This window comes from Emergencia sp. (assembly GCF_048465375.1).
GTDB lineage: Bacteria > Bacillota > Clostridia > Peptostreptococcales > Anaerovoracaceae > Senimuribacter.
Genome location: NZ_DBFWLQ010000014.1, coordinates 1 through 54,651, shown reverse-complemented (window position 1 = coordinate 54,651; position 54,651 = coordinate 1). Strand labels below are relative to the sequence as shown.

The 54,651-nt window shown below is 44.2% G+C and carries 69 protein-coding genes (1 of these 69 only partly in view); 6 read left to right on the top strand and 63 right to left on the bottom strand.

The features are described 5' to 3' along the window. The 37 genes from ACMQ5W_RS11135 to ACMQ5W_RS10955 all read right to left on the bottom strand — a co-directional run. Positions 1 to 943, bottom strand: the 5' portion of a protein-coding gene (locus ACMQ5W_RS11135) for an amidohydrolase family protein (RefSeq protein WP_419025225.1). The gene continues 254 nt to the left of window position 1, outside the view; only the first 943 of its 1,197 coding nucleotides appear in the window; it begins with the start codon at positions 941 to 943; the stop codon falls past the left edge of the window. Between the two features lie 237 nt (positions 944 to 1,180). Further along, positions 1,181 to 2,029: a DUF2812 domain-containing protein gene (locus ACMQ5W_RS11130; RefSeq protein WP_419025224.1), complete on the bottom strand. Its 849-nt coding sequence runs from the start codon at positions 2,027 to 2,029 to the stop codon at positions 1,181 to 1,183. 225 nt (positions 2,030 to 2,254) lie between these two features. Then, positions 2,255 to 2,596: a 50S ribosomal protein L17 gene (gene rplQ / locus ACMQ5W_RS11125; RefSeq protein WP_067532771.1), complete on the bottom strand. Its 342-nt coding sequence runs from the start codon at positions 2,594 to 2,596 to the stop codon at positions 2,255 to 2,257. A gap of 20 nt (positions 2,597 to 2,616) precedes the next feature. After that, the gene (locus tag ACMQ5W_RS11120; protein ID WP_067532774.1) at positions 2,617 to 3,561 is read right to left on the bottom strand and encodes a DNA-directed RNA polymerase subunit alpha; all 945 of its coding nucleotides are present in this window, start codon (positions 3,559 to 3,561) and stop codon (positions 2,617 to 2,619) included. A gap of 50 nt (positions 3,562 to 3,611) precedes the next feature. After that, a complete protein-coding gene (rpsD, locus tag ACMQ5W_RS11115) occupies positions 3,612 to 4,232 on the bottom strand; it encodes a 30S ribosomal protein S4 (protein WP_148494057.1) in 621 nt (206 codons plus the stop codon). Positions 4,233 to 4,254: 22 nt separating this feature from the next. Beyond that, entirely contained in the window at positions 4,255 to 4,653 is a 399-nt protein-coding gene (gene rpsK, locus ACMQ5W_RS11110; protein WP_067532779.1) for a 30S ribosomal protein S11, read from the bottom strand. Positions 4,654 to 4,670: 17 nt separating this feature from the next. Further along, complete coding sequence (gene rpsM / locus ACMQ5W_RS11105) at positions 4,671 to 5,039, bottom strand: 30S ribosomal protein S13 (protein ID WP_067532782.1); 369 nt, start codon at positions 5,037 to 5,039, stop codon at positions 4,671 to 4,673. Positions 5,040 to 5,161: 122 nt separating this feature from the next. Beyond that, complete coding sequence (gene rpmJ, locus ACMQ5W_RS11100; RefSeq protein WP_022155406.1) at positions 5,162 to 5,275, bottom strand: 50S ribosomal protein L36; 114 nt, start codon at positions 5,273 to 5,275, stop codon at positions 5,162 to 5,164. A 13-nt stretch (positions 5,276 to 5,288) separates the two neighbouring features. Then, a complete protein-coding gene (gene infA / locus ACMQ5W_RS11095; protein WP_067532786.1) occupies positions 5,289 to 5,507 on the bottom strand; it encodes a translation initiation factor IF-1 in 219 nt (72 codons plus the stop codon). Between the two features lie 18 nt (positions 5,508 to 5,525). Then, on the bottom strand, positions 5,526 to 6,272 hold the full coding sequence (gene map, locus ACMQ5W_RS11090) for a type I methionyl aminopeptidase (RefSeq protein WP_148494056.1): 747 nt from the start codon (positions 6,270 to 6,272) through the stop codon (positions 5,526 to 5,528). A 1-nt stretch (position 6,273) separates the two neighbouring features. After that, positions 6,274 to 6,921, bottom strand: coding sequence for an adenylate kinase (locus ACMQ5W_RS11085; protein ID WP_419025223.1), 648 nt, complete (start codon positions 6,919 to 6,921; stop codon positions 6,274 to 6,276). A 13-nt stretch (positions 6,922 to 6,934) separates the two neighbouring features. Beyond that, positions 6,935 to 8,209 (bottom strand): preprotein translocase subunit SecY, encoded by a 1,275-nt coding sequence (gene secY / locus ACMQ5W_RS11080; protein WP_419025227.1) that lies wholly within the window; start codon positions 8,207 to 8,209, stop codon positions 6,935 to 6,937. Between the two features lie 7 nt (positions 8,210 to 8,216). Continuing rightward, positions 8,217 to 8,657: a 50S ribosomal protein L15 gene (rplO, locus tag ACMQ5W_RS11075; RefSeq protein ID WP_148494054.1), complete on the bottom strand. Its 441-nt coding sequence runs from the start codon at positions 8,655 to 8,657 to the stop codon at positions 8,217 to 8,219. Positions 8,658 to 8,677: 20 nt separating this feature from the next. Next, positions 8,678 to 8,860 carry a 50S ribosomal protein L30 gene (gene rpmD / locus ACMQ5W_RS11070; protein WP_148494053.1) on the bottom strand — a complete coding sequence of 61 codons (183 nt, stop codon included), beginning with the start codon at positions 8,858 to 8,860 and terminating at the stop codon, positions 8,678 to 8,680. A 13-nt stretch (positions 8,861 to 8,873) separates the two neighbouring features. After that, positions 8,874 to 9,377, bottom strand: a complete 504-nt coding sequence (gene rpsE, locus ACMQ5W_RS11065; RefSeq protein ID WP_148494052.1) for a 30S ribosomal protein S5 — start codon at positions 9,375 to 9,377, stop codon at positions 8,874 to 8,876. A gap of 16 nt (positions 9,378 to 9,393) precedes the next feature. Continuing rightward, a complete protein-coding gene (gene rplR / locus ACMQ5W_RS11060) occupies positions 9,394 to 9,759 on the bottom strand; it encodes a 50S ribosomal protein L18 (protein ID WP_148494051.1) in 366 nt (121 codons plus the stop codon). Between the two features lie 17 nt (positions 9,760 to 9,776). Then, the gene (gene rplF / locus ACMQ5W_RS11055; RefSeq protein ID WP_419025222.1) at positions 9,777 to 10,319 is read right to left on the bottom strand and encodes a 50S ribosomal protein L6; all 543 of its coding nucleotides are present in this window, start codon (positions 10,317 to 10,319) and stop codon (positions 9,777 to 9,779) included. A 13-nt stretch (positions 10,320 to 10,332) separates the two neighbouring features. Then, positions 10,333 to 10,731: a 30S ribosomal protein S8 gene (gene rpsH, locus ACMQ5W_RS11050; protein WP_148494049.1), complete on the bottom strand. Its 399-nt coding sequence runs from the start codon at positions 10,729 to 10,731 to the stop codon at positions 10,333 to 10,335. 67 nt (positions 10,732 to 10,798) lie between these two features. Next, positions 10,799 to 10,984 carry a type Z 30S ribosomal protein S14 gene (locus ACMQ5W_RS11045; protein WP_148494048.1) on the bottom strand — a complete coding sequence of 62 codons (186 nt, stop codon included), beginning with the start codon at positions 10,982 to 10,984 and terminating at the stop codon, positions 10,799 to 10,801. A gap of 89 nt (positions 10,985 to 11,073) precedes the next feature. After that, entirely contained in the window at positions 11,074 to 11,616 is a 543-nt protein-coding gene (gene rplE / locus ACMQ5W_RS11040; RefSeq protein WP_148494047.1) for a 50S ribosomal protein L5, read from the bottom strand. A gap of 17 nt (positions 11,617 to 11,633) precedes the next feature. Beyond that, positions 11,634 to 11,939 carry a 50S ribosomal protein L24 gene (rplX, locus tag ACMQ5W_RS11035; RefSeq protein WP_419025221.1) on the bottom strand — a complete coding sequence of 102 codons (306 nt, stop codon included), beginning with the start codon at positions 11,937 to 11,939 and terminating at the stop codon, positions 11,634 to 11,636. 14 nt (positions 11,940 to 11,953) lie between these two features. Continuing rightward, positions 11,954 to 12,328: a 50S ribosomal protein L14 gene (rplN, locus tag ACMQ5W_RS11030; RefSeq protein WP_067532818.1), complete on the bottom strand. Its 375-nt coding sequence runs from the start codon at positions 12,326 to 12,328 to the stop codon at positions 11,954 to 11,956. A 14-nt stretch (positions 12,329 to 12,342) separates the two neighbouring features. Further along, positions 12,343 to 12,603 carry a 30S ribosomal protein S17 gene (gene rpsQ / locus ACMQ5W_RS11025; RefSeq protein ID WP_067532820.1) on the bottom strand — a complete coding sequence of 87 codons (261 nt, stop codon included), beginning with the start codon at positions 12,601 to 12,603 and terminating at the stop codon, positions 12,343 to 12,345. A 19-nt stretch (positions 12,604 to 12,622) separates the two neighbouring features. Then, a complete protein-coding gene (gene rpmC, locus ACMQ5W_RS11020; RefSeq protein WP_419025226.1) occupies positions 12,623 to 12,811 on the bottom strand; it encodes a 50S ribosomal protein L29 in 189 nt (62 codons plus the stop codon). A gap of 14 nt (positions 12,812 to 12,825) precedes the next feature. Then, complete coding sequence (gene rplP / locus ACMQ5W_RS11015) at positions 12,826 to 13,257, bottom strand: 50S ribosomal protein L16 (RefSeq protein ID WP_148494044.1); 432 nt, start codon at positions 13,255 to 13,257, stop codon at positions 12,826 to 12,828. A gap of 26 nt (positions 13,258 to 13,283) precedes the next feature. Beyond that, positions 13,284 to 14,189, bottom strand: coding sequence for a 30S ribosomal protein S3 (rpsC, locus tag ACMQ5W_RS11010; protein ID WP_148494043.1), 906 nt, complete (start codon positions 14,187 to 14,189; stop codon positions 13,284 to 13,286). 17 nt (positions 14,190 to 14,206) lie between these two features. Continuing rightward, complete coding sequence (gene rplV / locus ACMQ5W_RS11005; protein WP_148494042.1) at positions 14,207 to 14,542, bottom strand: 50S ribosomal protein L22; 336 nt, start codon at positions 14,540 to 14,542, stop codon at positions 14,207 to 14,209. 16 nt (positions 14,543 to 14,558) lie between these two features. Next, entirely contained in the window at positions 14,559 to 14,837 is a 279-nt protein-coding gene (gene rpsS / locus ACMQ5W_RS11000) for a 30S ribosomal protein S19 (RefSeq protein WP_067532835.1), read from the bottom strand. Positions 14,838 to 14,853: 16 nt separating this feature from the next. Beyond that, complete coding sequence (gene rplB, locus ACMQ5W_RS10995) at positions 14,854 to 15,687, bottom strand: 50S ribosomal protein L2 (protein WP_419025220.1); 834 nt, start codon at positions 15,685 to 15,687, stop codon at positions 14,854 to 14,856. Between the two features lie 18 nt (positions 15,688 to 15,705). After that, a complete protein-coding gene (gene rplW, locus ACMQ5W_RS10990) occupies positions 15,706 to 15,996 on the bottom strand; it encodes a 50S ribosomal protein L23 (protein WP_148494040.1) in 291 nt (96 codons plus the stop codon). Continuing rightward, positions 15,996 to 16,619, bottom strand: coding sequence for a 50S ribosomal protein L4 (gene rplD / locus ACMQ5W_RS10985; RefSeq protein ID WP_148494039.1), 624 nt, complete (start codon positions 16,617 to 16,619; stop codon positions 15,996 to 15,998). Before rplD ends, rplW begins: the two co-directional genes overlap by 1 nt. Before the next feature lie 29 nt (positions 16,620 to 16,648). Continuing rightward, positions 16,649 to 17,284 (bottom strand): 50S ribosomal protein L3, encoded by a 636-nt coding sequence (gene rplC / locus ACMQ5W_RS10980; RefSeq protein ID WP_419025219.1) that lies wholly within the window; start codon positions 17,282 to 17,284, stop codon positions 16,649 to 16,651. Between the two features lie 214 nt (positions 17,285 to 17,498). Beyond that, on the bottom strand, positions 17,499 to 17,810 hold the full coding sequence (rpsJ, locus tag ACMQ5W_RS10975; protein ID WP_067532850.1) for a 30S ribosomal protein S10: 312 nt from the start codon (positions 17,808 to 17,810) through the stop codon (positions 17,499 to 17,501). A 702-nt stretch (positions 17,811 to 18,512) separates the two neighbouring features. Continuing rightward, a complete protein-coding gene (locus ACMQ5W_RS10970; RefSeq protein ID WP_419025218.1) occupies positions 18,513 to 20,099 on the bottom strand; it encodes a putative polysaccharide biosynthesis protein in 1,587 nt (528 codons plus the stop codon). A gap of 16 nt (positions 20,100 to 20,115) precedes the next feature. Further along, positions 20,116 to 20,661, bottom strand: a complete 546-nt coding sequence (locus ACMQ5W_RS10965; RefSeq protein ID WP_419025217.1) for a DUF2284 domain-containing protein — start codon at positions 20,659 to 20,661, stop codon at positions 20,116 to 20,118. Positions 20,662 to 20,981: 320 nt separating this feature from the next. Further along, positions 20,982 to 21,518 (bottom strand): rubrerythrin, encoded by a 537-nt coding sequence (gene rbr / locus ACMQ5W_RS10960; RefSeq protein ID WP_148494035.1) that lies wholly within the window; start codon positions 21,516 to 21,518, stop codon positions 20,982 to 20,984. A gap of 27 nt (positions 21,519 to 21,545) precedes the next feature. Beyond that, positions 21,546 to 21,947 carry a Fur family transcriptional regulator gene (locus ACMQ5W_RS10955; protein ID WP_419025216.1) on the bottom strand — a complete coding sequence of 134 codons (402 nt, stop codon included), beginning with the start codon at positions 21,945 to 21,947 and terminating at the stop codon, positions 21,546 to 21,548. Between the two features lie 163 nt (positions 21,948 to 22,110). Between ACMQ5W_RS10955 and ACMQ5W_RS10950 the strand changes: the two genes are divergently transcribed. Then, positions 22,111 to 22,488 (top strand): desulfoferrodoxin family protein, encoded by a 378-nt coding sequence (locus tag ACMQ5W_RS10950; protein ID WP_419025215.1) that lies wholly within the window; start codon positions 22,111 to 22,113, stop codon positions 22,486 to 22,488. 59 nt (positions 22,489 to 22,547) lie between these two features. On the opposite strand, the gene ACMQ5W_RS10945 is transcribed toward ACMQ5W_RS10950, so the two are convergent. Together ACMQ5W_RS10945 and ACMQ5W_RS10940 are read right to left on the bottom strand one after the other, a co-directional pair. Next, positions 22,548 to 23,456, bottom strand: a complete 909-nt coding sequence (locus tag ACMQ5W_RS10945) for a carbohydrate kinase family protein (protein WP_419025214.1) — start codon at positions 23,454 to 23,456, stop codon at positions 22,548 to 22,550. 14 nt (positions 23,457 to 23,470) lie between these two features. Further along, positions 23,471 to 25,135: a nucleoside kinase gene (locus ACMQ5W_RS10940; protein WP_419025213.1), complete on the bottom strand. Its 1,665-nt coding sequence runs from the start codon at positions 25,133 to 25,135 to the stop codon at positions 23,471 to 23,473. 109 nt (positions 25,136 to 25,244) lie between these two features. Between ACMQ5W_RS10940 and ACMQ5W_RS10935 the strand changes: the two genes are divergently transcribed. After that, positions 25,245 to 25,442, top strand: coding sequence for a DUF378 domain-containing protein (locus ACMQ5W_RS10935; RefSeq protein WP_419025212.1), 198 nt, complete (start codon positions 25,245 to 25,247; stop codon positions 25,440 to 25,442). Between the two features lie 238 nt (positions 25,443 to 25,680). Here ACMQ5W_RS10935 and ACMQ5W_RS10930 read toward each other — a convergent pair whose 3' ends face one another. The 4 genes from ACMQ5W_RS10930 to ACMQ5W_RS10915 form a co-directional block, all read right to left on the bottom strand. After that, complete coding sequence (locus ACMQ5W_RS10930; RefSeq protein WP_419025211.1) at positions 25,681 to 26,172, bottom strand: YdbC family protein; 492 nt, start codon at positions 26,170 to 26,172, stop codon at positions 25,681 to 25,683. A 173-nt stretch (positions 26,173 to 26,345) separates the two neighbouring features. Beyond that, complete coding sequence (locus ACMQ5W_RS10925; protein WP_419025210.1) at positions 26,346 to 26,708, bottom strand: VOC family protein; 363 nt, start codon at positions 26,706 to 26,708, stop codon at positions 26,346 to 26,348. Continuing rightward, positions 26,705 to 26,914, bottom strand: coding sequence for a hypothetical protein (locus ACMQ5W_RS10920; protein ID WP_419025209.1), 210 nt, complete (start codon positions 26,912 to 26,914; stop codon positions 26,705 to 26,707). Before ACMQ5W_RS10920 ends, ACMQ5W_RS10925 begins: the two co-directional genes overlap by 4 nt. Positions 26,915 to 26,933: 19 nt before the next feature. Then, positions 26,934 to 27,803 (bottom strand): metallophosphoesterase, encoded by an 870-nt coding sequence (locus ACMQ5W_RS10915; RefSeq protein ID WP_419025208.1) that lies wholly within the window; start codon positions 27,801 to 27,803, stop codon positions 26,934 to 26,936. 92 nt (positions 27,804 to 27,895) lie between these two features. Between ACMQ5W_RS10915 and ACMQ5W_RS10910 the strand changes: the two genes are divergently transcribed. Next, entirely contained in the window at positions 27,896 to 28,306 is a 411-nt protein-coding gene (locus ACMQ5W_RS10910; RefSeq protein ID WP_419025207.1) for a DUF3887 domain-containing protein, read from the top strand. A 108-nt stretch (positions 28,307 to 28,414) separates the two neighbouring features. On the opposite strand, the gene ACMQ5W_RS10905 is transcribed toward ACMQ5W_RS10910, so the two are convergent. From ACMQ5W_RS10905 to ACMQ5W_RS10845, 13 genes are all read right to left on the bottom strand, one after another. Then, positions 28,415 to 30,406 carry an FAD-dependent oxidoreductase gene (locus ACMQ5W_RS10905; RefSeq protein ID WP_419025206.1) on the bottom strand — a complete coding sequence of 664 codons (1,992 nt, stop codon included), beginning with the start codon at positions 30,404 to 30,406 and terminating at the stop codon, positions 28,415 to 28,417. A 102-nt stretch (positions 30,407 to 30,508) separates the two neighbouring features. Further along, on the bottom strand, positions 30,509 to 31,384 hold the full coding sequence (locus ACMQ5W_RS10900; RefSeq protein ID WP_419025205.1) for a LysR family transcriptional regulator: 876 nt from the start codon (positions 31,382 to 31,384) through the stop codon (positions 30,509 to 30,511). Between the two features lie 574 nt (positions 31,385 to 31,958). Next, positions 31,959 to 32,501 (bottom strand): flavodoxin family protein, encoded by a 543-nt coding sequence (locus ACMQ5W_RS10895; RefSeq protein WP_419025204.1) that lies wholly within the window; start codon positions 32,499 to 32,501, stop codon positions 31,959 to 31,961. Between the two features lie 67 nt (positions 32,502 to 32,568). Further along, positions 32,569 to 33,300, bottom strand: a complete 732-nt coding sequence (locus tag ACMQ5W_RS10890) for a hypothetical protein (RefSeq protein WP_419025203.1) — start codon at positions 33,298 to 33,300, stop codon at positions 32,569 to 32,571. Positions 33,301 to 33,451: 151 nt separating this feature from the next. Then, on the bottom strand, positions 33,452 to 34,372 hold the full coding sequence (locus tag ACMQ5W_RS10885) for an SIR2 family NAD-dependent protein deacylase (protein WP_419025202.1): 921 nt from the start codon (positions 34,370 to 34,372) through the stop codon (positions 33,452 to 33,454). Between the two features lie 13 nt (positions 34,373 to 34,385). Further along, positions 34,386 to 35,144 (bottom strand): protein-ADP-ribose hydrolase, encoded by a 759-nt coding sequence (locus ACMQ5W_RS10880; RefSeq protein WP_419025201.1) that lies wholly within the window; start codon positions 35,142 to 35,144, stop codon positions 34,386 to 34,388. After that, positions 35,134 to 35,934, bottom strand: a complete 801-nt coding sequence (locus ACMQ5W_RS10875; protein ID WP_419025200.1) for an ATP-binding cassette domain-containing protein — start codon at positions 35,932 to 35,934, stop codon at positions 35,134 to 35,136. The genes ACMQ5W_RS10880 and ACMQ5W_RS10875 overlap by 11 nt, the downstream gene beginning before the upstream one ends. Positions 35,935 to 35,943: 9 nt before the next feature. Then, complete coding sequence (locus tag ACMQ5W_RS10870; RefSeq protein ID WP_419025199.1) at positions 35,944 to 37,479, bottom strand: glycine betaine ABC transporter substrate-binding protein; 1,536 nt, start codon at positions 37,477 to 37,479, stop codon at positions 35,944 to 35,946. Further along, positions 37,476 to 38,093, bottom strand: a complete 618-nt coding sequence (locus ACMQ5W_RS10865; protein ID WP_419025198.1) for a 4Fe-4S binding protein — start codon at positions 38,091 to 38,093, stop codon at positions 37,476 to 37,478. Before ACMQ5W_RS10865 ends, ACMQ5W_RS10870 begins: the two co-directional genes overlap by 4 nt. A 425-nt stretch (positions 38,094 to 38,518) precedes the next feature. Continuing rightward, the gene (locus ACMQ5W_RS10860) at positions 38,519 to 39,274 is read right to left on the bottom strand and encodes an exodeoxyribonuclease III (RefSeq protein WP_419025197.1); all 756 of its coding nucleotides are present in this window, start codon (positions 39,272 to 39,274) and stop codon (positions 38,519 to 38,521) included. 25 nt (positions 39,275 to 39,299) lie between these two features. Next, positions 39,300 to 40,214 carry a pseudouridine-5'-phosphate glycosidase gene (locus ACMQ5W_RS10855; protein WP_148494015.1) on the bottom strand — a complete coding sequence of 305 codons (915 nt, stop codon included), beginning with the start codon at positions 40,212 to 40,214 and terminating at the stop codon, positions 39,300 to 39,302. Positions 40,215 to 40,273: 59 nt separating this feature from the next. Further along, positions 40,274 to 41,050, bottom strand: coding sequence for an EFR1 family ferrodoxin (locus ACMQ5W_RS10850; protein WP_419025196.1), 777 nt, complete (start codon positions 41,048 to 41,050; stop codon positions 40,274 to 40,276). A gap of 320 nt (positions 41,051 to 41,370) precedes the next feature. Then, positions 41,371 to 42,606, bottom strand: coding sequence for a pyridoxal phosphate-dependent aminotransferase (locus ACMQ5W_RS10845; protein WP_148494013.1), 1,236 nt, complete (start codon positions 42,604 to 42,606; stop codon positions 41,371 to 41,373). A gap of 215 nt (positions 42,607 to 42,821) precedes the next feature. Here ACMQ5W_RS10845 and ACMQ5W_RS10840 point away from each other — a divergent pair, with 215 nt between their 5' ends. After that, the gene (locus tag ACMQ5W_RS10840; RefSeq protein ID WP_148494012.1) at positions 42,822 to 43,511 is read left to right on the top strand and encodes a M23 family metallopeptidase; all 690 of its coding nucleotides are present in this window, start codon (positions 42,822 to 42,824) and stop codon (positions 43,509 to 43,511) included. 25 nt (positions 43,512 to 43,536) lie between these two features. Here ACMQ5W_RS10840 and trmB read toward each other — a convergent pair whose 3' ends face one another. Genes trmB through ACMQ5W_RS10820 form a run of 4 tightly spaced genes read right to left on the bottom strand, consistent with a single transcriptional unit; the run spans position 43,537 to position 46,656 of the window. Beyond that, positions 43,537 to 44,175, bottom strand: coding sequence for a tRNA (guanosine(46)-N7)-methyltransferase TrmB (trmB, locus tag ACMQ5W_RS10835; protein WP_419025195.1), 639 nt, complete (start codon positions 44,173 to 44,175; stop codon positions 43,537 to 43,539). After that, entirely contained in the window at positions 44,172 to 44,972 is an 801-nt protein-coding gene (locus ACMQ5W_RS10830) for an energy-coupling factor transporter transmembrane component T family protein (RefSeq protein ID WP_148494010.1), read from the bottom strand. The genes trmB and ACMQ5W_RS10830 overlap by 4 nt, the downstream gene beginning before the upstream one ends. Then, complete coding sequence (locus ACMQ5W_RS10825) at positions 44,972 to 45,832, bottom strand: energy-coupling factor transporter ATPase (RefSeq protein WP_148494009.1); 861 nt, start codon at positions 45,830 to 45,832, stop codon at positions 44,972 to 44,974. The genes ACMQ5W_RS10830 and ACMQ5W_RS10825 overlap by 1 nt, the downstream gene beginning before the upstream one ends. Next, entirely contained in the window at positions 45,817 to 46,656 is an 840-nt protein-coding gene (locus ACMQ5W_RS10820; protein ID WP_419025194.1) for an energy-coupling factor transporter ATPase, read from the bottom strand. The genes ACMQ5W_RS10825 and ACMQ5W_RS10820 overlap by 16 nt, the downstream gene beginning before the upstream one ends. Positions 46,657 to 46,853: 197 nt before the next feature. On the opposite strand from ACMQ5W_RS10820, the gene ACMQ5W_RS10815 reads away from it, so the two are divergent. Beyond that, positions 46,854 to 46,976, top strand: a complete 123-nt coding sequence (locus ACMQ5W_RS10815) for a hypothetical protein (RefSeq protein ID WP_419025193.1) — start codon at positions 46,854 to 46,856, stop codon at positions 46,974 to 46,976. 55 nt (positions 46,977 to 47,031) lie between these two features. Here ACMQ5W_RS10815 and ACMQ5W_RS10810 read toward each other — a convergent pair whose 3' ends face one another. Together ACMQ5W_RS10810 and ACMQ5W_RS10805 are read right to left on the bottom strand one after the other, a co-directional pair. Then, complete coding sequence (locus ACMQ5W_RS10810) at positions 47,032 to 47,889, bottom strand: YitT family protein (protein ID WP_148494007.1); 858 nt, start codon at positions 47,887 to 47,889, stop codon at positions 47,032 to 47,034. Positions 47,890 to 48,064: 175 nt separating this feature from the next. Further along, positions 48,065 to 49,180 carry a GGDEF domain-containing protein gene (locus ACMQ5W_RS10805; protein WP_419025192.1) on the bottom strand — a complete coding sequence of 372 codons (1,116 nt, stop codon included), beginning with the start codon at positions 49,178 to 49,180 and terminating at the stop codon, positions 48,065 to 48,067. Between the two features lie 275 nt (positions 49,181 to 49,455). Between ACMQ5W_RS10805 and ACMQ5W_RS10800 the strand changes: the two genes are divergently transcribed. After that, on the top strand, positions 49,456 to 52,947 hold the full coding sequence (locus ACMQ5W_RS10800) for a hypothetical protein (RefSeq protein ID WP_419025191.1): 3,492 nt from the start codon (positions 49,456 to 49,458) through the stop codon (positions 52,945 to 52,947). Positions 52,948 to 52,989: 42 nt separating this feature from the next. Here ACMQ5W_RS10800 and ACMQ5W_RS10795 read toward each other — a convergent pair whose 3' ends face one another. Then, the gene (locus ACMQ5W_RS10795; RefSeq protein WP_419025190.1) at positions 52,990 to 54,228 is read right to left on the bottom strand and encodes a dicarboxylate/amino acid:cation symporter; all 1,239 of its coding nucleotides are present in this window, start codon (positions 54,226 to 54,228) and stop codon (positions 52,990 to 52,992) included. Between the last annotated feature and the right edge of the window lie 423 nt (positions 54,229 to 54,651).

Genomic DNA, 54,651 nt, shown 5'->3' with positions numbered 1-54,651 from the left:
TTCCTTCGTAAACCCCCGCGTCGGTCGCCCAACCGATTTTGATTCCACTCTCTTTGCACGCACGCTGCCCCTCTATCAGAATATCAATCATTTTTTTCGCTTTTTCTATATAATGGACCGGCTTGTCCTCAGGAAATTCGAGAAAATTCACCATCGGGGATAACGTAGGCATTGGGAAAGATGTCTCAGAACTCTTATACATTCTAATACATTCTTCATCCATAATGGACGAGTGTTCTACAGTTCTTACGCCGCTGCGTATACACATTTTAATCGCCTCAGTGCCATGGCAGTGTACCGCCACAGGGAGCCCGACATAGTCAGCCGCCCTCACTGCCGCCTGCAGTTCTTCCTCATAGATGATTGGCATTCCGGGTTCGCCTCCCGGATTCATGACTGCACCAGTTCCCATAATCTTGATCCAGTCCGCTCCCAGCTGATACTGCCTTCGGACAGCTTTTGTGAACTCGCAGGGGGAATTTGCCTCCGCGTACATATCGCCAAAGTAATCATTTCCCATTTCTGTTGGGGAGATAATCATTCCGCTAGTCAAAATATCCGGTCCCATAATCATACCTTCATTTATGGCTTTTGCCATACCGATGGTGATATTACTTCTATCACCAACATCGCGAATCGTTGTATATCCCTGTTTCAAATTTTCTTGTGCTAAGCGCAGACAACGCATGATGCGATAGGAATCCGCTTCCACATTTTCTTCAAAGGTGTTTTTGCCGCAAAGGTCTAGATGAAGGTGGGCTTCGATTAACCCTGGCATCAAAGTCTTTCCAGTCATATCTACGAGACTGTCCTCAGATGCAGAAACACTTTTCGCTGGTCTGATTTCCTGAATCAGTCCTCCATCAATAACAACATCGCCATAGCGCTCCCCGTAGTCTTCCGTCAATTCCGGAATCAAACGTGCATTTCTTAAAACCAACATAGCTTTCACCTCATCAAAATTTATACTCTATAGACCTTACTGCCTCTGGCAGTCTCTTTTCTCACAGAAGCTGATTGCCAATGTAAACATCAAGTTAAAGTCTGCTGTAATGGCAGTCTACTGGAAATATACTGACATTTAAAGTACCAAAAGCAACTAAAAAAAGCTCCTGGCATAGTCCAAAAGCTTTTCAGGTTAACCGGATCCCGGCACTACAGACTGAGGTTCGTCTGTTTTCTATATGCCAAATGCCTCAGCAGCACAAATGAATGCCATAGCATAAAAAATATCTCCGAGCAGCAGTCTCTTCGCGATCAAGGTCAATATCTGCCCCAACAAGAAAAATGGTACTGCCATCGGCATCAAAATCAGTAACAGCCGATAATACAGATCTCCGACTGCAAGATTCCAGGCTTCCGTAAATTCGCCCAGAGCAATCATCTTCGCCGACAAAACCATGCTATATGCAAGCATAATAAAAACAAATATTCCGCACAGCCGGTTCTGTAAATCCTGTGCCTTTATTAGTTTTACACTCCCCCGGCCTTTCACATAGACGATATTTATCATGGACCTCATTATGCTCAAAAGAAAGAGCCCCGTGACTGGTATCAGTAATCTAGTATTCAGCAGCAGGGGAAAAACATCTTCTATTATCCAAAAAGCGCCCAAAAACGCAATCGTGAGAAGACACAACACATCATTTCCAATGCCGATATGAATCCGGCCTTGCACCCTCCGTTCTTCTTCGCTCTGATAGGCCGGCGGCAGATCAGCTCCTTCATCGCCTTCAAAGATATAGTATCCGTCTCTATCCTTATAAATCAGTTTCCATCCCAACTGTTGATAGAAATCAATAAATCCAGCGAGGTCTTCCTCGTACTCATAACCTAGCGATTTGCTTTTATAGAAGTCTACGGTATATCTCGTCCCTCTGTTCTCTGACCTTTTAAAAAGGGCAAATTGAGGTGGTATCACACTCTTTGCACAGAATCGCCAGCCCTGCTTTGCCCGCTCATTCAACTTTTTCTCCCAAGCTGCAGTGTTCAGCGGGCTGTATTTCCATAGCTCAATTTTATAATTCATGGGATCACCTCTTTCATTTGCCTTCGGTCCAATGATGTTATCACCTCAAACTCTTTTGTATCTATATTCGATATATCTAAATTCAATATAGCACCTCCTTGTATAAATGTCAACTATTTTCCTCCGGAGGCGTGGAACTTTCTCCGATGAGGGAAGTCTTCATTGAACGCAAAAACCCCCTGTGTGCTGCTTTTAGCAGTCCACAGGGGGTATTCATCTGACTTTCTATACTAATTCCAAGAATACGACCTCAGCGTTATCGCCTCTTCTAGGTCCTAACTTCAAAATTCTTGTATATCCACCATTTCTATCAGCATACTTAGGAGCTATTTCATCGAATAACTTTGAAACTACGTCTTCATCATAAACGTAAGCCAATACCTGTCTTCTTGCGTGAAGATCGCCACGTTTTGCAAGAGTAATCATCTTTTCTGCTTCTCTTCTGGCTTCCTTCGCTCTGCAGTCAGTTGTTGAGATTCTTCCGTCTCTGAGTAAGTCAGTGACCAGATTTCTCAGCATTGCTTTTCTGTGAGCAGTCGGTCTGCCCAGTTTTCTATATCCTGGCATATCAATTCTCCTTTCTGTACTTAATCGTCACTAGGTTTTAGTCCAAGTCCCAGTTCTTCTAATTTTGCTTTAACTTCGTCAAGAGATTTCTTACCAAGGTTTCTAACCTTCATCATATCCTCTTCGCTACGCTCTGTCAATTCTTCGACAGTGTTGATAGCTGCTCTCTTCAGACAGTTGAAAGAACGAACGGAAAGTTCTAATTCTTCAATTGTCATCTCCAGAGCTTTTTCTTTCTGGTCTTCTTCCTTCTCAACCATGATTTCCATTCCGTCAGTGGAGTCATCAAGCTGGATAAAGAGATTCAGATGCTCCTGCATAATCTTTGCTCCAATTGATACGCCTTCTTCTGGTGTGATTGATCCGTCAGTCCAGATTTCAAGATTTAATCTATCAAAGTCAGTTACCTGACCAACTCTCGTATTCTCTACTGTATAGTTAACTTTTCTCACTGGTGTATAGATTGAGTCAACTGGAATCACTGAAATCGGGGTGCTCTCCGTCTTGTTCTGGTCAGCTGGCACATAGCCTCTGCCTCTGGCGAGGTTAATTTCCATAACAAGGGTAGCGTTCTCCTCAAGAGTTGCGATGTGTAGTTCCGGATTAAAAATCTCCATCTCCGAATCGCCGATGATATCAGCAGCAGTGACCTCTTTTGGTCCTACTGCATTGATAATCACTCTCTTCGTGTTCTCGCCATTCAGCCTTACAGCAAGTTTCTTTAAGTTTAAGATGATTTCTGTTACGTCTTCTTTGACACCTGGTATAGTTGAAAACTCGTGAAGTATTCCGTCGATTTTTACAGATGTTACAGCGGCCCCTGGTAGTGAACTGAGCAGGATTCTCCTCATGCAGTTTCCAAGAGTCGTACCATAACCTCTTTCAAGAGGTTCTACGACAAATTTGCCATAGGTACCGTCTTCATCCACAAATTTAGTTATTGTTGGTTTTTCGATTTCTATCACTAAAAAACCCTCCTTCTTCTTCCAAGTAATACCGGTTTCACGCCGCTATATTATTTGGAGTACAATTCGACGATTAAGTGCTCTGCAACAGGAGTATCGATGTCCTCTCTTCTTGGCATAGCAACAACTTTACCTTCTAGTTTTTCAACATCTACTGCCAACCATGAAGGTACTGTGATTGACATTTCTTTGATTTCTTTGAACTTCGGTGAGTTTGTGCTCTTTTCTTTTACTTTGATCACGTCTCCAGCCTTCAGTTCCATCGCTGGAGCTGTTGCTTTCTTTCCGTTAACAGTAAAGTGACCGTGCACAACAAGCTGTCTTGCTTCTTTTCTTGAGGAAGCAAATCCAAGTCTGTAAACAGCATTGTCCAGTCTTGTCTCTAATAAGATAAGTAAGTTATCACCTGTCTTACCCTGTCTTCTCTCTGCTTTATCAAACAAATTTCTGAACTGCTTTTCCTGCATTCCATAAAATCTCTTTGTCTTCTGCTTTTCTCTCAGCTGCAGTCCGTAGTCGGAAGTCTTCTTTCTAGCCTGACCGTGCTGTCCAGGAGCGTAATTTCTCTTTTCGATAGCGCATTTGCTGCTATAGCATCTTTCACCCTTTAAGAAAAGCTTTTGGCCTTCTCTTCTGCATAATCTGCAGTTAGCATCTGTATATCTTGCCATTTTATATTACTCCTCCTTTCAATTAGACTCTTCTTCTTTTTGGCGGTCTGCATCCATTATGTGGAATTGGCGTAATGTCTTTAATCATAGTGATTTCAAGACCAGCAGCCTGAAGTGCTCTGATGGCAGCTTCTCTTCCGGATCCCGGACCTTTTACATAAACTTCAACTGTCTTTAAACCATGCTCCATAGCAGCTTTTGTTGCTTCTTCAGCAGCCATCTGTGCAGCAAATGGTGTAGATTTCTTGGAACCCTTGAATCCTAAGGATCCTGCACTTGACCATGAAAGTGCGTTTCCACTCATATCTGTAAGAGTAACTAAAGTATTGTTAAAGGTGGATTGGATATGTGCCTGGCCTTTTTCAATGTTTTTACGTTCTCTTTTCTTTTTTCTAACTGTCTTCTTTACAGTCTTAGCCATTGTTTCCTACCTCCTTCTTATTTCTTTTTTCTTCCTACAGTCTTTTTAGGACCTTTACGAGTTCTAGCGTTTGTCTTTGTCTTCTGACCTCTTACTGGAAGGCCTCTTCTATGTCTAATTCCTCTGTAGCTTCCGATTTCCATGAGTCTCTTGATGTTCATGGAAACTTCTCTTCTCAGATCTCCTTCTACGAGGTAATCTTCGTCGATAATCTTTCTGATTTTACCAGCTTCATCCTCTGTCAAGTCTTTCACTCTAGTATCAGGATTTACTCCTGCCTTTTCAAGGATTGCTAGTGATGTTGGTCTACCGATACCAAAAATATAGGTTAAACCAATTTCTACTCTTTTCTCTCTTGGTAAGTCGACACCGGCTATACGAGCCATACGTTTCCTCCTTCTCCTATCTTCCGTCACGTTTCCAGGAGTGATATAGACAGGCGTTCTGCATATGCAATAATTTAAATGGGTTCTGCGGTCCTGGTCTCGCAGTCCGTTTTACTAACTAATTAACCTTGTCTCTGTTTGTGCTTCGGATTTTCACAGATAACCATTACTTTTCCGTTTCTTTTGATTACTTTGCACTTTTCACAGATCGGTTTTACGGAAGCTCTAACTTTCATTTCTGTTCCTCCATTATTTATCTCTCCATATAATTCTTCCTCTGGTCAAGTCGTAAGGTGAAAGTTCAACTTTTACCTTATCGCCTGGAAGAATCCTTATATAGTTCATTCTTATTTTTCCTGAAATGTGTGCAAGCACTTCAAAACCGTTTTCAAGTTTTACCTTGAACATTGCGTTTGGTTGAGCATCCACAACGGTTCCCATTGCTTCGATGACGTCTTTTTTCGCCATTAATTACACCTCTCTTTACTATAGGGTAAGCAGCTCTGGCTCACCATCATTGATTACAACAGTATTTTCATAATGCGCTGCTAAACCGCCGTCTACTGTGACGACAGTCCAGTCATCCTGCAAGACATCTACTTCATAAGCGCCTTCTACGATCATCGGTTCAATAGCCAATGTCATACCAGTCTGAAGTCTTGGTCCCTTTCCAGCTTTACCATAGTTGGGGATCTGTGGTTCTTCGTGCATCTCGCTGCCGATCCCATGACCGACAAAATCTCTGATGACGCCAAATCCTTCTCCCTCAACCTTCTGCTGAATTGCGTGTGAGATATCATAGAGGCGATATCCTTCCCTCGCAAATTTTATCCCTTCAAAAAAGGCGGCTTCAGCAGTATCAATCAAGTGTTTTGCTTTCGGGCTGATTTCGCCGACGCCATAAGTCCTTGCGGCGTCAGCCATATAGCCTTTATACTCGACAACCAAATCGACACTGACGATATCTCCTTCCTGCAAAATCCGTTTTTTGCTCGGAATGCCATGAACGACTTCTTCATTAACAGAAACGCAAGCACTGGCAGGATAATCGCAATAACCTTTCTCGGATGCAATCATCCCGTGCTCCTTCACCGTCTTCTCAACGAATTCATCGATGTCCATAGTGGAAATACCTGGCTTTATGATATTCTTAAGTTCTCTCAGAATCAAGCTGTTCACCTTGCCGGCCGTTCTCATCATGTCAATTTCCTGCTTCGATTTGATGATGATCATGCTATTCACCTATAGATTTTACTATCTCAGCAAACACTGTCTCAAGTGGAAGTGCACCGTCAATGGTAACAATATTGTCTGCCTTTTTATAATAGTCCACAAGTGGCATAGTCTGTTCGTTGTAGACTTCAATTCTGTTTTCAACAGTTTCAACAGTATCATCGTCTCTTTGGAATAACTCGCCTCCGCAGATATCACAAATGCCTTCTTTTTTAGGAGGAATATTCACAACGTGGTAGGAAGCACCGCATTTTTTGCAGACTCTTCTTCCTGTCAGTCTTGTAATCAATTCTTCCTTTTCAACTTCGATATCAATCACCTTATCCAGCTTCATGCCGTGCGCTGTTAAAAACTCATCCAGCTTTTCTGCTTGATAAACGGTTCTTGGGAAACCATCTAACAAAAATCCGTTCTTGCAGTCGTCTTCAAGAAGTCTTGAAGTGGCGAGATCGATGACTAAATCATCTGGAACTAATTCACCTTTGTTCATATATTCCTGTGCCTTTTTACCGAGTTCGGTTCCGTTTTTGATGTTTTCTCTAAATATGTCGCCAGTTGAAATATGTGGAATATCGTACTTTTCCACGATTCTTACTGCCTGTGTACCCTTACCAGCGCCTGGAGGGCCTAACAAAACTGTTCTAAGCATTTGCTCATCTCCTCTATTTTAGAAATCCTTGATAGTTTCTCATAACCATCTGATTTTCCAGTTGTTTCATTGTGTCAAGTGCAACGCCCACCGCGATCAGAAGGGAAGTACCTCCAAATCTCATGTCCAGCCCAGAAAATTGGCTGACCAGTGTAGGCATAGTTGCGATGATAGCCAGGAAGATTGCACCTACAAATGAGATTCTTGACATAACTTTGTTAAGATATTCAATTGTAGCTTTTCCCGGTCTGATACCTGGGATAAATCCACCGTTTGCTTTCATGTTCTGCGCTACTTCCACCGGATTGAATGTAACCGCTGTGTAGAAATAGTTGAAGAAGATAATCAGCAATACGTTCAGTACCGCATATACCCATACTCCAGGATTTCCTGCAGGAGACAGCCACTTTGTAACAAAGTCGGTGAAACCTGAACCAGGGAAGAAGTATGTGATTGTCAGTGGGAACTGAAGGATGGACAGTGCGAAGATGACAGGAATAACTCCAGCCTGATTTACTTTCAGAGGAATATGTGTAGACTGACCGCCATACATCTTTCTTCCAACAACTCTCTTTGCATACTGAACCGGTATTCTTCTCGTTCCCTGCTGAACCTCAATAACACCCAAGATTACCACGATTGCAAATACTGCAAACAGTATCAAAGTGATGATTGAAAGTGTTCCATCAGAGTACTGTGTCCACAGGCTGCGGAGTCCACTCGGGATTCTCGCAACGATACCACCAAAGATGATCAGTGAAATACCATTACCGATACCTTTTTCGTTAATCTGTTCACCTAACCACATCAGGAATGCAGTACCAGCTGTCAATACCAAAATGATTACGATAAACGAGAACCAAGTCTTGTCGACGACTGCCTGTCTGAACAGACCAACAGTAAGGCCTAACGCCTGAACTACTGCCAAGATGATGGTCAGATAACGAGTAATCTGTGCCATCTTCTTTCTTCCTTCCTGTCCCTCTTTTGCCAGTCTTTCGAAATAAGGGAAAGCGATGGTCAAAAGCTGAATAATGATGGAAGCAGTAATATATGGTGTAATGCTCAAAGCGAATATGGTGAAGTTACTGAAAGCACCTCCAGAGAACAGATCGAACAAGTCGAAGAGTCCTGTATCGCCAGCAAACACCTGGGCCAATGCAGATCTATTGATTCCCGGTACAGGAATGTTGGATCCGATTCTGAATACTACCAGCATCAATAAGGTGAAAATGATCTTACTTCTTATTTCGGCGACTTTAAATGCCTGCGAAATAGTCTTAAGCATCTCCATCTTAGATCACCTCTGCCTTTCCTCCAGCAGCTTCAATTTTTTCAACCGCAGATTTTGTAAATTTGTGAGCTTTTACTGTCAGGCTGTTTTTAATAGCTCCATCGCCCAGAACTTTAATTCCGTCTTTCACCTGTTTTACCAGGCCTGCTTCTTCCAGCAGTTCTGGTGTAACTACAGTACCTGCTTCAAATCTATCAAGATCTTTTACGTTGATTGTCGTATATTCTGTTCCAAAGATATTAGTGAATCCTCTCTTTGGAAGACGTCTGTATAGTGGCATCTGTCCACCTTCGAAGCCGAGTCTGACTCCGCCGCCGCTTCTGGATTTCTGACCGTTCATACCTCTACCGCCAGTTTTACCCTGTCCAGTAGCTGTACCACGGCCTCTTCTCTTGCGATTCTTGGTTGAACCTTCTGCCGCTCTTAATTCATGCAGTTTCATTATACTTTGCACCTCCTATCTTACAGTTCTTCTACAGTAACAAGATGCGCTACTTTTGCAACAGCACCACGAGTCGCAGGTGTGTCAGCCATTTCAACTGAATGATGCATCTTTTTGAGTCCTAACGCTTCGACAACTTTTCTCTGTTTAGGGGAAGCGCCAATCGTACTTTTTGTCAAAGTGATTTTCAACATTTTAGCCATTTGCGTGTTCCTCCTATCCTAAGATTTCTTCAGGTGATTTTCCTCTCAGCTTCGCAACCTTTTCGACAGTCATCAGTGATCTGAGACCTTCCAATGTTGCATAAGCCATGTTGCCTGTATTGTTTGAACCGATTGATTTTGCTCTAACGTCTTTGATACCAGCAGCTTCCAGTACAGTACGTACAGATGAACCTGCGATTACTCCAGTACCCTGTGCAGCCGGCATGAGAAGTACTCTGCCTGCGCCGAAGATACCGATGTTTCTATGTGGTATAGTTGTTCCAACTGTAGGAACATATATTAAATTCTTCTTTGCATCTTCTGTCGCTTTTCTTACAGCTTCAGGAATTTCCTGTGCTTTTCCAAGACCAACGCCTACATATCCGTTGCCGTCTCCGACTACTACTGTTACGCTGAATCTCATGTTTCTACCGCCCTTAACAGTCTTAGCAACACGTCTGATATTAACGATAGTTTCTTTTAAGTCAAGCTTGGATGCATCAATGATATTACGCATTCCTTATCTCCTCCTGTTAGAATTTTAATCCGCCCTCACGAGCACCATCAGCTAATTCCTTAACTCTTCCGTGATAAAGGAACCCGCCTCTGTCAAAAGTAACCACTTCGATTCCCTTTGCAAGCGCTCTCTTTGCAATAGCTTCTCCAACTTTCTTTGCAGCTTCCTTGTTTCCGCCGTAACCGATTTCGGTCTTCAGGTCTTTATCAAGTGAAGATGCGGAAGCTAAAGTAACCATGTTCACATCGTCGATGATCTGGCAAGAAATGTTCTTGTTTGATCTAAAAACGCAAAGTCTAGGCTTCTCAGGAGTTCCAGATAAATTTTTTCTAACTCTTTCGTGTCTCTTAACACGTCTGTCGTTTCTGCTTTCTTTTGCCATTTTACTTCACTCCTTTCTTATTTAGCTCCAGCTTTTCCTTCTTTTCTGCGGATTACTTCGTTCTCATACTTGATTCCCTTGCCCTTATATGGTTCAGGTTCTCTCCAAGCTCTGATGTTTGCCGCATAGTTTCCAACGACTGCTTTATTGATTCCTTTTACTACAACTGTTGTAGCATCAGGTACTTCAGTTGTAATTCCTTCAGGATCCTTCATTTCTACAGGGTGTGAATATCCAAGGCCCATAACTAATGTATCGCCTTTCTTTTCAGCTCTGTAACCTACGCCGATTAACTGAAGTTTCTTCTCATAGCCGTCAGTCACACCGACAACCATGTTGCTTACCAGTGTTCTTGCCAGTCCATGCTGTGATCTGTATTCTCTCGCATCGGATTCTCTCGTGAATACTACTTCGTTATCTTTGATTTCGATATTGATTAATTTGCTAACCTGTTCCTGCAGCTGACCCTTCGGTCCTTTTACTGTTACTACGTTGTTTGCATCAACAGCAACTTCTACACCGGCAGGAAGTGCCACAGGTCTATTACCTATTCTTGACATATTCTATTTCCTCCTACCATACATAACAGATTACTTCTCCGCCGACACCAAGCTGTCTAGCTTTCTTGTCGCTTACAACTCCCTTTGAAGTGGAGATGATAGCGATTCCCAGGCCGCCTAATACTTTAGGAACATCGCCCGCTTTTGCATAAACCTTCAGTCCCGGTTTTGAAATCTTCTTAATTCCAGTGATTACTTTCTCTTTGTTAGCACCATACTTCATCTGAACTTTGATAGTGCCCTGTTTGTTATCATCTATAACATCAAACCCATTAATGTAGCCTTCTTCAACTAAGATTTCTGCGATGGATTTTTTAATCTTTGACGCAGGAATCTCAACTGTTTCATGACCTACAGTATTGGCATTTCTGATTCTTGTCAGCATATCTGCTATTGGATCTGTCATTGTCATTACAGTGTTTCTCCTTCCTCTTGTGCGGTATCCCCTGCAGGGACCTACACACTGATTTAACTTAAATTTACCAGCTAGCTTTTCTTACGCCAGGGATTTCTCCTTTGTAAGCAAGCTCTCTGAAACAAATACGGCAAATACCGTATTTCTTTAATACGGAGTGCGGTCTTCCACAGATTCTACATCTTGAATATGCACGTGTTGAGTATTTTGGTTTTCTCTGCTGCTTTACTTTGAGAGATGTCTTAGCCATTTTAACCTCCTGCCTATAATTTCCGAGCATGGCCGAGGAAATTAAATAAAAACTTCCTTGCGGCAACGCCGTTTCTAATTTGAGTTTTTTTATTTCTCAAACGGCATGCCGAGAAGTTCCAGTAAAGCTGCAGCTTCTTCGTCTGTCTTAGCCGTTGTTGTAAATACTATATTCATACCTTTGATAGTGTCAACATCATCATAGTTGATTTCAGGGAAGATTAACTGTTCCTTCACACCCATGGAGTAGTTTCCTCTACCGTCAAAGGAGTTCTTGCTAACACCCTTGAAGTCTCTTACTCTAGGAAGAGAGATATTGAAGAACTTGTCAACAAATTCATACATGTTATCTCCTCTCAGAGTAACTTTTGCTCCAACCGGCATACCCTGTCTTACTTTGAAGTTGGCGATAGATTTCTTCGCCTTCGTCGTAACCGGTCTCTGTCCGCTGATCAAGCCTAATTCTTTTACTGCAACTTCCATGATCTTTGCGTTTTCTTTTGCTTCGCCAAGACCCATATTTATTGTAACTTTCACAAGCTTAGGTACTTCCATCACGTTTTCGTACTGGAACTTTTCTTTTAAAGCTGGGAATACTTCATTCTTGTAAGTTTCTCTTAATCTTGCTGTCAAAATCGTCTCCTCCTTTCTTAGTCGATTACATTTCCTGTTTTTCTATTAACTCTTACTTTTCTATCGCCGTCGATCTTATAACCAACTTTGATCGCTTCTTTTGTTTTTGTGTCGTAGAACATAACATTGGAAGCATCGATCGGTCCTTCGATATGTTTGATTTCAGCCTTTTCCGTTCTAGTCTGTTTCTGGTGTTTCGTCTGAACGTTTACGCCTTCAACGACAACCTTGTTTTCTTTCGGCATCGCTCTGAGAACTTTCCCAGTCTTGCCCTTATCTTTACCAGTAATTACAATTACTGTATCGTCTTTTTTAATACGCATCTGTCAACACCTCCCTATAATACTTCTGGTGCCAATGACACAATCTTCATGAAGCCTTTATCTCTGAGCTCCCTAGCAACAGGTCCGAAGATACGTGTTCCCACTGGGCTCTTGTCTTCTTTATCTTTAATGATTACTGCAGCGTTCTGGTCGAACTTCACATAGCTGCCGTCTGCTCTTCTGGCACCCTTCTTTGTTCTAACCACTACAGCCTTGACAACGTCACCTTTTTTAACGACGCCGCCTGGTGTTGCTTCTTTAACAGCACAAACGATGATATCACCAATGTTCGCGTACTGACGGCTTGTTCCGCCAAGAATACGGATACATAAAAGTTCTTTTGCACCTGAATTGTCAGCAACTCTCAATCTTGTTTCTGTTTGAATCATGATCTGGTGCCTCCTTATTTAACTTTTTCAATGATGTTGACAAGTCTCCATCTCTTATCCTTTGACAGAGGTCTTGTTTCCATAATTCTAACTTTATCTCCGATATTGCATTCGTTGTTCTCATCGTGAGCCTTGACCTTTTTGGTTCTTTTTACAGCTTTACCATAAAGGGAATGTCTTACGAAGTCTTCGATTGCAACGACTACAGTCTTATCCATCTTATCGCTTGTTACGATGCCGACTTTCGTCTTTCTTCTATTTCTTTCAACTGCCATTAGCGCATCCTCCTTTCAATTAAGCCTGAACCTTTTCAAGTTCTTTTTCTCTTATAATAGTTTTAACTCTTGCAATATTTCTCTTAACTTCTCTCATCTTTACAGGATTCTCGAGCTGTCCTGTTACATGCTGGAATCTCAGATTGAAAAGTTCTTTTTTCATCTTCTCCAGTTCAGCAGTGAGCTCTACATCTGTCATTTCTCTCATCTTTTTCAATTCCATTATGCTTCACCACCCTTTGCTTTTTCTTCTTTGATGGCAAACTTTGATTTGACTGGTAACTTGTGACTTGCAAGTCTCATAGCTTCTCTTGCCTGTTCTTCTGTTACACCCTCAATTTCAAACATTACTCTACCTGGTTTTACAACTGCTACCCAGTACTCAGGTGCACCTTTACCGGAACCCATACGTACTTCTGCAGGTTTCTTTGTTACTGACTTGTGTGGGAAAATTTTGATATATACTTTACCACCTCTTTTGATAGATCTTGTCATGGCAATTCTGGCTGCCTCGATCTGATTTGAGGTGATCCATCCACATTCCTGTGCTACAAGGCCGTATGCTCCGTAAGTGATTGTGTTACCCTTAGTTGCTACGCCTTTCATTCTACCTCTGTGAACTCTTCTGTGTTTAACGCGCTTTGGCATTAACATGGCTGTGTTCCTCCTTTCTCTAGTGCTTATGCTTCAGTTTCAGCAGTTTCAGCTGGTGCTGCTGCTTCTACCTGTGGTTCGCTTGCTTTCGGTTCCTGCTTTGGAGCCTTTCTGACTCTTGGATTTACTGCAGGTGCAGCTTCAGGCGCGGCATTGCGATCGTTTCTGTTATTTCTTCTGTCGTTCCTTCTGTTGTCATTGTTGTTTCTGCGATCGTTTCTTCTTCTGTCGCCGTCTTTTCTGCCCTTTCTATTGTCTCTCCTGTCACGCTTTTCTTCACGAACTGGGCTCTGCAATCCCTTATCGAGGATTTCACCGTGGTTGATCCATACTTTGATACCGATCTTACCGTAAGTCGTATCTGCTTCTGCAAATCCATAGTCGATGTCAGCTCGGAGGGTGTGGAGAGGAACGTTACCTTCGCTGTACTTTTCGTTTCTAGCGATTTCTGCTCCGCCAAGTCTTCCTGAGCAAAGAACTTTGATACCTTTTGCGTTAGCTTTCATGGTTCTGCCGATAGCCTGCTTCATAGCTCTTCTGAAAGATACACGTCTTTCCAGTGCCTGGGCAATGCTTTCAGCTGTCAGCTGTGCATCAAGTTCTGTTCTTCTGACTTCTTCGATGGAAATCTCAACTTCTTTGCCAGTCATTTTCACCAGCGCAGCCTTCAGCTGGTCAATTCCGTCTCCGGATCTTCCGATAACCATACCAGGTCTGCCAGTCAAAATGATGACTCTGATTTTATTCTCAGCTGCTCTTTCAATTAACACTTTAGAAACACCAGCTGCGTATAATTTTTTCTTAACGTATTCTCTGACTTTATTGTCTTCAATCAGCATGTCTGCGAAATTGTTCTTATCTGCATACCACTTTGAGTTCCAGTCTTTGATTACGCCCACTCTCAATCCATGTGGACTTACTTTCTGACCCATTCAATGAACCTCCTATCTTAGTCTCTTTCCTTCAGAGTTACGCCAACGTGGCTTGATCTCTTCAGGATGATTGATGCTCTACCTTGTGAACCGGCTCTCCATCTCTTCATTGTAGGGCCTTGATGAGCATATACTTCTGCAACGTATAAATTATCTGGATTCATGTCAAAGTTGTTTTCTGCATTTGCAGCAGCAGACTTGACAACTTTCTCAATTATTTCTGAACCTTTACCAGGTGTAAACTTCAGAATTGTAAGCGCCTCGTTTAAATCCTTACCTCTTACTAAATCTGTAACAGGCTTCAGCTTGATAGGAGACATTCTTACGTATTTTGCAATTGCTTTTGCTTCCATTTTTTATCTCCTTTTCTTATCTAACTTTTGATGACTTATCTGCAGCGTGGCCTCTGTAGGTTCTGGTTGGAGCGAATTCTCCAAGCTTATGGCCTACCATGTCTTCTGTAATATATACTGGAACATGTTTTCTACCGTCATGGACTGCAATTGTGTGACCCACCATCTGTGGGAATATAGTGGATGGTCTTGACCATGTCTTGATAACTTTCTTTTCGTTAGCTTCATTCATAGCTTCGATCGCCTTTAACAGCTTAACGTCTACGAAAGGACCTTTTTTAAGTGATCTACCCATTATCTATGCTCCTTCCTTATTTTTCATTTCTTCTCTTTACGATATACTGATTGGAAGCTTTGTTCTTCTTCCTTGTCTTGTAGCCAAGAGCAGGTTTACCCCAAGGAGTAACTGGACTCTTACGTCCAACTGGTGCTCTACCTTCACCACCGCCGTGTGGATGGTCGTTAGGGTTCATTACGGAACCTCTTACAGTAGGTCTCCAGCCCATGTGTCTCTTTCTACCCGCTTTACCAATCTGGATGTTGGCGTGATCGATGTTTCCAACTTCTCCGACGGTTGCTCTACACTGGATCAGAACTTTTCTCACTTCTCCGGAAGGCAGTCTTACCTGAGCATATTTATCTTCTTTCGCCATCAGCTGTGCGCCGTTACCTGCAGATCTTGCAAGCTGTCCGCCCTTACCTGGCTTTAACTCGATGTTGTGAATCATTGTACCAACTGGGATGTTGGCAATTGGAAGTGCGTTTCCAACCTGGATATCTGCTTCTGGACCTGAGTAGATAACATCTCCCACTTTTAGTTTGTTCGGAGCGATGATATATCTCTTTTCGCCATCAGCGTAGAAAATCAATGCGATGTTCGCGCTTCTGTTTGGATCGTACTCGATTGTCTTAACTGTTCCTGGAATGTCGTCTTTTCTTCTCTTAAAGTCGATGATTCTGTACTTTGGTCTAGTACCACCGCCTCTATGTCTTACAGTGATCTTACCTCTGACATTTCTTCCTGAGTGTTTCTTTAGAGTTTCTGTAAGAGATTTCTCCGGTTTATTCGTAGTAATCTCTTCGAAAGTAGAAACTGTCATACCTCTTAAGCCAGGAGTAGTCGGATTATATTTTTTAATTCCCATTTGTGCCTACCTCCTATATTACAGACCCTGGAAGAACTCGATTTCCTTGCTTCCTTCAGTAAGCGTAATAATCGCTTTCTTGTAAGCCGGAGTCTTACCCATGGTTCTTCCCATTCTCTTCATTTTGCCGTCAACGTTCATAATGTTTACTCTTTTAACTTCAACACCAAAGATTTCTTCAACTGCTAATTTAACCTGTGTTTTGTTAGCGTCTGTTGCAACTTTGAATGTGTACTTCTTTTCTTGCGCTTGATCCATGCTCTGCTCTGAAATGACAGGCTTGATAATTACGTCGTATGCAGATCTCATTATAAGTACACCTCCTCAATTTTTTCGATAGCTTCTTTTGTTACGATGAAGCTGTTGTAGTTTATGATTTCATAAACATTCATAGTTCCTACAAGAGCAGTTCTTACTCCTGGAATATTCGCTGCTGACTTTATAATATTGTCGTCTTTTTCAGCAGTGATGATCAATGCTTTTTTATTTGCTTTGACGTTCTCTAAAACCTTTACCATTTCCTTAGTCTTAGGAGCATCAAATTTTAAATCGTCTAAAACGATGATTTCGTTATCCTGTACCTTTGCAGAAAGCGCTGACTTCATAGCCAGTCTCTTTAACTTCTTAGGCACTGTATATCTGTAATCTCTTGGCTTTGGAGCGAATGCAATACCGCCTCCTACCTGTGAAGGGTCAGTAGTGCTTCCCTGTCTATGACGACCAGTTCCCTTCTGTCTGAAAGGCTTTCTTCCGCCTCCTCTGACTTCGCCTCTCGTCTTTGCTGACTGAGTGCCCTGTCTCTGGTTTGCCAGATAATTTACAACGACTGCGTGAACAGCGTTAGCGTTTGGCTCGATACCAAATATTTCGTCTTTAAGCTCAATTGTTCCGGCTTCAGTTCCGGCCATGTTAAGCATAGTTACTTTTGCCATTGTGTGCTTCCTCCTTTCTGAAGTCTATTCTATTTGTCCTGACCTTTGACAGCGTACTGGATTCTTACCAGACTGCCTTTGCCGCCGGGAACTGCACCCCTGACCAGCATCAGATTTCTGTCAGTGTCAACTTTTACTAAAACAACGTTCTGTACTGTAACAGTTTCGCGACCCATTCTACCTGGACCAGCATTACCCTTGAATACTCTTGAAGGATAAGTACCAGCGGCCAATGCGCCAGCTAATCTCTTGTGCTTTGAACCGTGAGTCATCGGACCTCTGTGGTGTCCATGTCTCTTGATGTTACCCTGGGTTCCTTTACCTTTGGAAGTACCGGTAACGTCCAGTTTCTTGCCTTCTTCGAAATCAGCAACAGTGATTACCTGTCCTAATTCGTAAGTTTCACCCTCTTCTACTCTGAATTCAGCTAAGTGCTTCTTCAGCGGAGCGCCACTCTTTTCAAAGTGTCCAGTCAAAGGTTTGTTAACTCTGTGAGCTTTCTGATCTTCGAATCCGACCTGTACTGCATTGTAACCGTCAGTCTCAACTGTCTTGATCTGCGTTACAACTTCAGGACCGGCTTGGATAACTGTTACAGGAATCACTTCTCCTGTTTCTGCGAAAATCTGAGTCATTCCGATTTTCTTGCCTAAAATTGCTTTCATATAATTTCCTCCTAATTCTTACAGCGGATTGCCCTGGTTTTGGAAGCCCTGACCCGATTTGTAACAAATCGCCGGCAGGTCTCCTGCGAAGATTCCTCAAAACTTGTTTTGGCTGGAATCGATCGCTGAACTCTGCACATGCTCACACAGGAGAGCCTTGGCAGATTCCACTCTCATGCAATCTTACTAAGGGGAGTACCCTTAATACCATACTTTACAGCTTAATTTCGATATCTACGCCTGCAGGTAAGTCAAGCTTGGTTAAAGCATCTGTTGTCTGCAGTGTAGCGTTTGTGATGTCGATCAATCTCTTGTGTGTTCTCTGTTCAAACTGTTCTCTGCTGTCCTTGTATTTGTGTACAGCTCTCAAGATTGTAACAACTTCTTTCTCTGTCGGTAGCGGGATCGGTCCAGAAACGTCTGCGCCAGTTTTCTTAGCTGTTTCTACAATCTTCGCTGCTGACTGGTCTAATAACGCGTGGTCATAGGCCTTAAGCTTAATTCTGATTTTCTGTAATTCGCTCATTTTCTTCCTCCTGAATTTTTTGTACTGTTTTCGCTATGCTTGTACAAGGGGTTCTCTCTCAAACGGAACGATTCCGGTCAAGTGCCCACTTTGTAACGTGTGCGGTGGTTTGCTTATAACGCAGTCAATATCTCGTGTGACGATATTGACGGGGTTTCAAGAAAAGTAACTTGCGAAGCGCCGCCCCTTGTGGGCGACATGTGTGCATGGGAGCTTTAGCTCCGTCATGCATACTTTTCTTACTTTGCACACGGCTCCGTGCGTTTCTTTATTTTTTACACAGAATAAAAGTCGGCGAACACCTTCGCCCCCATCTGGTGGGGACAATTCTCCGTAGAAATTACCTGATAGCTCAGCAACTTCCTACTTCATCGCCTTAAGCAAGCCTTTTTAGTATATATGATGTTTGTCAATATTGCAAGAGTTTTTTTGAAAAAGTTTGGACGATTTTCTATTTTTTTTGGTCTCCTAATGAAGTAATTTCAATCGCTTTCGTTCCCAACATCTACACACGTATCCTGGCGTTTCTAAATTAGCTGCAAAAAAGGCGCAGCCAGCTTGGCTGCTGCCTCCGCCTTTTTTATGTATTTTCAATCGTTACTTGCACATTACCTGAATACACGACCCGAGCACGACAAAGCAGCAGCGCAACAAAAAACAGCACAGCCGGCACATAGGGAGCTAGTCCAGCGCTCAAGGCCCTTACAAGCGAAAAAGTTTTATCATAATCTCTCCGCAGGGAACCATTTTTAACTCTTCAACCGAAATTGCGCCTAGTCTGAGAATGGTCACTGCATAAACAGCAATTCCCGCAAGGATGCTCACTATTGTAGCAATATAATCCCTAGTATAACCTAGAAGCAATATATAAGACGCATAGACACAGACGCCCATGATCAGAGAAGCCGCCATGGGTTTCACATAAGTGAGGACGAAATCAAACTTTACACCCGTGCTCTTTTTTACAGAGCGCATATTGAGAAGCAAAGCGATAAGATAGGCTGCATTCGTTCCGATAGCCGCGCCTTTTACATTGATAGCTGTAACGCCGACCAGCACATACGTAATCACTACCTTTGCACAGGCACCAATAGCCAGATTCTTCACCGGATTCATCTGTCTGTCAATCGACTGCAAGGCACCCGTTGTCGTCTGAGAAATTGCCAGCAAAATCACGCCGACAGTCATCACTCTCAGCGTCGGCACTGCTGTAAGAGCGCTTTCCAATTGATCCGGATACAGCATGGTCAAAATCGGCCGCGCCAGCACAAAAAGACCAACTGCACAAGGACATGCCATAATCATAGTCAGCCGCATGCTGATTTTTATATTGTCATTTACTTTTTCTATTTTGTTCTGCCAGAAAAAAGCGGCGATCGACGGCACCAGACTCACCGCAAGAGCCTGAGTAAATGTCTGCGGCAATGAAATCAGCGTATCACAATAAGCGCCATACTGGCTGTATAAATCCAGAGCCTCTTCAGCGCTCCAGCCTGTCGCTTGCAGTCTGGCCACGATAATAGACGTATCGATGGTAGACATAATCGGCATGATCTCAGCCCCGATAATAATCGGTACCGCAATCCAGGCGATCTTCTTCAGTATGGTTCCCTGTGACTCTTCCTGGCCTGACACCCTCAATTGTCTAGCTTCCCGTCTTCGTCCATCGATGAGATAAATAGTGACAATAATTAAAATCCCCACAAGGGCTCCTGCCCCTGCACCAAAGGTAGCGCCTGCCGCCGCTACGTCGAGGCCATAACGATAAAGAGAGAATCCAAGGCCCAGCCCCACGATAACGCGAACCACCTGCTCTCCGATCTCGGAAACCGCCGTAGGCGTCATATTTTGCCGCCCTTGAAAATAGCCTCTGAAGGCAGACAGCATCGGTACGATACACAACGCCGGGGCAATGGCTTTTAAAGAAATTTCTGCATCGGGAATTTTGATCAATTGTGAAATCACACCTGCGCCAAAGTAGCAGATGGCAAAAGACCCCAAACCGATGGCCAGCATCAGTTTCAGGGCTGTAGAAAAAACCTTGTGGGCCCCTTTTCCGTTGCCCATGGAAAGCCGTTCAGAGACCAATCTGGAAATAGCCACAGGAATCCCCGCTGTCGCCAGTACCAAAAAGATGGCATATATAGTGTAAGCAACATTATAATATGCCATTCCAGCGCCAATCTTATTTGAAAGAGGGATTCGGAGGGCCGCCCCCAGCAGCTTTACGATGATACCCGAAATGCTTAGAATCGCCGCCCCCTTGATAAAATTTCTTTTTTCCGACATGAATTCTTGTCCCCGCTTATTTTTCTCCCATCATATATATTGCAAAAAATCCAACCTTATGTACACCGTAGTCCCAGGGAATCTTGCACGTTTCGCATAATTTCGCCACATTGATCCCATAGGCAGATAGGCAAGAAGCCACACGTTCCGGAAATCTGCAAGGGTTTCCTTCTGTCTTTGCACAGGTCTTGCACGCGCTGCAAGGTCCTGCCATAATGGGCAGACCTTCAATCCCCGATTCAGCTAACTGGTCCATAAATCTTCTGACTACAGTATTGTGCTTCTTCTTCAGCGGTCCCGTCTCTTGACCATCAGTGATGTCATTTACGGGCTGAATGGTCTGCAATACCAAAGCTTTCTGGTATTTCCGCGCTTTCGCTTCCATTTCCTCTGGCGTCCCACAATCAGGCGGACAACCGTAATTCTTCCCATAGTTTCCACAGTTATTCATTTCGCAGTATTTCCGAAAATCGTATTCGAAAATCAAATCATCGGCGTCCACGATTGCCGCCTTGTCGATACCAGCATCTTTGGCCAGTCTTAGAACTTCGTAATCCGTCACCTTCAATCCCTCTTTTCTATTTATCAGCTATTAGAATAAGTTCTTTCTGTTTTCACGTCTGCCTCTTTTGACTTCTTCTCACCGCTTTACACTATGATTTCATGATAGTCTTTATCAGCCGGGTTGTCAACCGCGGTAAAAGCCATTGAGTATTTGTCCCTCTTCAATTGATATTTTTATTTCCTGGATATAAGAAAAAGGGATGTACTCTGCTCAAAGTCCATCCCTCTTTCTTTTGTGTCGATTAAATTTATTTTTTGGATACTAGTCGGCTTGGTCAAATAGACATTCCATTCCTAACGGAATAGGCGCTTCTCAGATTAATAATTCTCAGATTTAATCTGGAAGTATGCCTGTGGGTGCTTACATACTGGGCAAATCATCGGTGCTTCTTTTCCAACTACCTGATGTCCACAGTTGCTGCACTGCCATAAAACTTCTTCATCCTTCGCAAATACTTTGCCTTCTCTTACGTTTTGTGCTAATTTCTTATATCTCTCTTCGTGTTCTTTCTCTACTGCTGCAACGCCTTCCATCTGTGCTGCGATTTCAGGGAAACCTTCTTCTCTTGCGGTTTTAGCCATTTCAGCATACATTTCAGTCCACTCGTAGTTTTCACCTTCTGCTGCTGCAATCAGGTTTTCTTCTGTAGTTCCGATACCTACAGCTAATTTGAACCAAAGTTCAGCATGTTCCTTTTCGTTTGCTGCAGTTTCTTCAAAGATTTTCTGAATCTGTACATAACCATCCTTCTTTGCCTTTGAAGCATAATATGTATACTTATTTCTCGCCTGAGATTCTCCAGCAAATGCTGTCATTAAGTTTTCTAAAGTCTTTGTTCCTTTTAAATCTTTCATCGTTTCTCCTCCATACATTTCAATTAACTAATTCTTTGTGTCTGCACACTTGTCACACACACCTCTTAACAAAGTCGTTGTTACGGTAATATCTTCTCCCGCTACATCAAATGTAGTGTTAATTACCTTGCGCAGTTCTTCTAGCGCTGCTGCGTCTTTCGCTTTCAGGTCTATCAATTTACCACACTTGCAGCACTGCATATGATAATGCTCTGCAGCATTCCCATCAAATCTATCAATTCCGTCAGCGCCAGAGATTCTCTCAATCTCACCAATATTACTTAAGGCGTTCAGATTCCGATAGACCGTTGCAATGCCGATAGAAGGCATTTCTTCGCGAGCCTGCTGGTATACCCACTCTGCAGTAGGATGAACAGGATTTGATTTGACAATATCCAGTATCAGTCTACGTTGTCTCGAGTATTTCATACTAGCTCCTTTCTCGCAATATCAATAATGATTATCATTATTATAATTCTCTTTATGCAAGTTGTCAAGCCAAAATTTACTAATTTTTCATGTTTAATTTTAAAAAATGGAGGTATAATAAAAATATAATCAAAAACACTTAAAACAACTGGAGGAAATGAAAATGATAAAGTTATATAAATGTAATCACTGCGGAAATATTGTTAAGATGGTAGTAGATAAAGGTGTTACGCCGGCATGTTGCGGAGAACCGATGCAGCTGCTCGAACCAAACACTACAGATGCGGCAACAGAAAAGCATGTGCCACTTATCAAAGAAGAAGGAAACAAGGTCATCGTCAATGTAGGAAGTGCTGAACACCCTATGTCAGAAGAACACCATATCGCATTCATACTTTTAGAGACAAATAAGGGCGTACAGGAAAAGCACTTAGATCCAACCGGAAAACCAGAGGCAGAATTTGTACTAGCTGACGGGGAAAAGGCAGTAGCTGCTTACGAATACTGCAACTTACACGGATTCTGGAAAGCAACAATCTAACTTCATTACGCATAGAAAAAAGCAGTTGTTCAATGAACTAACTGCTTTTTTTCTTTTTCTTATTTCATGCGGCGGATTGCTTCGTCCCAGCAAATTCTCGGGTTTACCGCAGATTTCACTTCCAAAGCCAGAGAAGCACAGGCGACGCCCAGTTTTGCCGTATCCTCTGCACTGAAGTCTTTGATGTGCCCCACTAAAATTGCTGCGGAAAAAGCATCGCCTGCTCCCGTAGCACTGACAAGCTTCACCGGGCTTGTCCCTACAATTCCTTCACCGCTTTCGTCTCGGTAGTAGACTCCATCTTCCCCCAAGCTGATAAAGACACGCTTTACACCCTGACGGCAGAACCAAGAACCGACCTGCCTGAGCGATGCGTCATCGACTATTTTAATGTCGCTCAAAAGTTCTGCCTCGATGCGATTCGGTTTGATAGTGTGAAAGCGGCCGATGATCGGTTTCACACGCTCTGCCTTTGAGGCGGAAACCGGATCGAGAAACAGAGGGGCATGAAGGCTGTTAGTAATGTAATCCAGCGTAGCAAAATCCAAATTACAGTCCACACCGACAATCTCTGACTCAGTCAATTGATGGAGTTTGTCTTCCAGAAAAGCAGGCGTTACCCGCTCCAAAATATCCATATTGCAGATTGCAACGGCCATATCGTTTTCATGATTGAGGATGGATAGGTACATACCTGTGTTACATCCATTTACATGGACGATACCAGATACATCCACTCCCAAGCCGGCAAGATGATCTCTAGCATTATTGCCCAAGAAGTCGTCTCCCGTCAAAGAAATCATCCCAACATCAGCGCCCAGCCGTGCTGCATTCTCTACGATATTCCGCCCGACCCCGCCATAGGAAATTGCAATGTCTCCCGGATTGGAATCAGACGGCACCAAAGTCTTCCGCGGGCAGCCCTCTATGTCGATGTTAATTCCTCCAATTACGATAATATCTGCCATACTGTCAATCCTCTCTATTCGACAAAAATGCTGCCACCGATGAATTCTCGAATGATAGAATTATTGACAATCACCTGATCATCTTCGATGGTCTTAAAAAATCTCAAGAATTTCAACATTCGTATTGCTTCTGCATACTCCGGCTCTTCTGGCGTAATCTGTTTGAGCAAAGGCTCCGCATATTTCTTCAAAACTGCGATTTCATAGACGTGATAAGAGTTGAACAAAACATCAGCCTCTCCATTATAAGGGAATATGTTGACGTCTTCCCCCGCTCTCACTTTTGGCCAGCTGGCAATGGTGCTCTGCGCATTATGCCCTCTGTACAGATTGTCTCTCACCATTCTGCGGAGCATCCTCTCGTCCGTAGTGGGAATCCTGTTGTGCGCGTCAATATTAAGCTGTGTCAGCGGACTGATATAAATTTTAAACTTTTCTTCCTTCGGAATATATTCTGTCAGTTGTTCGTTGAGCGCATGAATCCCTTCAATCACAATAGGCTGTCCCGGTTTGATCGATGTAATCCTTTTCCCAAAGACTTTGTGTCCGGTCATAAAGTCAAAAGTAGGAAGATCTACTTCTTTACCTGCCAAAAGATCATTCATATTGTCGTTGAACAACTGAATATCCAAAGCTCGCAGACTCTCAAAATCCTTTTCGCCGTGCTCATCTAAAGGCGAATTTTCCCTTTCAACAAAATAATCGTCTGTACCCATATATAGCGGATTCAGTCCATTGACCTTCAGTTGAATGCAGAGCCGTCTGGCAAAAGTGGTCTTTCCTGATGACGATGGTCCCGCGATGAGAATAATGCGCTTATGCTGTTTCTTAATCGAGTCAGCGATCTCCGCAATCTTTTTCTCGTGAAGTGCTTCTGACAACTGAATCAATTCCCTATACTGGCCATTCTCAATTTTGTCATTGAGGTCGGCAACGTAATTGACGTCCAAAAGCTTATCCCATTTGGTCTGCTCTCCAAAGGCCTGATAAAGTTTCTTCTCATCTTCATACTCCGGTATGACATTAGGATTGGATGGATGCGGAAATCTGAGCAAAACGCCGCGACGGTACTTCATCAGTTCAAAGTATTTGATATATCTAGTCGACGGCACCATCAAGCCATAAAAAAAGTCTCTCACACCATCCAGAGAATAAAATTTCACTTGGCTCAAATCCAACGATTCACTTAAGATTCTCTGCTTTTCTTTCATACCTTCTTGCTCAAGGATGTCCATGGCTTCTTCTCTGGAAACGATTTCCTTGACAAAAGGCATATCTTCCTTAACAATTTCTCTCATTCTCTTTTCGATTGCGTGGACTTGTCTGGCTGTCACTGGTTTTTCGGTTTTGATTTCCGTATACAGTCCTTTATTGAGAGAATTCTGAATCTCCACTTTGACGTTACCCAAACAGTCATATACAGCCTTCAGATAAATCAAAGATAAGCTATACTGATAAATCAAATTAGCAGTCTGTGTACGCATATCCAGTAGTTCCAGATTGCAGTTTTCGAAGAGCCCATATGTAAGGTCTTCAAATTTATTATTCACTTTTGCCGCCAAAATTGTATATGGTAAATCTTTTTCATATCTTCTATATATTTCTTCAATGGTCGTTCCTTGCTTCACTTCAATCTCTTCAAAATTTCCCCGCGGTGCGGTTTTCAGTTGTATTTTCATAAACGCCTCCCCTTTTTGGCTTAATTGTTGATACTGTTTAACATTGTACCATATTTAACGGATATTATAAATATTATTGGTTAAAATACAATTTGAAAGGAGTGATTAGATGAAAAAATTAATCCTGGCCCTCCTGATCATCGGAGGACTCAACTGGGGACTTATCGGTTTCTTTAAGTATAACCTTGTCGACAGCATCTTCGGTGCGGACTTATTCGTAGTATCTAGAATTATCTATGCAATAGTCGGACTTGCCGCAATATGGGCGATTTCATTTTTGTTCAGTAACAATACAAGAGAGGGTTAAACCCTCTCTTGTTTTTTACCTTAGCAACATGTAGGTTCGCATGGATCACAGCAGTCATTATTGCCGCATCCTAAAAATCCTGAATTACAGAATAACAGAACTAACAGTAAAAAGAAAAACAGCAGACTATCGTCCATACCGCCGCCTCTATTAAAACATGACATAATTTATTCCTCCTATACTTAAATTGGGTTTGATATATAATATGTCTGCGGTTTCATTTTGGTTCATCGACAAATTAAAAAGATTCTGCTGCTGCGGGTCTTTGCAATTCCTCCCCTTGGCACTCAGCTAAAGGCGTGGACTGTTCCTCCTCTGTATGCGCTTCAGCATTCAGAAGTGCTTCAGTGTGTTCTTCTACTGGCGGCTGCGCGCCTTCCAGGGTCTCTTTTTCTACTGCTTCCAGTGTAGGATCTTGTTTCTTTTCTGCATAAGTCTTTCGAAATTCTGCTTGCCGTTGGCGTTTTTTCTCTTCTTCGCTCTTGCCCTCTTCAATTCTTTTTCGGTTATTACTAGCTAAGTAAAGATCTACCAGCTTTCTCATTTCTGCCGGGTGAAGGGTTATGCCCCTGCTCATCCTCTCATGGTGGGGATCCCAATCTCTCAAATCGTATTTAGGTGTCTGCCCGTTCCAGGATATAATGTTGAGCTCTTTATTCCAGCCTGAGTCATGTTCTGAAATTACTCCTAAGTATTCCCTGATCTCATATGTGATATTCTTGTCTGGCATGTGTAAAAATCTCCTTTCTCTTCCGGTTTTCGTTGTTACCATATATTACCATTATCGATCATGGTTGTCAATATATTACAGGATATTTTTTACATTTTCTTACAACAAAAAACTGCCGCTCCAATAGATGGGTTATCTACCGAAACAGCAGCCTCGTGTCTGCATTGCAAGCTCTACTCTTCTACAAACTGAATATCGATTCCATCGGGGTCTTTGACAAAAAAGAATCTGGTCTTGGGATTAGGTCTGATTATATCGCTCACCGCATAACCTTTTGCCTCTAATTCCGCCATTTTATCTTCGAGATTCTCCGTTTCGAAACCCAGAGAAAGCGCGGCATTCTCTCTGCGTCCAGCAAAGTCAGCACGGCAGAGAAGTTCCACTTTCGTCTCTGTGCCGTCTGACTTCATAAAAGCGATTTCCGAGCCAGGTCCAGCCTGGAACCTGTTCTCCAAGGTCAGTCCCACAACCTCCTCATAGAATGCTACGGACTTGTCCAGATCCGTTACGTGCATCGTCGTCCATAAATACTTCATTTTTCATTCTCCTTCTTTTCCTCATCCTGCAATTTCTGGTCACAGTTTTCAGTCTCTGCTTTTTTATCAGCTTGCTCATAAGCCGTTCTCTCTACTTCATCGCAAAAATTATCAACAAACTGTCCAGCAGATGGCGCCCCCAGTGTACCGGTCGTTTTCAAAACAGTTCTGGCCCGATCCAAAATTGACGATTTTCTTTTCATCACTCAAAACCCCCTTCTTACTTCACAATCCACGTTTCAAATCAACGACAACAATTTCTGGTCTGTTCATAAAACGAAAAGGAAACACACTATTGCCCAGGCCCCTGCTGATGACCATCGTGGTGTGACTTTTTTTGTGCACACCACTAGTCAGCTTTGGCAGAGTACCCTGCCCCGGCGCAAACAAACCTTCCGTAAAAGGCAGTCTGATCTGCCCGCCGTGAGCGTGTCCAGCAAAAATCAGATCCACCTTGTCATTGGTATAGGCATCGAAAAACTGCGGTTCATGAGTCAGCATGACGACAAATTCTTCCTCTCCAATACTTTCCGTCAGCCGATCAATCACATCGTTGATAACCGATGGGTCATAAGCAGTCGCAGTCCTTCCTATCGACTCCTTGCTGGCATAGAGGGTGTATTCCGAAATGCCGATCAGGTGAATCTGATGAACGCCTAGCGTCACGACTGCCGTCTCGTCAAAGAGAACATTGACCCCCATCTGCCGCAGTTCATCGTAAAATTCCTTCATTCTTTGCTCTGGCAGGGCCAATTCGTGATTCCCATTTACATAGTAAACTGGTGCAATTTTGGCTAATCCTTTGATTGCTTCCAGGCTGGCCTCATAGCTGGTGTGGTTACGGTCCAGCAGATCCCCTGTAAACACGATGATATCCGGATTCGTTTCCGCCGTTTTGGTCAGAAGCTTCTTCTGATGCTGGCCAAAATACTCACTTTGCAAATCAGAAATCTGTGTGATACGAAATCCCTCAAATTGTTTCGGTACTTGCTCACTCTGGTACTGATACTCGGTCACCACCAGAGACTTATTATTCCAGTAGACAAAGAGCGCCAATGCCAGCAGCACTGAAAACACAATTATAATCTTTATCATAGTTTTATGAATTCTCATCTTTCCCCTTTTCTAAACTTGATAACATTATAAATTAAAGGTATAATGATGGCAAGACAGAAAGGGTGAGAAATATGAAAAAGAGATATATCGTAGTGCCGGCCGCTATGGCTCTCCTTTTGGGGATTTGTGCCAGCTGCGCGGCCAATGAATTGCCATCGGGATTTGATAGAGATCAAGTGATCAAGACATCTGAGGGGTTTATCGACCAGCTAAACGCAAAAGACTATGAAAGCTGCTATGATCAGTTCAGCGATCTCATGAAGGAGTCCATGAGTCAGAAAAAGCTAGAGAATACATTTACATCCATCTTCGAAGGTCTGGGTGGATTTGTCAGGTTCAAATCTGTGTCATTATCTTCTTCAGAATCTCTTGGTGTTGAATATGCCGTATGCATCGTTAAATGCCAATATGAAAACGAAGCTGCAACCTTCACCATATCTTTGGACAAAGATATGAAAGTCGGAGGATTATATATCAAATAAGTATTTGGAACATCCAGAAATATGTTCTCGGGACGGTATTTCCAAAGTGATAAGCAAAAGAAGCTGCATCAGGAGAAAACATTTCCGACTGCAGCTTCTTTCGTGATTCTATATATGATTTGCTACCTCAAAGGCATCCCAGATGCCATACATGATGTTGGACACTTTTTTGGCATCGCCCAGAAGGTAAATTTCCGGAACGTCAAATTCCAATTCGTGATACAGTGTGTTCTCTTCTTTGTATCCCACCGACAAAATTACACTGTCTGCCGAAATCTCCTTTGTTTCGCCAGCGCATTCTACTGTCAGAATCCCCTTCTCAAAGCTGGTCGCCTTTGCTGAGGTAATCACTTCTACGCCATGATATGGAACCAATCTCTCAAGCATATCCTTATTGGCATGGCAGAGTGGGCCGTTAACCGCCAGCAGTTTCTCCAGCGCCTCCACAACCGTCACTTTTTTCCCCTGTTCACTGAGCCAGAGCGCCGTCTCGCACCCCACCAGACCACCGCCAATCACTACAGTTGTATCACCGCAGTCTTTTTCTTTCTTCAGCACATCAGCCGCAGTATAAACGTGGCTGTCATCTCCCAGCGAAAATACCTTCGGCGACGAGCCTGTAGCGATAATGACTGCATCGTAATCGGCTGCCAGCACATCTTCTCTGCTGACCTTTCTGTCGTAATGAACAGGAACTTCCAGCTTCGAAAGCTGTCTTTCATACCATTTTGCTAGAGCAATATCATCTTCCTTAAAATCAGGCGCTCCGCCAGGAATCAAATTGCCGCCCAGCTGTTCACTTTTTTCAAAAAGCTCCGGTCTGTGCCCGCGGATAGCCAGTACCCGGGCTGCCTCACAACCCGCGACCCCGCCGCCGACCACCATCACCTTTTTACTTTTACAGATCGGCTCATAAGCAGTCACTCGTTCTCTGGCTGCCTGCGGGTTCACCGCACAGTTAATCATGGAATACTCCTGAATCCGTCCCATGCAGCCCTCATGACAAGAAATGCAAGGACGCACTTCTTCAAATCTACCTGCGCGCAGCTTGTTTACATAGTCGGGATCAGCTAAGAGCGGCCTGCCCAGACTGATGACATCACATTCGCCATTCTCCAAGGATGCCGCTGCCATCTGCGGATCATCCATACGTCCTGCGCAAAGCACCGGTACGTCTACGACCTCTTTGACCATCTTACAGTATGGACGATAAAGGCCTTTCTCCTGATACATAGGCGGATGGTTCCACCACCAGGCATCGTAAGTGCCTACATCCGTATCCAATGCGTCGTAGCCGTATTCTACCAGCAGCCTGGCTGCTTCCAGCCCTTCTTCTATATCCCGGCCTTTTTCCTCAAACACTTCTCCCGGAAGAGCACCGTCACGCCAATCCTTAATCATGCTCTTGACACTGAACCTGAGCGCAACAGGAAAATCGTCTCCGCAGCGCCTCTTAATTTCCTCTACGACTTCCCTGGCAAAGCGCAGACGGTTCTCCAGACTGCCGCCGTACTCATCGTCCCTTTGGTTGAACATAGAAATCGCAAACTGATCCAGGAGATAGCCCTCGTGAACCGCATGGATTTCCACGCCGTCAAAGCCTCCCCGCTTGGCGTTATATGCGCCGTCGCCAAAAGACTTGACGATGCTGTGAATTTCCTCTTTTGTCAATGGCCTGCAAGTCTTGTCCAGCCATCTATGCGGAATAGGAGAGGGCGCCACTGGCGGGAATTCTCCCAAGTTTGTCGGAATCGTCACCCTGCCGAAACCTCCGGACATCATGAGGAAAATTTTGCTGCCATACGCATGTACTCGCTCTGTCATCTCTTTGCTAGTTCTGATAAAGTGTACGGGATTAAAAGTGGAGTTGGGGCAATTGGGCATGCTCTGCTGCTCCACCTCGCAATCAGAAAAAGTGACCCCGGTAATGATCAGACCAGTGCCACCCTTTGCTCTTTCTGTATAATAATCGATTCCTCTCTGGTTAAAGCCTCCCTGTGCGTCAGAAAGACCCAATGGTCCCATCGGCGCCATAGCAAATCGATTTTTAATTTCCACCGAACCGATTTTGATCGGTGTGAACAAGTTCTTGTATTTCATGTTAACCTCCCCAGTTCATATTCTAGCAATATTATATGCCCTGTCCTTGTGGGAGAGTTATCAAGAATCATCTGCTACGTAGAAGAAGATTTTTGATAGATACTATATGCTGTTTTCTTTCAGAAACTCTTCAAATTTCCGAACCAGCCTGTAGGACCCGATGGCCTTTCGATAAACGCCGTATACTTCCCATTTCAGTTCCTCTTCAAAGGGAATCGCACGAATGCCATTCATCTGCACGTCTTCCATGGAAAAAGCAGTCACGATCGCCAGACCGTAGCCCTGTCTGCACAGCTTATGCTGGAAGTTTGCATCTGCAGTCTTTGCAATAATTGTTGGCTCAAAGCCCCGCACCTGGCAGGCTTTCTTGAAATCATGATACAGATTGAAGTGCTCGTTCAAAGTAATCAGCGGCTCGCCCTCCAGCATATCGATGGTGACCTTATCCTTCTCATATAGAGGATGACCTTCGTAGGCTAGCAAGTACACGTCGTTTTGGGCTAATTTTCTGACCGTGTTGTCCTCACTGTCCCAGCTGCCGACAATAAAGCCGTATTCGATTTCCGATGCGTCGATCATCGCTTTCACTTCTGAGTTAGCATATTCACACCATTCTACCTTTACCGGCGTATTTTCCTCAATAAAGTCCTGTATCAGTTTAAAGGGAATTACATTAAACACTCCGCAAGCACAGCCAATACGCAATACATCTTCTCTATGGGAAAGCTGCTGCACTTCGTTCTTGATCTGTTCGAATTCATCAATCAGAAGACCTGCCCGTTTATATAAAAGCTGCGCGCTTTCCGTCGGTGTCACACCCTGTTTTGCTCGTTCAAACAAAACCGTGTCCAACTCATTCTCCAGCGACCTGATGTTGCTGCCAAGGCCCTGGGGCGTGATGTACAGCTGCTTGGCAGCCTTGTTGATACTCTTCTGCTCAAATACAGCTTCAAAACACTTCAAATCTTTGATATTCATTCAGCACCTCTTTTATTTTCATCTATTATCATGCTACAATAGTACGACAAAAATTACAAGAGGTGGAATCTGGGATTCAGAGAAAGGCCTATGGCGGCTATGTTCTTACTTGCTGACGAATTCCTTTGCTGCTTCTCGACTGAGCGGATATTTTTCTATCAATTTATCTTGAATCTGTGCATCTGCAAGGCCGAGTTCACGGCAAACCCATGAAGCCCTAATATACCCCTTCTCTTTAAATCCGGCAAAAGTGCCTGAAACGAGCAGTTTTAGGTGCATTTACGGCAGATTTTAGCTTTCAGCAGTCTCTTCTGGGAGCAAAATAGCTCAAATTTGGCTGGATAAAGGTTAAAAACGTGTTTAAATACAGAAGGTTCCTATTATATGTGTTCCTTGTCCATTCGCACTTTTTACATTTTATGGATATTTTGCCAAAAACTAGCTTGCATTTTTCAAAAAATGCCTAAATTGATCAAGAAACAAGCGTTTATGGCGGATTACTTGATTCATGCGCATTTATGCACCGCATCCAGCCATAATATTCCCTCCTCATATGTAATTGTTTTACAATAGCCTATTGCACTGTTTTCCCCATATCAAAGGCTTCCCGCAGAGCCGGATTCCCTTTGATGTCACCGATGGCATCTGCGCCGCCAGCAAATACGGTTCCCGCCAGACGAGCTTTCGGGAAGCATCTGATCCAGCCTTCTAATCCGTGCACCGCCTGCTCCGGCGTATCAGCCCCCTCTTCTGCCGCAGCAGTCAGCATATACACATCCCGAAACTGATAGTCAGCGCTGTACAGCGGGTTCGCCCGATCAAGCATGGTCTTCATCTGCCCGCACATTTCAAAATAGTAGATCGGTGTGGCAAAGGCGATGACATCGACGTCCTTCATTTTCTGGGCGATGATATCAGCGTCGTCGCGGATGACACATCTCTTTGTTTCCTGGCAGGCAAAACATCCCTTGCAAAATCCGATGGTCTTGTCGTAGAGACAGATTTTTTCCACTTCATTCCCCGCCTCTTTTGCGCCCTTGGCGAATTCTTCCGCCAAAGCATCGGAGTTGCCGCCCTTCCTTGGGCTGGTGGAAATTACTAAAACTTTTTTACACATGGCTTTCGTTTCCTTTCTTACGTATAATGTGCAGTCTTTGCTTTGTTTGAGACTATTATATACAGAATCAATCCGGTATAGCTTCTACCTCATCGCTCTGCACCATCAAATAAATCCCGTCAAGAAATCCGGCGTCGTTGACGCAAGGGTAGTGATAGGTCAAAGTCTCCCCCTTGTACTCGCCTGTGACAACTGCAACCTTTGGAATAAAGAGAATCGCCCCATATTTGTAGTCTTCAGACGGTGCAAGACCCTCGTACCCTTCAGCACTGGTGTAAGACATGCCCTTTTTCTCTAGTCCATAGGCCTGCTCGACCGCCGCATCCACATCTGCCTGGTCAAATTCCTTTTTTGACAGCCCCCCGTGGGCAGTCAACCTTCGTGTAAAATCCATGCTGTCACTGATGCCGATCAGCGCAGCCCGCTCAAAAAGCGCCGTAATTCGCCCCGCATAGTCTTTTGCAAACTGCTCTGTCAGGCCCATCGGCACAAAGTCGCCGCCTTCAAACTCGCCAGTCTGCTCTTTCTCCGTTTCTCCCGTAACAGTCTGCAGAAACTCCTTTTCTGTCAACGCCGTTATCACTCCGTCCTTCATCAAAACAGCCCCAGTGATATGGCAGCCGTCCTCCTCCATATCAAAGACCGGCGTGTCAGGATCTCCGTCGTCATTCATTGGCACGTCCCATTGAACAGCCGGCTTTTTGGGCGATTCTTCCAAAGCCTTCTCTTTACTACATCCGAAGAGAGCAAAAATCAAAGCTGCACATAGCAGATACGTCAGCAGATGTCTTGGTTTCATGATTTTCCTCCTTGCTTTTCTAATCCTTACCATTCTACGAACCCTTATATCTTAAATATACTTCTAAAAGGCATATAGGTCAATCGGATTCCTAAACATTAAAAATAATTAAGAAAATGGAACGCAAGAAACTCTCCCTCCTTAAACGTGTTCACCGTCTGGCAAGTGCCCCTAGCACTTCCCCGATATCGCCATCAATGCAGATTGCCTTCTCTCCAAGTTCCACCGGCGCATAGGCTTCTCCCAGATTAACGCTAGAATAGACCGCCTTCTGCCACCTGTCAGCCATCTGCCAGAAACTGTACTTGATAATACCCGGCGTATTATATCCAGTACCCAGCTCCAGAAACAGCGTCCGTCGCTGCTGCGCCTTCCGCAAAAACGCAGCGTAACGCTTTGATGCCATTTGCCAGCCCATATCCTCCACAAAGGTCTCATCCGCTCGCAGATTCATGGTCAACGGGCTGCCGCACTTGGGGCAATAGGGCACCAGTTCAGTAGGAATGGACATAGCAGGCCGAGTGCCCTCAGGCAGGGACAATTCACCGTTCCCGTCTACGACAAAACCCTGCACCTCTACCATTTTCTGCACCTGCGCTTCATTATCATAGGTCAGTTTATGGCAAGGTTTGCTACACTGCCAAAGACCGTAGTCCCCCTGGGTATAGAAGAGCCGCTCTTTATCAAACCCGGCTCTCTGAAATTGGTGATCCACATTGGTAGTCAATACGAAATACTCTTTTCCCCTCATCAACTCCAAAAGCGCATTGTAGACCGGCTCCGGCGGATTTTGATAGCGGTTGATCCAGATATATCGGCTCCAAAATGCCCAATATTCCTCCATTGTCTTGTAAGGGTAGAAGCCGCCGGAATACATATCATCAAAGCCATACGCTGCTGCAAAATCTTGAAAATACGTATCAAAGCGTTGCCCTGTATACTCAAATCCTGCTGAGGCGGACAGTCCCGCCCCGGCGCCGATAACGACGACTTCTGCAGAAGCCAGTTCCTCTTGCAGACGGACAGTTCCGTCTCTCCCGCCTTGCGGTCCCCTCAATTTTCCGCTGAACATTATTGACCCCCTTTCATAGACACCCTCCCAGCAGTTTCTCATAAATCTGCAGGTCCTGATCTTTGAACACATTAAACACGACCTTCAGATTACTGCTCTTCTGATACTCTCTCACCGTATCCACGGCAATCTCCGCCGCCAGACGATTTGGGAAGTGAAATTCCCCCGTAGAGATACAGCAGAAGGCGATAGCCGCAAGGCCGTACTGATCTGCCAGCTTCATCGACGACTCATAGCAGGCGCGCAGCGCCTGCAGGTCTCTTTCCCGTACCGCATCCGATATAATCGGACCTACCGTGTGAATTACGTACTTTGCAGGCAGATTATATCCAGGCGTGATCTTTGCGCTGCCAGTTTCCTCCAGGTGCCCCTGCTGTCTCATCATCCTCGCACATTTGTTTCGCAGCGCTGTGCCGGCAAAGGTATGAATAGCATTGTCGATGCATCCGTGGCAGGGGCAGAAGCAGCCCAGCATCTGGCTGTTGGCCGCATTGACGATGGCGTCGATTTTGAGAGTCGTGATGTCTCCCTGCCAGAGATAAATGCCTGACTCTATCTCCTCCAATTGATCAATATCTGTTATGCCTTTCTCCTCTGCCATAGCCTGCAAAAGCTGATTTTCCTTTTCCATGTACTCTGGCGGCATCTCCCCCGGCATTCTCACGTTGACCAGAGAACGATATAGCCGCCAGCGCTGCGATAGGTCAGCGGGAACCTTCGTCCCCGGCTCCAGGTATTTTATTAAATCCTCCAGGTTTTGTTCAATGCTCACGGTTGATCACCCCGCAATACTCGCATTCCAGCAGTTTTTCTTCCGGCAGCCCGCAGGTCCTGCGCTCTTTGGCTACCAGCCGTCTGACAAAATCCGTCGCAGGGCTTCGCAGAATCTCTGTCGGTGAACCGTATTGCTGAATCACCCCCTGATCCATGACCAGCACCTTTGTCCCCAGTTTCAGCGCCTCAGAAATATCATGGGTGACAAAGAGGATGGTAATGCCAGTCTGTTCATAAATTTTCTGCAGTTCTTCCTGCAGCTGCACCCTGGTAATCTCATCTACTGCGCCGAAAGGCTCATCCATCAGAAGGATATCCGGCGAAGCCGCCAGACTCCTGGCAATGCCTACTCTCTGCTGTTGGCCGCCAGAAAGCTCATCAGGAAAGCGTTTCAGCATATCAGCATCAAGTCCTACGATCTTCATCCACTTGGTAACAGCGGACCGCGTCCTGGCTTTGTCATTTTTGTTCAGAAGCTCCGGCACATAGGCGATGTTCTTTTCCACTGTCATGTGTGGAAATAAGACGCTGCCCTGAATGGAATAGCCGATATTGCGGCGAAGCTGAATCTGGTCTTCCATTTTGATGTCTCTGCCCTCTACAAGAACCGTGCCCGCATCAGGCGTAATCAGCCCGTTAATCATCTTCAAAATAGTCGTCTTGCCGCAGCCTGAACTGCCAATGACGGTCACAAACTGTCCCTTCTCAATGGACAGATTAAAATGCTCTACGATGGTCTTTTCACCATAGACTTTTTTGATATCCCGAAATTCAATTATGGTATTCATCCCATCCTCCTATCTCACAAAACCTTTAGCTTTCAAAAATTCATGCGCCACGTCTTTCGGCTCCTTGCCCTTGCCCTCAACCTGGTAGTTCAGATCCGCCATGGTTTTGTCATCCAAGATGCCATCCAAACTTGTCAGCACTGCCGCAAGCTCAGGATGCTTCTGCAGCGTGTCCATGCGTACTACGTTGCCGCACATATAGGACGGATAGAACTGTTTATCATCCTTTAGCACCACGATGTCAGAAACACTCAGCTGGCCGTCGGTGGTGAAGATGGTCATGACGTCCACCTTGCCCTGATTGATGGCCTTGTACTTCAGTCCGATGTCCATATCAGACGTCTTTGCAAAATGGAAGTCGTAGGCTTCACAGAGAGCGTCGTATCCGTCTTCTCTCTCATAAAAGTCATATTCTGCGCCAAAGGTCAGATTGCCCGACACCTTTGCCAGATCCGAATAAGTCTCCAGGTTATATTTGTCGGCGATTTCTTTTCTCACCGCCAGACCGTAAGTATTGTTGAAGCCGTACATCCCCGACCAGGTCAGGTTCAAATCTTTCTCGTAAGCACCCTGCAAGCGGTCAAACATAGATTCGTCATACAGCCCCCGATTCTTCAAGACCATATTCCAGCCGGTGCCCGTGTATTCCGGATAGAGGTCAAAATCCCCTTTCTCTATGGCCGGTTCTATGTTGGACGTGCCGCCGCCTACACCCTGGGTCAGCGTCACCTCCAAATCCGTATCCTGTTCTATCAACTCCTTCAGCATTTCACCAAGAATGTACTGCTCAGTCATAGGTTTCGTTGCGATTTCTATCGTTTTATCTCTGTTGCCGCCTAGTATATTGCTTCCAATCAAAGCCACACAGAGTAAAAGAACGATCACCACAACCAGGCTTTTCTTATGTTTTTTCTCAGACTTTCTCTTCGTCAGCTTTTCAACGATACCGAGCAATAAATCCACCACGATTGCTAAGAGCGCAATCAAGAGACTTCCTGCAATGGTCATCGCTGCATTGTTGGTGGTGATGCCTCTGTATATGGCTACGCCCAGGCCGCCCGCGCCGATAAAAGATGCAATACCCGCCAACGCGATAGTCATGGTTGCCATGTTTCTCAGTCCTGACATGATGACCGGCATGGCCAGCGGCAGTTTGATCTTAAACAATATCTGATTGCGCGTACTACCCATTCCCCTCGCCGCTTCAATAATCTGTTCATCGATGTTGGTCATGCCGGTGTGGGTATTGCGAACCATGGGCAGAAGCGCATAAATCGTCAGAGCGATAATCGCCGTCGTATTCCCAATACCCGAAAAGGGGATCAGAAAACCCAGCAGCGATATGGATGGAATCGTGTATATAAAGTTGACAAAGCCCAGGACATATTTGGAGCTCTTTTGATATTCACTGATCAAAACTCCCAAGATCAGCCCCGCAGCCAGGGCGATCAAAATCGACACCAGCGAGATGAACAGGTGCTCCGTCAGCAGCGAAAGAAAAAACGCCTTTTTCTCTATCAATAATGAAATGGTCTCATTTATCATTTGTCAAATCCTTTCTTCCTGACAGCATCCGCCGGACAGACTTCCCTGCACAGTCCGCAGTGGAGACAATTCTCCTGCTGAATTTTGTATGGGCTGCCTTCTATGATGCAGTTCTGCGGGCACTTCTCCATGCACTGCCCACAGCCGGCGCAGGCATCCGTTATGACAAATCCCTTTTCTTCGCAATCCCCATCGCCAAAGGAGAAACTCTGCCGCTGTATTGGCGAACATCCCAGGTTAAAATACTCCACAGCTCCCCTGCAGATGCAGAAAGGTTCCAGCACATACCTGCTGTCACCAGGGTATACGTCGTTCATAACCGGATTGTGCATAAACATCTTGTCTATCCAGTCCGCTTGCTCTTCCAGCTTTATGATTTCTCCAGTAAGGCGAATCATTTCATAGTCTTTTGTCATTGCGCAGACCGCAACAGCAGGCCGCTCCATCAGCTCTTGATAAAAGTCTTTCCCTCGTGCCGTCAGGAAATACACTTTTTCTTCCTCTACCAACATGATATCTATGATGCGGATTTGCGGTCGTCCCATTTGGTCAACTGTAGCAAAACTCACATCCTTTATTTCTCTCAATATCCTAAAACATTCTCTTGCATCCATAAATTACCTCCTCAAGTGTATAGTAGTACTATACAGTCATATTATGCTTTTGTAAAGAAGGCACATTTTTGTGACCTGGCCGATTTGTCACGAAAGACAAAGGAGTGGCTTCGCCACTCCTCTAAGAAACCCCAGGTTCTCTTCGATGCCTGTTTGCAGGCTGACCACCCCTCTTTTACTTATGCCAGTTGCTGACAGCTCTGGTCAGTCTGACGCGCCCTGCTGAAGCGTTTTCTAAACAGGAATCGGACTAAAGGACCCGCTACAAAAACTGATGCAGACATTAAAAGCTGCCATGACGCTCCATTTTCTACAATAAAAAACAACGAGCAGATCTTACAACCGGACTTACATCCAAGAAGAATACTCGTTGTATTTGTATTGTACCAAATTTTTTTCAGCCGTGTAAGGAGTTTTTTCTCCACTCAAAAAGATAAATCAATCTCCAGTTCTACCGGGCAGTGATCACTGCCCATGATGTCTGTATGGATCTTAGCTTCGACGATCTTGTCCTTTAGTCTTTCGCTGACGATAAAGTAGTCGATACGCCATCCGGCATTGTTCTTACGGGCATTAAAGCGATAAGACCACCAACTGTAAATGCCAGTTGCTTCAGGATACAAGTATCTGAAGGTATCTACAAAACCGGCTGCCAGCAGGTTACGCATCTTGTCACGCTCCTGGTCGGAGAATCCAGCGTTGCCACGATTTGTCTTCGGATTTTTCAAGTCAATTTCTTCCTTCGCCACATTCATATCGCCACAGATAATGACCGGCTTCTTCTCGTCAAGTTCTTTGATGAAGGCCAGAAAATCCTCTTCCCACTTCATCCTGTAATCGATACGCTTGAGTTGATCTTGTGAGTTCGGGACATAGACTGTCACCAGATAAAATTCCTCATACTCTAAAATAATCGCTCTGCCTTCATCTGTATGATCGCCAAAATTCTTTTGCACTGAGAGCGGTTTTTCTTTGGCAAAGATAGCAGTTCCGGAGTAGCCCTTCTTCTCAGCACTGCAAAAAAATTCCTCATATTCCGGCAAGTCTACTTCGGCTTGTCCTTCCTGCATCTTTGTCTCCTGAATGCAGATAAAATCCGCTTCTAATCCGCGCATGGATTCTATAAATCCTTTTCCAAGGCACGCCCTCAAACCGTTTACGTTCCACGATACTAATCTCATATATCTATTCCTCTTTCTTCCAGATTCATAAATGGCAAAGCTCTACTGCTGTCTGTGCTGCCACTTTGGCATTATTATATACCAATTGTATATTTGCGTTGAGACTGTCGCCTCCTGTAATGTCTTTCACTTTTGCAAGAAGAAACGGCGTCGTCTCCTTCCCATGGATGCCCCTTTCACCAGCTTCTCTTATGGCCTCGTCAATCGCTCGGTTTATGACTTCATCGTCCATAGAGAACTCTTCGGGAATCGGATTTGCAACCAGCATTCCGGTATGAAGACCGCAGCCCCGCTGCGCTTCGAATGCTTCTGCAAGTTCCTTTGGCGTATCCAATCTGTAGTCCACATGAAAACCGCTTTTTCTCGTATAGAAAGCTGGCAATTCACCGGTACCATACCCGATTACAGGAACACCTTTCGTTTCCAAATATTCTAAGGTCAATCCCAAATCGAGAATTGCCTTTGCACCTGCACACACCACCATGACCGGCGTCTGCCCTAGTTCCTCCAGGTCAGCAGAAATATCCATGTTCTGTTCTGCACCTCTGTGAACGCCTCCAATGCCCCCAGTAGCGAAGATCTTCACTCCTGCCATATTCGCAATCATCATGGTAGTCGCAACAGTAGTCGCTCCATCCAATTTTTTAGAAATGGCCACTGGTATATCGCGTCTGGAGCATTTCACAATATCGGTCCCTTTTTTTGCCAAATACTCTATTTCCTGTTTCGCAAGGCCGCATTTTAACCTGCCCCCAATAATTGCAACCGTAGCGGGAACTGCACCATAGTCTCTGATAATTTCCTCTACCCTAAGAGCGGTCTCTACATTTTGCGGATAAGGCATTCCGTGAGAAATAATGGTAGACTCAAGAGCCACCACCGGCCGCCTGTTCTCTAGTGCCTCTTGCACCTCAAGTGCAATATCTAAATACTTATTCATCTGTCTTCCTCCTTGCTGGTCAATATACTAGGGTAAACGCCGCTATTCAGAATGTCATTTTATACGAATAATTCTGGCTCTTTTCTCTTGCTGCAGGCACTGGCAAAAGTCTTTGATGCAACGGCATACTTAGGTCCGCCAAAGGATCTCGCTTTTACCGGACAACTAGCAATGCAGGCAGTACACATGATACATTTGTGCTTATCCGTTTTCTTTGGCGTCTCACTGCTGATTGCATGCACTGGACAGACCTCAACGCAGGTTCTGCACTTAGTGCAATTTTTATCTGCCTCTGGCGCCATGGATGGTTTCATATGAGGTTTGTATGGACGGTCGCCCGGCAGCTGCAGTTCAGCGTTATTTTCAGGATCAAAAGTCTCCAGTTTTTCAATGCATTTCTCTGCAAATTCCTCTATGTACTTCATATCCGCTTCATCAGGCCGACCAGCCGCCACATGAGGAAAGACAGAATGTTGTGCGATAAAAGCTGCCGCACCGATGACTCTGAATCCGACATCATCAAGTAAATCCTCCATTTCGACTAAGGCGTCTTCATATTCTCTGTTCCCATATACTGCTGTAATGATTGCCGGCGTATTCATTCCACGAAGATGTTTGATTGAGGACAGACAGTATTCCGGAATCCGTCCCCCAAATACAGGCATCGCCAAAATCAGCAGACCATTCTCTGCAATCACCCGTTTCTTTTCTATTCTGTGCGCAAGAATATCGTGGTATTCCTTTTTCTCAGCAAAACCTTCACCGATTTTTTCAGCTATTTTCTTTGTAGTCCCCGATGGACTGAAATATATCACACTTACCTTATCTATCTTCATAATGCACCTCCATAATACTTCCTTGCAGCAACGCCGTAAGATTATGGAACCATTATACCACATTTTCATCTATGAATACAGAGGCGGAATAAATGCCTCCATCAAAAAAGCTCCCCGCAAAACATTACAGTCCGCAGCCGCCTCGGTTTCTATAAAATGTTCCACACTTTTTTTCTGGCTTCTGCTTTTGTGGACTACAAATTCCTTTTTCTGCCGCTTTCACAGCCACATAATAAGAGAAGACACGTCACAAGGCCGCAAAGCCTGGACGTGTCTTCCGTCTTGTCTATTTTCGTACTGGTCGTAAGACCAGCTTCCTTCTAATCTTCCATTGCACTCTTAATTTCAGCTGGAATTCGTCTGCACTTTTCCTCTGAAATTGAGGCGATGGACACGCGCAGCCCTTTTGCCAGGGGCACTAGGAAAATTCCTTTTTTCTCCAGCTTGGCACTGATTTCATCCGGGTTGTCACAAGGGATCGACGCAAAAAAACCAGCATCAAAAGGCACGATTTTTAAGCCTACTTTTGCAGACTCCTCTTCAAAAGCTTTTCCTCTGCTGAGAAGCATTTCTCGAATTTCTTTTCTCTCCTGCGTTACTTTTTTCAATAAATCTTCGTCAGCAAAGATATTTGCTATAATGCTCTGGCCAGCTTTGGCGCTGTTAGACCACGAACCTCTCGAAGAAAACTCGCAGACCCGCTTAAACTCTTCAGCAATTTCCTTTGTTGGCGCCAGGCAGATCATCGCGCCACATCTCATCCCATAAATGGTGAACGTCTTTGACATACTGTAGGCCATAATCGGCAGAATGTTCGCCGGCAGAGTCTCCAAAATCGGTAAAAACTCCCTGTATTTATCCTCATCACCCGCAAAGTCGATATAAGCCGCATCAATAAGCAGAGCGACACGATTCTCAGGAGAAACATTGCTCAGACAGTCTACAACTTGCTTCCAGTCCTCATTGGTGAGGGCATAACCTGTCGGGTTATGTGCCGGTGTGTTTATGATGATAACCAAACGATTCTGCTCAGCCAAAATTTCATGCACTTTTTTTGAAAAAGCTTCTATATTATATTTGCCGTCTTCTGTAAACAGTTGATAGGTATCGATGCTCCTGCCAATTTCAGAGGCGACAGTCTTATATGGCGCCCAATGCCAGTCGCTGGTTAAAACTTTATCTCCCGGGCAAGAATAGTTGGCAATCGTATTTCTTATTGAGCCGGTGCCTCCAGGTGTGGCAATCGCTTCTACAAAACCTTTTGGTTCATATTTGCCTAAAGCAGCTTTGATTGCCGCTTTTTTATAAGCGGGCGTACCGCCAATCGGTGCATATGCTGCATACTCTTCTGGTTCCAGACCCATAAATGTGTCATCAACAGAAGAAAGAACCATCAAATCCCCATCATCGTCCAGAAGCGCTCCTATGGTAGCATTGACCACTTCATCAGGACCTTTTTCGTCTATCATTTCGTTCGCCCTGCGGCTGATGCCAAAAATCTTATCCTCTGTAGGGATGTTCCTTCCATTCTGTGCTGCCATTATAAATTCAGCCATATTGTCACCTCCAAATTGATTATCAAATATACGACAAACGCCAGACCAGCCATAGGCTGGGGCATCTTTGCATAAATTCTGTCTGCAAATCGTCTTTCGCATCTTTGGACAGAATGTCATGAAAACATTCTACTATGAACTCCTTATTTTTACAAGTTAATATTAGTATGAATACACGTTTTAGTGGTGATAATAGGTGACAGGAGGTGAAGAAAATGCGACAAGTTGAAAGAAAAAAAGGGAAAGACAAGGTTGCCGCTGTTCTGATGCTTTGCTTCTGTCTCATAGCTCTGACATCTATTTTCACAATAAAAGCTAGTATTAACAAAATCTCGAATAGTGCGAATGATGTGCCTGTTACGAAAAAGACCACAACTGATCAGGAAAAGGACGCTGATGATCAGAAAAAGGAACAGGAAAGTGATAAGTCAGAAGAAGCATCTGCCGGCGTTCCCATTGTAGATAGTAATAAGCAGTCATCAAAATCCAATACGTTCTCGCTGCCTATCGATGCGGACAAAGGAAAGGTATCAAAGAAGTATTCAATGGATATGGTGATCTACAACGCGACTCTCGATCAATACATGACCCACCCAGGTATGGATATCGAGGCTCCCCAGGGAACCAGTGTCAAGGCAGTCGCCAGCGGTACAATTACGGACATATATACAGATGACGCCTATGGAATCACCATCGAGATCACTCACAGCAATGGCTATATTTCCAAATACAGCAATCTCTCCACAGATAAACTTGCTGAAAAAGGCGATACGGTAAAAAAAGGCCAGGTAATCAGCAACGTTGGACAGACTGCGCTTTATGAATCCATGGAACCGACCCATCTTCATTTTGAGCTGATGAAGAATGGCAGTCTATGCAATCCTTCAAAAATTATCAAGTACTAATTTCCCAAATAGGAAAGAGCCTGTATCAGGCTCTTATCTTTACATAATTTATATTCTTCCCAGAGGCAGCAAATTTATCTTCGTACTCTGTGGTAATATTTGTTTCAGCAAAATCCGAAGCGTGCAAATCCCTGGACACTTCCAAGATGTTCAATCCCTCAGTCTCAATTTGTTCCAGAGTAAAATCAAACAAGCCATCATTATCAGTCTTGAATTGAATCACTCCCCCTTCACGAATCACATCACAATATTGTAAAAGGCGTTTGCCATAGGTCAGTCTGCGTTTCGCATGGCGATCCTTAGGCCAAGGATCGCTGAAATTCAAAAAAATCCCCTCAAGTTCGCCGCAATCAAAGTAATCACGGATATCCTTTATATATTCCAGTACAAATTTAATGTTGCCACTTTCCATTTCTGCTGCTTTTTCCAAGGCTCTGAGCACAACACTCTGATGACCCTCAATTGCAATAAAATTCCACTGTGGGTATTTAGCTGCGTAGTTGGTCACAAACTGACCTTTTCCACAGCCGATTTCCAAATAAATAGGATGATCATTTCCAAAGACCTCCCTCCATTTTCCCTTAAAACCTTGCGGATTTTCTATGGTAAAATCACTGAAGCCTTCCAATCTTTCATCTATATTTTTTAGTTTCCTCTGTCTCATAAAAAGATTCTCTCCAAAATAATCACTGCTAAAAACGCCGCTAAACCGACCATCGCTGCAGCGTCCCTGCCGTTAAACTGCATCTCATGCATCCTGGTTCGCCCCTTTCCGCCTCTATAACAACGTGCTTCCATGGCCATTGCCAAATCTTGCGCAATGCGGAAAGCACTTACAAACAGCGGTACCAGTATAGGAATCAGGGATTTCGCTCTGCTTAAGATATTTCCACTTTCAAAATCCGCACCTCTGGCCTGCTGGGCTTTCATGATTTTGTCCGTCTCCTCCAAAAGAGTCGGAATAAACCTGAGAGCGATAGACATCATCATCGCAATTTCGTGTGTAGGCACACCGACATGGGAAAGTGGGCTTAACAGTCTTTCAATTGCGTCAGTCAGGCTGATGGGTTTTGTCGTCAGCGTCAGCAGAGAAGATCCGATGATTAAAAGGATCAGTCTCAGTCCCATAAATGCCGCTGTATAAAGTCCTTCCACTGTAATTTTTAAAAATCCCCATTGCCAGATTACCTTGCCATCCACCATGAATATATTGAGGCAAAAGGTAAAGATGATGATTAAAAGAATCGGCTTCAAGCCCCGCATGATGAAGGCCAGCGGAACCTTTGATATGCCCACTATGACAGCCAGTGCGCTGGCACAGATGGCAAATCCGATAAAATCATCCACGATAAACAACTCTGCGATGAACATAATCGTCGCAATTATTTTAATTCTCGGATCCAGCCGATGAATGATGGATTCGCTGGGATAATATTGTCCAAGTGTGATATCTCTTATCATTAAATCATTTTCCTCTGTAAATAGTTATATAATTCCTCTTCCGCCTCTTTGATGGTTAACACATTTTCATTGACAGCCGCCCCGCCGCTCTTAATCTGGTGCATCAAATCTGTAACAGGCGGCACGTTCAGCCCGATGGCTTCCAGGCGTTCCTTTTGTGAAAACACCTCCTGCGGCGTTCCAACCGTCACCAGCTTTCCGTTGTCCAAAACCATGACCTTATCAGATAAACTAGCTACATCAGCCATATTGTGAGAAACAAAGATGATGATATTATTTTGTGCTTCGTGTACCTCTTCAATCATAGCGAGAATGTCCTGATGTGCTCCCGGATCTAAACCGGCTGTGGGCTCGTCGAGAATTAAGACATGCGGTTTCATAGCGATAACCCCAGCGATGGCAACTCGTCTCTTCTGACCGCCAGAAAGATCGAACGGAGAACGCTCTTTGATATCCTCGTAATCCAGCCCAACCAGTTCCAAAGCTTCCTCAACTCGATCGGCTACCTCTGCCTCTGTTAATCCCAGATTCTTAGGGCCAAATGCCACATCCTGTGCTACGGTTTCTTCAAATAACTGATATTCTGGATACTGAAAGACCAGTCCTACGCGCCTGCGAATTTCTTTCATCGCCACGCCCGGTGCTGTGATATCTGTATTTCCAATAACGATCGTGCCGCTATTCGGCTTCAAAAGCCCATTGAGATGCTGCAGCAGCGTTGACTTTCCCGATCCCGTGTGTCCGATGACACCTACGATTTCACCGTCGTAAATATCAAAGTTAATATTAGAAAGTGCCAGTTGTTCGTCTGGCATTCCTTTTGAATAAATATGTGATAAGTTTCTTACTTGTATTGACATACGAATGTTACCAGTCCTTCGTTTGTAATGACGTTCTCAGGGATCTTAATTCCCCTTTTTCTCAGTCTTCCGGCAAGTTCCACGGCTAGCGGAACGTCGAGATTTGCCGCTTTAATAATCTCTCCCTGCGAGAACACCTCCGAAGGTGTCCCATCGAGAAGAATATTGCCTTCGTTCATGATGATCACTCTGTCTGCACGAACCGCTTCATCCATGAAGTGGGTAATCAAAATCACAGTAATCCCATCTTCGTGTAATTCTTTGATAATCTCCATGATTTCATCCCTGCCTTTGGGATCCAGCATCGCTGTCGGTTCGTCGAAAATGATGCATTCCGGCCGCATTGCAACTACACCCGCAATGGCGATCCTCTGCTTTTGTCCGCCAGACAGAAGGTGCGGTGCTTTTTTCTTAAACTGCCCCATGTTGACAGATTCCAGAGCTTTATCCACCCTTTTTCTGATTTCCTGCGGCTCAATTCCCAGATTTTCAGGGCCAAAGGCTACATCGTCTTCTACGATGGAAGAGACGAGTTGATTATCAGGATTCTGAAAAACCATTCCCGCGGTCTGCCGCACATCCCAAATGTGGTTATCATCCTTTGTATCCCAGCTTTTCACATAGATTGTCCCTCCGCTGGGCAAAAGCAGTCCGTTGAGATTCTTTGCCAAAGTAGATTTTCCTGATCCGTTCTTGCCAATGACTGCGGTGAAACTTCCTTTCTCTATTTCCAGGGAAATCTCGTTGATTGCTCTAACTGGCGCTTCCTCTTCACCCTGTGTATATTCAAAAACTAAATTTTCAATTTTGATCATATTTTCCATATGTTCACTCCATAGGACTGTTATTTTTTGCAAACAACATCGTTTACATCGCGGAACTATTCTACCACAATCGTGGCAAAGACGCAAATGAAAGCGTCTCTTACTATTATCCCCGAAAATAATTAACAATCTTTTTTATTTTATCACTAGAATGTTGTTCTGTCATCCGGTAAATACTATAGTTGGAGGTGATAAAAATGTATAACGATAAATTGGCAGAACTTTCCCCAGCGGATCTTAAAATTATCAGCGAGGCAGAGCACAAGCTTGCAGAGAAGTGCGGCTGCGATGTGGCGCTGATTGCCTACGACGTAAAGTAAGCCCCCAAATCAGAAGATGCTGTCCAAAGACGAACCTGGGCAGCATCTTTTATAATCATTTAGTTTTAAATCCCGATCCGACGACCTCGTTGGACTCCATGATGATGATAAAGGCTTCCGGGTCAACTTCCTTGACCACATTTCTGATGCCGTACATCTGCTTTGTACTGCAGGCACACATCACTACATCTTTCTCCTCTTCGGAGTAACTGCCCTCCGCCTTCAGGAAAGTGGAACCTCTCCCTACTGTTTCATCGATGCGGTCTGCTACTTCGTGTGCGTGATCCGTGACAATAAAGGCCATCTTTCCGGCAGAGATTCCATACATGACTTTATCCACCATAATAGAGAGGATAAAGCTGATTATCATTCCATAGATTAATCCTTCGATATTTTTCGATACTAGAACAGTCCCAGCTACAATTACCAGTGATTCCATAGCAAAAGAAATTTTTCCTAAAGATAGATGCGGGAAAAACTCTTTGATAGACAACATGATAAAGTCAGTACCGCCAGTGGAGGAATCTCTCATGTAGATCAAGGCGTATCCCAAGCCAGAAAGCACGCCGGTGCATATTGCCGATAACATCAAATCCCCCTCGTAGACCGGGAATTTCGGTGCAACGACGTCCATTATGATAGATGTGATGGCAATGGTTCTGATAGACCTGATGAAAAAATCTCTTCCCAGAATTTTAAAACAGGCGATAGCAACTGGAATATTCAGCACGAATGCCACTGTACCGATAGGCATCCCAAATAGGTGGTATAAAATCAAGCCGATTCCATTAAATCCCACCATTGGAAATTCAGAGGCAGCTGCAAAATTGTAGGTACCGATGGCAATCAGAACGCCTCCGATGATATCTACAATTATATCTATGCTTATTTTTTTCATATTTAAGTTTTTCATACAAATCTCCTCCCTTACTCACAAGACAACAACCTTTTCTTTAAAAAAACATCTGCTGACGCGCGTGGCATCTGCAAATGCTTACAATTAAGTATATCGCAGTGGACAATCCTTTGTCAACACCGCAGGAATTAGTCCCCCAATTCTGTGAATTACAGCAATCAGCGGTTTCACTCTATTGAAAAACAGTGAGTTGGTTCTTCCCATTCTTTTTGGATTGATACATCGCCTCATCTGCTTTTTGCAAAATCATCTCCGCATCCCACCCTTCCTGCAGCCTGGCTAAGCCAATGCTGACAGTAATCCTTTGCTCTGAAAAATCATAAATCTGTTGCCGAAACGCCTTCTGAATCTCGGTAAGCAAGGAGCAGTAAACCTCGAGGCTCTCTCCAGTAAGCAATATGGCAAATTCATCGCCTCCAAAACGACCCGGCAGCTGTCTGTCTCCACAAATCTCTTTGATAATTGCCGCAAGGCGCACGAGTACCTCATCCCCAGCTGCATGACCATAAGAATCATTAACATATTTAAAATCATCAATATCCACAAAGGCCAGTGCCAGGTTATCAGTCCAGCCCTTATCTATCGCTCCAATCAGACAGTTGTTAAAGGCTGTAGCGCCGTAAATGCCAGTCTTTTGATCGTAGTTTAAAAGTTCTTTCATCCTCAATTGTTCTTGATAGCCCTTCGCCAATGCGTCGTTTTTCTCTTTATGATAACCAATGAGAATTTGCGAAAATTTGTGAGCCGTCAACAGAATGCACAGAGCGACAATGGCTTCAGGAATTAAATAAACATCTTCGCTTTGAGATAGTAAGACATCGACAAGTACCGTTATCACAATACCCCCAACGCCGATAAAGGTAATCAGCCGTGTCATCTTTCGATTGCTGAAGATCACCGTCACAAATACAGGAATGATGTACACTGCCATAGTTACCGTAAAGACATAGTGGGTGCACGATACTACAATACAGAGACAACTCATGAGTACAATTGGAACATAATTGAGCAAATACGGTCTGTCTTTGTATCGTTCATTGCAGATGATCGCAATGGTGAGAAGCGTAATATTGATGATTGTCGGTAAGATCAAGAATCTGGCCAGATACACTGACACAGTCTGAAATATCAGATCATGGGAACGCAAGAAAAAAAACATGGTAATCTCGATAATAAAAACTGCCAAAACACTGACGATGTCAGCTTTAAAAATCAAAACACGCCATTTTCGATAGGTATCCTGAAAGGCTTCTTCCTTATCTATTGTATCGGGTTCCATACCCATCATAATTATATCCTCACAATTCTAATTTTATCTTGATTATTCTACCACAATTTTTTTCTCTTGCATAGAAGAGTCCCTCATTTTCACGTTTCCGGACACAGGATTGTATTATGTCCAGAACATAACCAACGTTATTGTATATATTATCGTATTTTTGGCAATATTTTGATAATTTCATTTTGACTTGTTGACAGCCTTATTTACATCTGTTACTTTAACACTGTAAACGTTTACAACAACATACCACATCTCACCGTTTAAAAATTACGGAGGTAACCATGAGTAAACTAATGCGAAAACGAACAATCAGTCTCAGCTTTATCATCGTTCTATCACTAGCACTAGTTGCATCATCCTTCACTGCCCCAAAGATATCCTTTGGAGACACCACAGTGGGCAGTGAAGCTGTCACCTTAGACAATACCGGAGAAGGCGAAGATGCGATATCTTTAACCCAAGAACGTTCCTTTATTGCAAAAGTTAAAGTCGATATGACAAGAGAACAATTGGAAAAAGCCATAGAAGATAAGACAATCCGCTGGAATCTTTCTCGAAAAAAAGGCATGCAGGATCCTGGCGAATTTCCGTACCAATATCTCGGCGGTCCAATGGATGAATGGAAAACTGTTGCAACTACTGTAGAATCAGGCGGACAAGAGGAAATCGACATGTTCCAGAACATCACCAACTCAGTCGTGACTGAAGGCGATGCCTTATATCTGCAGATGGAGTTTGACAGTAAAACATTGTTTGGATACAACGGTATAGACAATCGTGACCGCGTTTTAGTCAGAAATACCATTCTCGACTATACCGGACGATACGATTTAACTTGCTATCACGGCAAATCAGCTTTGGGCAGTACCTCAGTCTGGGTACGTCCTTATGATTCCTTCCATACGCAGAGTCAAGTTGATGAGAAGCTTGCCGAATTAGCAGCCAGAGCCAACGCCGCCGGTCTTTATGCCAAAATAGAGGCTATCGGTTATTCGGTAAAGGGTAGGCCGATCAATGCGCTTTTCCTTTCCGCGAAATCAAGTGATCTATCTAATCATCTCGCCCAGACGGAACGAGCCGAAACGAACCCCACTCAAGTAAAAAAAGAAGTTGCAGCGGGAACTTTGGATTACAAGGTCCCTGTCGTCTACAGCAATATCCACTCCGATGAAATCATCGGCGCTGACGGCTGTCTCGATTTTGTCGAAGCCGTCGTGGAAGCTGCAGAAGGAAGCGGAAAAATTCCTTATAACAAAATTACCGGCCTCACGAGCACTGGAAAGGCGACTCTTCAAGCTGAAATGTCAAAAGACGGCAAAGTTTGGTCAGAACTGATCAAAGATAAGGTCACCGGCGTAGGATTTATCCAAGGGGAAGGCAAGTTCGAACCCTCCAACCCGAAGCATACTTCAGATGCAGTTACCAATATGACTGACGAACAGATGAAAAAGTATTACAATATATCGAAAAAAGATTTAGATATAGATGAGATTTTGACCGATATGTTTTTCATCGTCGTACCATCAGAAAACGTAGACGGCCGCCAGGCTATGACTCGAACCAACGCCAACTACTTTGATTTAAATCGTGATAACTCCTACCAGACGCAGCCAGAAACGCAGGCCATGACGCAACTGATTGCAAAGTGGAATCCGATCACCCTGTATGAAATTCACGGATACTATGACGAGTTTGTCGTAGAACCATGCACCCCTGCTCACGAGCCAAATGCTGAATACGATTTATATATCGATACTTCCATAGAACAAGGCGAAAACTTCGGCGCAGCCGCTATCGCCAACAACGAGTCTATCAACAGTTTCCAACTTACGCTGCGTGACTATCTCTCTGTGGACAACAGCGGTAAGAAGAAGTGGGGTGCCTGGGAAGACATCTCACCAAGTTACACCCCGATCTACGCATTCCTGCACGGCTGTAACGCCTATACGGCCGAATTTCCTTATGGAAGTCACGATGCACAGCAGGCAGTCAAATACGGTCTAATCGGCAATGCCGATTTTGTTGCGGAGAACAAAGACAGGATGTATCTCAACCAATTAGAGTTTTTCAGGAGAGGTTTGGAAAATATCGATGCGGATACGATTTCCCCTTACTTTGTAAGCCAATATGACGATATCGGCGCAGAAGCGGATAAGTTCCGTAAAAAGTATGAAGAAAACAACAACTTCTTCCCTGAATACTACATCATACCAATCAGCACGTCTGATCAGAAAAATATTCAGGCTGCAAAGGAGATGGCAGAATACCTGCTGAGAAACGATGTCAAGCTGAAACAGTTGACAAAAGATGTGACAATCCACGGCAAGACCTACAAAAAAGGTTCTCTAGTAGTAGATATGCATCAGGCAAAGCGGAACATGGCGAACTCAGCCCTTTACTCCAACATGGTCATCGACACCTGGGATGCGCTATACTCAGAGCCTCTGACTGCATTTCCGCAGCTGCGCGGATTTGACGCTCATGTGATTACAAAGGTTGGCGCCATTAAAGCAGCTGACACAAAGAAGATCACAAAAGTACCGTCAATCAAGACGACTACATCAGGAAGCGGCAGCTATATGGTCCTTTCAAACAACAGCGTAGATGCCATCCAAGCCGTCAACAGATTATTAAAAAACGGCAAGACGGTTGGAATGATTACCTCCGGTACGAATAAAGGTGATTTCCTGGTAAAGAAAAATGACTTCAACACGGTTAAGAACGATTACATTTTGGTCGGGAAGGCCGTTTCAAAGATGCCTGCTGCAAAAGCAGTCAAAAAAGCCGCCAAAGTCTATATTCCAGGTCGAACCAGCTCTGCCTTCACAACGACGAAGAATGGCAGAGAATACGGCATCAAGCGGTATCAAGACAGGCTCAACACTGCCCTAGGCTGGGATATCTTTGCCTTTGAGCAGCAAATGGGCTTCCAGGTAGTCGACAATCCAGAAAATGCCGACGTCATCGTAGGAAGCCGCCCTCTGGGCGAAAAAGAACTGCGTCTGATCAAAAAAGGCAAGCCATATATCGGCTACACAGTCAACGCCCTGAAAGCGGCAAAAGACCTGGGAATTGACATCGACTATCAGACTGGCGGCAGCTATGATGCATTGACTACGGTGACTTATGAATCAGACAATCTGATTACTGCAAAATACAAGCAACAAAAAGATAATATCATGTACGGCTATGGAGGCAACTACATTACACAGGCGCCAAAGGGGGCTGAAATCTTAATCAAGACCACTTCAGATTATCCTATCGAAGGTTTTATGGCTGCGGATTACATTGAAAAATACAAAGGCACCATTCAGGCAATTGATTACAGGCAGGGTGGCTGCCAGATAACCTTATTTGCCAACACCATGACCAACAAAGCCCACCAGCTGGACGACTATCGCTACCTATCTAATGCCATTTATTCTAAAATGCTGGCAAGCACTTTTAAGGACATTGAGACTATTGATGGTATTAAAAAAACAAAGATTACAGCTAAGTCTGCTTTAACAAAGAATGGAATCAAAGTTTCATGGAAAAAGTCTGCCGGTTATAAGGTCGATTATTATGAGGTATTCAGATCGACGAAAAAGTCCTCTGGATATGGTACTAAAGCTTACTACAAGACAAAAACCAATAAAACGTTCTCCTTTACTGACTCTAAAAAGTTAAAAAAGGGAACTCGCTACTATTATAAAGTGCGCGGTGTGCGGACCATAGACAAGACGAAGTATTATACCTCCTGGTCTAACAAAGCGAACCGTACAGCAAAATAGCATCAAATCAACAGGGGCTGCATCTAGCAGCCCCTTGTATTTTTATGCATTCGCTTTCGCTTTTCTCGTTTCCTTCCGTTCTTCCATTTTGCTCACTACAATGGAGCACACAGAATCGCCTGTAATGTTGACTGTCGTTCTGCCCATGTCAAAGATGCGATCTACTCCTGCTACAAGCGCAATACCTTCTACAGGCAGTCCCACGCTTTGCAGCACCATGGCCAGCATGATCATGCCAGAGCCAGGAACGCCTGCCGTACCGATCGAAGCCAAAGTTGCCGTCAGAACGATAACCACCATCTGCGACAAGGTCAAGTCGATTCCGTAGCATCTGGCGATAAAGACTGCACAGACGCCTTGATAAATCGCGGTTCCGTCCATATTGATGGTAGCGCCCAGAGGCAGTACAAAGCTTGCAACTTCTCTCTTTGCACCTAGCTTCTCCGAGCATTCCAGATTGAGAGGCAAGGTACCTACTGAGGACGCACTGGAAAAAGCAAACATCATGGCTGGAGCGATTCCTCTAAAGAAAGTCAATGGATTCAGACCGGCCAATCCTCTGACGGCACCTGAATATACGATGACTACGTGCAGTATGTAGCAGATATAAGCTGCCAGCAATACCATAGCCAGGGATCCCAATATCTTTGGTCCGTTAGTCGCAACTACCGGCGTAATCAAACAGAAAACCCCGATTGGTGAAAGTTTTAAAATCATCTCCATGATGCGCAAGGATACATCAGACAGGCTGATAATCATTTTGGCAAAAGGTTGTCCCTTCTCTCCAGATAAAATAATGCCAAAGCCAAACAGCAAGGCGATGACGATAACCTGCAGCATATTGGCTTCTACCATCGGTGCCACTGCATTTGATGGGAAGATATTGACCAGCGTCTCCATAAAACTGACTGGCTCGGTGGCCTCATAGGTTAGACCGCTGGTTTGAAGCACGCTGAAGGTGCCTTTAAACAGGTTCGCGAAGGTCAGTCCGATGACAATGGCTACCGCTGTCGTGCACATATAGAAGACGATTGTCTTCCCACCGATGGACCCGACTTTCTTGATATCTTTCAAAGATATGACTCCTGAAATAATTGACGTAAGTACGATTGGCACTACGATAAATTTGATTAGATTCAAAAATATAGTACCAAAAGGCATGATATACGAATCTGCCCAATTTTCTTTGCCGACGGCGATAAATAACAGACCTGCAGCAATACCCAGTCCCAATCCGATAAATATCTGTACGGCAAGAGATAGTTTCTTCTTTTCTTTCATTCCGTTCCTCCATAAATTTTTGGTCACTCAAAAAATTGTACTGAAAGTCAAAAGGTTTGTCAATAGTATTTCTGCTCGTTAGCAGCTGGTTACGCAAAAAAGCGGCTAAAAACCGAAACGGTTAAGCAGTACCGCACTCAAGCATCCCTGATGCGTAATTCCCTCTTCCCATGCCTGCCCCAGTTACGCAGAAATGTGCCAAAAGGCCATAACCGTTAAGCAGTGGGCGCGGCAGCGCTCTCGCTTGCGTAACTGGCGTCTCCCAGGTTAATGCCTGTTACGCAAAACCTGCCTAAAATCGGGGTTCCGTTAAGCAGGCTCCCCGTGCGGAAGCCCTATTGCGTAACTGCTCACACACCGTTACGTCCTGCTCCCCTGCCAAGCGCCCCTGGCAGCGCACTTTTAACCCCTATTGACACAAAA

Coding starts and splice junctions, on each gene's coding strand:
- ACMQ5W_RS10855 (WP_148494015.1), bottom strand. CDS start 40,214: ATGAATAAGTATTTAGATATTGCACTTGAGGTGCAAGAGGCACTAGAG.
- rpsC (WP_148494043.1), bottom strand. CDS start 14,189: ATGGGTCAGAAAGTAAGTCCACATGGATTGAGAGTGGGCGTAATCAAA.
- ACMQ5W_RS10825 (WP_148494009.1), bottom strand. CDS start 45,832: ATGTCAATACAAGTAAGAAACTTATCACATATTTATTCAAAAGGAATG.
- rpsM (WP_067532782.1), bottom strand. CDS start 5,039: ATGGCTCGTATAGCCGGTGTCGACTTACCAAGAGAGAAAAGAGTAGAA.
- rpsE (WP_148494052.1), bottom strand. CDS start 9,377: ATGCGTAATATCATTGATGCATCCAAGCTTGACTTAAAAGAAACTATC.
- ACMQ5W_RS10905 (WP_419025206.1), bottom strand. CDS start 30,406: ATGAAATACAAGAACTTGTTCACACCGATCAAAATCGGTTCGGTGGAA.
- rplO (WP_148494054.1), bottom strand. CDS start 8,657: ATGAAACTGCATGAATTAAGAGCGGCAGAAGGTTCAACCAAGAATCGC.
- rplP (WP_148494044.1), bottom strand. CDS start 13,257: ATGTTAATGCCAAAGCGCGTTAAACACAGAAGAGTTCACAGAGGTAGA.
- rplW (WP_148494040.1), bottom strand. CDS start 15,996: ATGAGATCTGCATACGACGTAATTATCAAGCCTGTCATTTCAGAGCAG.
- ACMQ5W_RS10890 (WP_419025203.1), bottom strand. CDS start 33,300: ATGAAACCAAGACATCTGCTGACGTATCTGCTATGTGCAGCTTTGATT.
- ACMQ5W_RS11085 (WP_419025223.1), bottom strand. CDS start 6,921: ATGCTTAGAACAGTTTTGTTAGGCCCTCCAGGCGCTGGTAAGGGTACA.
- ACMQ5W_RS11130 (WP_419025224.1), bottom strand. CDS start 2,029: ATGAATTATAAAATTGAGCTATGGAAATACAGCCCGCTGAACACTGCA.
- ACMQ5W_RS10805 (WP_419025192.1), bottom strand. CDS start 49,180: ATGATGGGTATGGAACCCGATACAATAGATAAGGAAGAAGCCTTTCAG.
- rpmD (WP_148494053.1), bottom strand. CDS start 8,860: ATGGCTAAAATGTTGAAAATCACTTTGACAAAAAGTACGATTGGCGCT.
- ACMQ5W_RS10815 (WP_419025193.1), top strand. CDS start 46,854: ATGTATAACGATAAATTGGCAGAACTTTCCCCAGCGGATCTTAAAATT.
- rpsS (WP_067532835.1), bottom strand. CDS start 14,837: ATGGGTAGATCACTTAAAAAAGGTCCTTTCGTAGACGTTAAGCTGTTA.
- ACMQ5W_RS10910 (WP_419025207.1), top strand. CDS start 27,896: ATGAAAAAGAGATATATCGTAGTGCCGGCCGCTATGGCTCTCCTTTTG.
- ACMQ5W_RS10925 (WP_419025210.1), bottom strand. CDS start 26,708: ATGAAGTATTTATGGACGACGATGCACGTAACGGATCTGGACAAGTCC.
- ACMQ5W_RS10935 (WP_419025212.1), top strand. CDS start 25,245: ATGAAAAAATTAATCCTGGCCCTCCTGATCATCGGAGGACTCAACTGG.
- rplR (WP_148494051.1), bottom strand. CDS start 9,759: ATGGCAAAAGAAAGCAGAAACGACAGACGTGTTAAGAGACACGAAAGA.
- ACMQ5W_RS10875 (WP_419025200.1), bottom strand. CDS start 35,934: ATGAATACCATAATTGAATTTCGGGATATCAAAAAAGTCTATGGTGAA.
- ACMQ5W_RS10870 (WP_419025199.1), bottom strand. CDS start 37,479: ATGATAAATGAGACCATTTCATTATTGATAGAGAAAAAGGCGTTTTTT.
- ACMQ5W_RS10940 (WP_419025213.1), bottom strand. CDS start 25,135: ATGAAAATACAACTGAAAACCGCACCGCGGGGAAATTTTGAAGAGATT.
- rplV (WP_148494042.1), bottom strand. CDS start 14,542: ATGGAAGCAAAAGCAATTGCAAAATACGTAAGAATGTCTCCTATCAAG.
- ACMQ5W_RS10845 (WP_148494013.1), bottom strand. CDS start 42,606: ATGGCTGAATTTATAATGGCAGCACAGAATGGAAGGAACATCCCTACA.
- ACMQ5W_RS10930 (WP_419025211.1), bottom strand. CDS start 26,172: ATGCCAGACAAGAATATCACATATGAGATCAGGGAATACTTAGGAGTA.
- ACMQ5W_RS10795 (WP_419025190.1), bottom strand. CDS start 54,228: ATGAAAGAAAAGAAGAAACTATCTCTTGCCGTACAGATATTTATCGGA.
- trmB (WP_419025195.1), bottom strand. CDS start 44,175: ATGAGACAGAGGAAACTAAAAAATATAGATGAAAGATTGGAAGGCTTC.
- infA (WP_067532786.1), bottom strand. CDS start 5,507: ATGGCGAAAAAAGACGTCATCGAAGCAATGGGAACCGTTGTGGATGCT.
- rplD (WP_148494039.1), bottom strand. CDS start 16,619: ATGGCAAAAGTAACTATGCTTAACATGGCCGGAACTGAAGCCGGAACA.
- ACMQ5W_RS10970 (WP_419025218.1), bottom strand. CDS start 20,099: ATGTCGGAAAAAAGAAATTTTATCAAGGGGGCGGCGATTCTAAGCATT.
- ACMQ5W_RS10915 (WP_419025208.1), bottom strand. CDS start 27,803: ATGATAAAGATTATAATTGTGTTTTCAGTGCTGCTGGCATTGGCGCTC.
- rplF (WP_419025222.1), bottom strand. CDS start 10,319: ATGTCAAGAATAGGTAATAGACCTGTGGCACTTCCTGCCGGTGTAGAA.
- ACMQ5W_RS10865 (WP_419025198.1), bottom strand. CDS start 38,093: ATGGATGCAAGAGAATGTTTTAGGATATTGAGAGAAATAAAGGATGTG.
- rpmJ (WP_022155406.1), bottom strand. CDS start 5,275: ATGAAAGTTAGAGCTTCCGTAAAACCGATCTGTGAAAAGTGCAAAGTA.
- rpsK (WP_067532779.1), bottom strand. CDS start 4,653: ATGGCTAAGACTGTAAAGAAGACAGTTAGAAAAAAGAAAAGAGAACGT.
- ACMQ5W_RS10955 (WP_419025216.1), bottom strand. CDS start 21,947: ATGAAATACTCGAGACAACGTAGACTGATACTGGATATTGTCAAATCA.
- map (WP_148494056.1), bottom strand. CDS start 6,272: ATGATCATCATCAAATCGAAGCAGGAAATTGACATGATGAGAACGGCC.
- rpmC (WP_419025226.1), bottom strand. CDS start 12,811: ATGAGAGAAATGACAGATGTAGAGCTCACTGCTGAACTGGAGAAGATG.
- rplC (WP_419025219.1), bottom strand. CDS start 17,284: ATGAAAGCAATTTTAGGCAAGAAAATCGGAATGACTCAGATTTTCGCA.
- ACMQ5W_RS10830 (WP_148494010.1), bottom strand. CDS start 44,972: ATGATAAGAGATATCACACTTGGACAATATTATCCCAGCGAATCCATC.
- ACMQ5W_RS10885 (WP_419025202.1), bottom strand. CDS start 34,372: ATGTTCAGCGGAAAATTGAGGGGACCGCAAGGCGGGAGAGACGGAACT.
- rplQ (WP_067532771.1), bottom strand. CDS start 2,596: ATGCCAGGATATAGAAAACTGGGCAGACCGACTGCTCACAGAAAAGCA.
- ACMQ5W_RS10800 (WP_419025191.1), top strand. CDS start 49,456: ATGAGTAAACTAATGCGAAAACGAACAATCAGTCTCAGCTTTATCATC.
- ACMQ5W_RS10850 (WP_419025196.1), bottom strand. CDS start 41,050: ATGAAGATAGATAAGGTAAGTGTGATATATTTCAGTCCATCGGGGACT.
- ACMQ5W_RS10820 (WP_419025194.1), bottom strand. CDS start 46,656: ATGGAAAATATGATCAAAATTGAAAATTTAGTTTTTGAATATACACAG.
- ACMQ5W_RS10900 (WP_419025205.1), bottom strand. CDS start 31,384: ATGAATATCAAAGATTTGAAGTGTTTTGAAGCTGTATTTGAGCAGAAG.
- ACMQ5W_RS11045 (WP_148494048.1), bottom strand. CDS start 10,984: ATGGCTAAGACATCTCTCAAAGTAAAGCAGCAGAGAAAACCAAAATAC.
- ACMQ5W_RS10950 (WP_419025215.1), top strand. CDS start 22,111: ATGATAAAGTTATATAAATGTAATCACTGCGGAAATATTGTTAAGATG.
- rbr (WP_148494035.1), bottom strand. CDS start 21,518: ATGAAAGATTTAAAAGGAACAAAGACTTTAGAAAACTTAATGACAGCA.
- ACMQ5W_RS10840 (WP_148494012.1), top strand. CDS start 42,822: ATGCGACAAGTTGAAAGAAAAAAAGGGAAAGACAAGGTTGCCGCTGTT.
- ACMQ5W_RS10810 (WP_148494007.1), bottom strand. CDS start 47,889: ATGAAAAACTTAAATATGAAAAAAATAAGCATAGATATAATTGTAGAT.
- rpsD (WP_148494057.1), bottom strand. CDS start 4,232: ATGGCAAGATATACAGATGCTAACTGCAGATTATGCAGAAGAGAAGGC.
- rplB (WP_419025220.1), bottom strand. CDS start 15,687: ATGGGAATTAAAAAATATAATCCGACTACTCCTGGCTTAAGAGGTATG.
- secY (WP_419025227.1), bottom strand. CDS start 8,209: ATGCTTAAGACTATTTCGCAGGCATTTAAAGTCGCCGAAATAAGAAGT.
- rplN (WP_067532818.1), bottom strand. CDS start 12,328: ATGATTCAAACAGAAACAAGATTGAGAGTTGCTGACAATTCAGGTGCA.
- rpsQ (WP_067532820.1), bottom strand. CDS start 12,603: ATGGCAGTTGAAAGAAATAGAAGAAAGACGAAAGTCGGCATCGTAACA.
- rpsJ (WP_067532850.1), bottom strand. CDS start 17,810: ATGAGCGAATTACAGAAAATCAGAATTAAGCTTAAGGCCTATGACCAC.
- rpsH (WP_148494049.1), bottom strand. CDS start 10,731: ATGACAATGACAGATCCAATAGCAGATATGCTGACAAGAATCAGAAAT.
- ACMQ5W_RS10895 (WP_419025204.1), bottom strand. CDS start 32,501: ATGTGTAAAAAAGTTTTAGTAATTTCCACCAGCCCAAGGAAGGGCGGC.
- ACMQ5W_RS10860 (WP_419025197.1), bottom strand. CDS start 39,274: ATGAGATTAGTATCGTGGAACGTAAACGGTTTGAGGGCGTGCCTTGGA.
- ACMQ5W_RS10945 (WP_419025214.1), bottom strand. CDS start 23,456: ATGGCAGATATTATCGTAATTGGAGGAATTAACATCGACATAGAGGGC.
- rplX (WP_419025221.1), bottom strand. CDS start 11,939: ATGCGTATTAAAAAAGACGATACAGTAATTGTAATTACTGGTAAAGAT.